At 69.7% G+C, this 41,955-nt stretch carries 36 protein-coding genes and 2 pseudogenes (1 of these 38 cut by a window edge); 17 read left to right on the top strand and 21 right to left on the bottom strand.

Annotation, left to right across the window (positions count from 1 at the left end):
- Positions 1-230: hypothetical protein (locus ACIOD2_RS44450; RefSeq protein ID WP_400551608.1), on the top strand; the 230-nt coding region annotated here is incomplete at its 5' end.
- Between the two features lie 72 nt (positions 231-302).
- Here ACIOD2_RS44450 and ACIOD2_RS44445 read toward each other — a convergent pair.
- Positions 303-3,440: an ATP-binding protein gene (locus tag ACIOD2_RS44445; RefSeq protein WP_400551607.1), complete on the bottom strand. Its 3,138-nt coding sequence runs from the start codon at positions 3,438-3,440 to the stop codon at positions 303-305.
- Positions 3,441-3,551: 111 nt separating this feature from the next.
- Complete coding sequence (locus ACIOD2_RS44440) at positions 3,552-4,721, bottom strand: citrate synthase (RefSeq protein ID WP_400551606.1); 1,170 nt, start codon at positions 4,719-4,721, stop codon at positions 3,552-3,554.
- 95 nt (positions 4,722-4,816) lie between these two features.
- On the opposite strand from ACIOD2_RS44440, the gene ACIOD2_RS44435 reads away from it, so the two are divergent.
- Positions 4,817-6,031, top strand: coding sequence for an MFS transporter (locus ACIOD2_RS44435; protein WP_400551605.1), 1,215 nt, complete (start codon positions 4,817-4,819; stop codon positions 6,029-6,031).
- On the opposite strand, the gene ACIOD2_RS44430 is transcribed toward ACIOD2_RS44435, so the two are convergent.
- From ACIOD2_RS44430 to ACIOD2_RS44420, 3 genes are read right to left on the bottom strand one after another with little or no spacing between them, the layout of a single operon-like run.
- Positions 6,006-6,383, bottom strand: a complete 378-nt coding sequence (locus ACIOD2_RS44430) for a hypothetical protein (RefSeq protein ID WP_400551604.1) — start codon at positions 6,381-6,383, stop codon at positions 6,006-6,008. The genes ACIOD2_RS44435 and ACIOD2_RS44430 overlap by 26 nt on opposite strands.
- A gap of 28 nt (positions 6,384-6,411) precedes the next feature.
- Positions 6,412-7,455 carry a hypothetical protein gene (locus ACIOD2_RS44425; RefSeq protein WP_400551603.1) on the bottom strand — a complete coding sequence of 348 codons (1,044 nt, stop codon included), beginning with the start codon at positions 7,453-7,455 and terminating at the stop codon, positions 6,412-6,414.
- Between the two features lie 7 nt (positions 7,456-7,462).
- Complete coding sequence (locus tag ACIOD2_RS44420; protein WP_400551602.1) at positions 7,463-7,801, bottom strand: hypothetical protein; 339 nt, start codon at positions 7,799-7,801, stop codon at positions 7,463-7,465.
- 738 nt (positions 7,802-8,539) lie between these two features.
- On the opposite strand from ACIOD2_RS44420, the gene ACIOD2_RS44415 reads away from it, so the two are divergent.
- A complete protein-coding gene (locus ACIOD2_RS44415; protein ID WP_400551601.1) occupies positions 8,540-8,920 on the top strand; it encodes a RidA family protein in 381 nt (126 codons plus the stop codon).
- On the opposite strand, the gene ACIOD2_RS44410 is transcribed toward ACIOD2_RS44415, so the two are convergent.
- The 5 genes and pseudogenes from ACIOD2_RS44410 to ACIOD2_RS44390 all read right to left on the bottom strand — a co-directional run bounded on the left by ACIOD2_RS44410 (position 8,921) and on the right by ACIOD2_RS44390 (position 14,347).
- Complete coding sequence (locus ACIOD2_RS44410; protein WP_400551600.1) at positions 8,921-9,835, bottom strand: ABC transporter permease; 915 nt, start codon at positions 9,833-9,835, stop codon at positions 8,921-8,923.
- Between the two features lie 110 nt (positions 9,836-9,945).
- Positions 9,946-10,293, bottom strand: a pseudogene (locus ACIOD2_RS44405) (hypothetical protein); the annotation flags it as partial.
- A gap of 1,742 nt (positions 10,294-12,035) precedes the next feature.
- A pseudogene (locus ACIOD2_RS44400) lies at positions 12,036-12,752 on the bottom strand (BTAD domain-containing putative transcriptional regulator); the annotation flags it as partial.
- 255 nt (positions 12,753-13,007) lie between these two features.
- Positions 13,008-13,526 carry an MmpS family transport accessory protein gene (locus tag ACIOD2_RS44395; RefSeq protein WP_400551599.1) on the bottom strand — a complete coding sequence of 173 codons (519 nt, stop codon included), beginning with the start codon at positions 13,524-13,526 and terminating at the stop codon, positions 13,008-13,010.
- 68 nt (positions 13,527-13,594) lie between these two features.
- Positions 13,595-14,347, bottom strand: coding sequence for an SDR family NAD(P)-dependent oxidoreductase (locus ACIOD2_RS44390; RefSeq protein ID WP_400551598.1), 753 nt, complete (start codon positions 14,345-14,347; stop codon positions 13,595-13,597).
- Between the two features lie 299 nt (positions 14,348-14,646).
- Between ACIOD2_RS44390 and ACIOD2_RS44385 the strand changes: the two genes are divergently transcribed.
- Genes ACIOD2_RS44385 through ACIOD2_RS44375 form a run of 3 tightly spaced genes read left to right on the top strand, consistent with a single transcriptional unit; the run spans position 14,647 to position 16,851 of the window.
- Positions 14,647-16,059: an MFS transporter gene (locus tag ACIOD2_RS44385; protein ID WP_400551597.1), complete on the top strand. Its 1,413-nt coding sequence runs from the start codon at positions 14,647-14,649 to the stop codon at positions 16,057-16,059.
- Between the two features lie 17 nt (positions 16,060-16,076).
- On the top strand, positions 16,077-16,508 hold the full coding sequence (locus ACIOD2_RS44380) for an SRPBCC domain-containing protein (RefSeq protein WP_400551596.1): 432 nt from the start codon (positions 16,077-16,079) through the stop codon (positions 16,506-16,508).
- Positions 16,498-16,851, top strand: a complete 354-nt coding sequence (locus ACIOD2_RS44375; RefSeq protein WP_400551595.1) for an ArsR/SmtB family transcription factor — start codon at positions 16,498-16,500, stop codon at positions 16,849-16,851. Before ACIOD2_RS44380 ends, ACIOD2_RS44375 begins: the two co-directional genes overlap by 11 nt.
- A gap of 10 nt (positions 16,852-16,861) precedes the next feature.
- Here ACIOD2_RS44375 and ACIOD2_RS44370 read toward each other — a convergent pair whose 3' ends face one another.
- Positions 16,862-17,596 (bottom strand): helix-turn-helix domain-containing protein, encoded by a 735-nt coding sequence (locus ACIOD2_RS44370; RefSeq protein ID WP_400551594.1) that lies wholly within the window; start codon positions 17,594-17,596, stop codon positions 16,862-16,864.
- Between the two features lie 126 nt (positions 17,597-17,722).
- Here ACIOD2_RS44370 and ACIOD2_RS44365 point away from each other — a divergent pair, with 126 nt between their 5' ends.
- A complete protein-coding gene (locus ACIOD2_RS44365; RefSeq protein ID WP_400551593.1) occupies positions 17,723-17,935 on the top strand; it encodes a 4-oxalocrotonate tautomerase family protein in 213 nt (70 codons plus the stop codon).
- A gap of 51 nt (positions 17,936-17,986) precedes the next feature.
- Here ACIOD2_RS44365 and ACIOD2_RS44360 read toward each other — a convergent pair whose 3' ends face one another.
- Positions 17,987-20,668, bottom strand: a complete 2,682-nt coding sequence (locus tag ACIOD2_RS44360; RefSeq protein ID WP_400551592.1) for a BTAD domain-containing putative transcriptional regulator — start codon at positions 20,666-20,668, stop codon at positions 17,987-17,989.
- Positions 20,669-20,770: 102 nt separating this feature from the next.
- Positions 20,771-21,577, bottom strand: coding sequence for a DUF899 family protein (locus ACIOD2_RS44355; RefSeq protein WP_400551591.1), 807 nt, complete (start codon positions 21,575-21,577; stop codon positions 20,771-20,773).
- Between the two features lie 215 nt (positions 21,578-21,792).
- Here ACIOD2_RS44355 and ACIOD2_RS44350 point away from each other — a divergent pair, with 215 nt between their 5' ends.
- From ACIOD2_RS44350 to ACIOD2_RS44340, 3 genes are read left to right on the top strand one after another with little or no spacing between them, the layout of a single operon-like run.
- Entirely contained in the window at positions 21,793-22,389 is a 597-nt protein-coding gene (locus tag ACIOD2_RS44350) for a hypothetical protein (protein WP_400551590.1), read from the top strand.
- A gap of 26 nt (positions 22,390-22,415) precedes the next feature.
- Positions 22,416-23,213, top strand: a complete 798-nt coding sequence (locus tag ACIOD2_RS44345; protein ID WP_400551589.1) for a DUF3592 domain-containing protein — start codon at positions 22,416-22,418, stop codon at positions 23,211-23,213.
- A 31-nt stretch (positions 23,214-23,244) separates the two neighbouring features.
- Positions 23,245-23,991: a hypothetical protein gene (locus ACIOD2_RS44340; RefSeq protein ID WP_400551588.1), complete on the top strand. Its 747-nt coding sequence runs from the start codon at positions 23,245-23,247 to the stop codon at positions 23,989-23,991.
- 263 nt (positions 23,992-24,254) lie between these two features.
- Here the strand turns inward: ACIOD2_RS44340 and ACIOD2_RS44335 are convergent, their stop codons facing one another.
- The 5 genes from ACIOD2_RS44335 to ACIOD2_RS44315 form a co-directional block, all read right to left on the bottom strand.
- A complete protein-coding gene (locus ACIOD2_RS44335; protein ID WP_400551587.1) occupies positions 24,255-24,599 on the bottom strand; it encodes a hypothetical protein in 345 nt (114 codons plus the stop codon).
- 446 nt (positions 24,600-25,045) lie between these two features.
- Positions 25,046-26,746, bottom strand: a complete 1,701-nt coding sequence (locus ACIOD2_RS44330; protein WP_400551586.1) for an FAD-dependent oxidoreductase — start codon at positions 26,744-26,746, stop codon at positions 25,046-25,048.
- Positions 26,743-27,549, bottom strand: coding sequence for a citryl-CoA lyase (locus tag ACIOD2_RS44325; protein ID WP_400551585.1), 807 nt, complete (start codon positions 27,547-27,549; stop codon positions 26,743-26,745). The genes ACIOD2_RS44330 and ACIOD2_RS44325 overlap by 4 nt, the downstream gene beginning before the upstream one ends.
- Position 27,550: 1 nt before the next feature.
- Positions 27,551-28,780, bottom strand: a complete 1,230-nt coding sequence (locus ACIOD2_RS44320; RefSeq protein WP_400551584.1) for a CaiB/BaiF CoA transferase family protein — start codon at positions 28,778-28,780, stop codon at positions 27,551-27,553.
- A gap of 39 nt (positions 28,781-28,819) precedes the next feature.
- A complete protein-coding gene (locus ACIOD2_RS44315) occupies positions 28,820-29,605 on the bottom strand; it encodes an IclR family transcriptional regulator (RefSeq protein WP_400551583.1) in 786 nt (261 codons plus the stop codon).
- A gap of 160 nt (positions 29,606-29,765) precedes the next feature.
- Between ACIOD2_RS44315 and ACIOD2_RS44310 the strand changes: the two genes are divergently transcribed.
- From ACIOD2_RS44310 to ACIOD2_RS44280, 7 genes are all read left to right on the top strand, one after another.
- Positions 29,766-31,244, top strand: a complete 1,479-nt coding sequence (locus ACIOD2_RS44310) for an aldehyde dehydrogenase family protein (RefSeq protein WP_400551582.1) — start codon at positions 29,766-29,768, stop codon at positions 31,242-31,244.
- A 35-nt stretch (positions 31,245-31,279) separates the two neighbouring features.
- Positions 31,280-33,025 (top strand): thiamine pyrophosphate-binding protein, encoded by a 1,746-nt coding sequence (locus ACIOD2_RS44305; protein WP_400551581.1) that lies wholly within the window; start codon positions 31,280-31,282, stop codon positions 33,023-33,025.
- 31 nt (positions 33,026-33,056) lie between these two features.
- Complete coding sequence (locus ACIOD2_RS44300; RefSeq protein WP_400551580.1) at positions 33,057-34,214, top strand: ABC transporter substrate-binding protein; 1,158 nt, start codon at positions 33,057-33,059, stop codon at positions 34,212-34,214.
- Between the two features lie 59 nt (positions 34,215-34,273).
- Positions 34,274-35,143: a branched-chain amino acid ABC transporter permease gene (locus tag ACIOD2_RS44295; RefSeq protein WP_400551579.1), complete on the top strand. Its 870-nt coding sequence runs from the start codon at positions 34,274-34,276 to the stop codon at positions 35,141-35,143.
- The gene (locus ACIOD2_RS44290; RefSeq protein ID WP_400551578.1) at positions 35,140-36,966 is read left to right on the top strand and encodes an ATP-binding cassette domain-containing protein; all 1,827 of its coding nucleotides are present in this window, start codon (positions 35,140-35,142) and stop codon (positions 36,964-36,966) included. Before ACIOD2_RS44295 ends, ACIOD2_RS44290 begins: the two co-directional genes overlap by 4 nt.
- The gene (locus ACIOD2_RS44285) at positions 36,963-37,688 is read left to right on the top strand and encodes an ABC transporter ATP-binding protein (protein WP_400551577.1); all 726 of its coding nucleotides are present in this window, start codon (positions 36,963-36,965) and stop codon (positions 37,686-37,688) included. The genes ACIOD2_RS44290 and ACIOD2_RS44285 overlap by 4 nt, the downstream gene beginning before the upstream one ends.
- Positions 37,689-38,336: 648 nt before the next feature.
- Complete coding sequence (locus ACIOD2_RS44280; RefSeq protein WP_400551576.1) at positions 38,337-38,945, top strand: hypothetical protein; 609 nt, start codon at positions 38,337-38,339, stop codon at positions 38,943-38,945.
- 70 nt (positions 38,946-39,015) lie between these two features.
- On the opposite strand, the gene ACIOD2_RS44275 is transcribed toward ACIOD2_RS44280, so the two are convergent.
- The 3 genes from ACIOD2_RS44275 to pqqE all read right to left on the bottom strand — a co-directional run.
- Complete coding sequence (locus ACIOD2_RS44275; protein ID WP_400551575.1) at positions 39,016-39,957, bottom strand: ThuA domain-containing protein; 942 nt, start codon at positions 39,955-39,957, stop codon at positions 39,016-39,018.
- A 92-nt stretch (positions 39,958-40,049) separates the two neighbouring features.
- A complete protein-coding gene (gene pqqB / locus ACIOD2_RS44270; RefSeq protein ID WP_400551574.1) occupies positions 40,050-40,910 on the bottom strand; it encodes a pyrroloquinoline quinone biosynthesis protein PqqB in 861 nt (286 codons plus the stop codon).
- A protein-coding gene (gene pqqE / locus ACIOD2_RS44265) for a pyrroloquinoline quinone biosynthesis protein PqqE (RefSeq protein ID WP_400551626.1) crosses the window boundary here: on the bottom strand, positions 40,910-41,955 show its 3' portion. It continues 40 nt past the right edge of the window; 1,046 of the gene's 1,086 nt are visible here — the last part of the coding sequence; its start codon lies off the right edge, out of view — the gene reads right to left on this strand; its stop codon occupies positions 40,910-40,912. The genes pqqB and pqqE overlap by 1 nt, the downstream gene beginning before the upstream one ends.

Here is a 41,955-nt window from a genome sequence, read left to right as displayed (position 1 = left end):
CCGCCCACCTCCCCGCCCAGGCAGGCACGGCACTGCTCGACACCGCCCGCACCGCCTTCACCAGCGGCCTGAGCACCGCGGCGATCGTCGGCACCGCCGTCATGGCCGGCTTCGCCGTCCTCCTCACGCTGATGATGCGCACCGTCCCGATCGAAGCGGCCCTGCCCCGGCCCGAGGACGACGCCGCGGACGACGACAAGACGGAGGTGATCGAACGCGTCACCGCATGACCACCCACGCGATCGACCATGAGCCCGAACCGGCAAGCCCGTCCCCTCCGGACGGGCTTGCCGGCCGGGTGATCACGGACGTGCGGACAGCTCCGCGAGCAGCTCGGTAACCTCTTCGTTCGTTCGGGCGAGTCCGCGCTCGTAGGCGGCGGTGAACGCCACGGCGCCGATCACGGCTGTCGCGGCGGCGGTGGCATGGTCCACGTACCGGTCGCCGACGACGGCCAGCCCGCGCACGGCCACCGCGGCACCGAGCAGCTCGGCGGCCCGGCCGGGGGCCGCGACCCCCGCCATTCCCTCGATCGCGTCGGCCAGGTCGGAGCGCAACGGGGACTCGGCCGCCGTCGTGACGGCGTCGCGATGCCGGCTCCACGCGTCGTCGACGGCCCCGCGCGCCTCGGCCAGCCGGCCCAGGCCGACCAGGATGCGGGTCGTGTGCCACTCGTTGTGCCCGTCGGCCGACCGTGCCGTCACCAGGGCGCGTTCGAGCAGCTCGGTGGCGGTGTCCGGGTCGTCGCGGCGCATCGCGATCTCCGCGAGGCCGAGCGACACCTCCGCGGGCATCGCCGGCTGCCCGGCCTCGATCGACAGCTTTTCGCCGGCGCGGAAGTCGGCCTCGGCCGCCGGGAGGTCGCCGTCGCGGATGAGGCATTCGGCCCGGTGGAAGAGGATGTAGGCGCACTCGTCGAGCGCGCCGAGCTCGTGCTGCAGCCGCAGCGCCTCCGCCCACTGGGTGTAGGCACTGGTCCACTGACCGCGCCAGCTGGCCAGCCGGGCGAGCCAGTCCAGCGCCTGCGCGCAGCCCCAGCGGTCACCGAGCCGGCGGAAGCCGGTCAGCGCGCGCGACATTTCCGCTTCGTCCCCGGCGGCGTCACCGCCGGTGGTGCCCAGCAGGACCCGGGACAGGTGCGTGAGGGCCCGGTTCCACGGGTCGTCGGTGAGCAGGCCCTGGTTCCCGGCCGGCTCCTCGGGCAGGCCGGCGGTCATCCCCCACATCGCGGCCCCGAACGGATAGGTCAGGCCACGGTCCAGGGTGCGGACGATCTCGGCGCCGCGAGCCCAGTGCCGGGGGTCGGCCCGCGGGACGGCGTGCATGACGCACGCGAGGTACTCCTCGTCCAGCCCCGCCGGGATTTCGCCGTCCAGCAGTGCCGCCGCGACGTCGGCACCCGCAGTGGACCGCCCCGACAGCCACCAGTACGCGGTGAGCGCGGCGACCAGCTCGAACGCCGTTTCCCGGTCGTGTTCGCCCGACCACTCCAGCGCGGCGATCAGGTTGGCGTGCTCGGCATCGAGCCGGGCCAGCCAGTCGAGCTGCTCGGCGCGGCGCAGGTGGGGATCCGCTTCCCGGGCCAGCGCGAGGTACACCAGCGCGTGCGCCCGCCGGAGATCGTGCTCCTCACCGGAGTCGGTGAGGAGCTGGGCGCAGAACAGCCGGATGGTTTCCAGCATCCGGTAGCGTTGCCCGTCGGTTTCGACGAAGGAGCGGTCCACCAGCTCGGCCAGCACCTCCTCCGAGCCCGGGCCGCACACCGCGTCGACCGCGTCGAGCGGTGCGTCCCCGGTGAACACCGTGAAGCGGCGGGCGAGCCGCTGCTCCTCCGGCCCCAGCAGATCCCAGCTCCACTCCACCACCGCCTGCAACGTGCGGTGCCGCGCCGCCGCCGTCGGATCCCCGCGCGAGAGCAGCCGGAACCGGTCGGATCCCGCCAGCCGCGCCGCGATCGTGTCGACGGAGAACTGACGCAGCCGGGCGGCGGCGAGCTCGATGGCCAGCGGGAGCCCGTCGAGCGCGGCGCAGATGCCCACCACGCTCGCCGCGTTGCCGGCACCCACGGTGAAACCGGGACGCACCGCTCCGGCGCGCTGTTCGAACAGCGACACGGCCGGATAACCCGTCATGTCCACGGCGGCGGTCTCGGGAGGCGGCAGTGGCAATGGCCCCAGCGGCACCAGTGCCTCACCGGTGAGCCGCAGCGGCTCCCTGCTCGTGGCCAGGATCCGGAGCTCACGGCAGCCGGTCAGCAGGGTGCGGGCGAGTGCGGCGACGGCGCCGAGCACGTGCTCGCAGTTGTCCACGACCAGCAGCAGCCGCTCCGCGGCCAACGCCGTCAGCAGGTGCTCGACCGGGTCCCCCGGCTGCCCGAAACCCGACTCGCGCAGGCCGAGCGCGCGCAAGGTCGTCACGGGGACCTGGCCGGGGTCGGTCAGCGGCGCGAGATCGACGAAGCACACAGCGGCTCCGGTGCGGTCGGTGTGCGCGTTCGCCCACTCGGTCGCCAGCCGGGTCTTCCCGGTCCCGCCCGGGCCCAGGACGGTCACCAGCCGGGTGGCGGAGACCTCGTCGAGGCGGGCCAGCTCCTGCCACCGGCCGACGAACGTGGTGAGCGGGGCCGGGACGGCCCGGCGCGGGGCCGGCGCCGGGCGCTCGGCCCGCAGGACGGCCTGGTGTGCCGCGGCCAGCTCGGGCCCCGGATCGACGCCCAGCTCGGCGTCCAGCAACCGGCGGGCGCGGTCGAACTCCTCGAGGGCCTCGGCCCGGCGCCCCGCCGCGTGGAGTGCGCGCACCAGCTGCCCCCGCAGCCGTTCCCGCAGCGGATGGGCGGCGACGACCTGGCGGAGCTCGGCCACCGACGGGCCGCCGGGCAACGCGAGCTGAGCCTCCGCGAGGTCCTCGGTGGCGGTGAGGCGCAGCTCGTTCAGGCGTGCGACGGCCGCGTCGGCGAACGAGAGATCGGGCAGGGCCGGCCCGCGCCAGAGTGCCAATCCCGCGCGCAAAGCGGCGGCGGCGTCCGCCGCATTGCCTGCCAGCAGCAGATCATGTCCTTCGGCAGCGAGCCGGGTGAACCGGTACGCGTCGACGTCGCCGGGATCGACGGCGAGCCGGTAGCCGCCCGCGTGGAACTCGATCAGGCCGGGCGGCAGCGCGCGCCGGCACCGCGAGACCTGTGCCTGCACGGCATTCGCGGCATCCGCGGGTGGGTTCTCGCCGTACTGGCCGTCGATCAGGGCCTCGACCGGCACGTAACGCGCAGGCCGTTCGACCACCTCGAGCAGCAACATCACCAGCAGGGCCCGCGGGCGCGGACCACCCACGGAGATCAGGTCCCCGGTGCCGGACCGGACCTCCAGCGGGCCGAGAACGCCGAACCGCGGCACCGCGTCTTCGGTGACCTCAGGGACGTGAAGCGGGCGCGGCAGCTCAGTCATCTGCACTCCTTCGCACCGGGTTCGATCGGGCGACGGCCCGACGGTGTTCGGCGGCGGATCCGTCCGTCCACTGTGGTGACAACCGGCCCGTGCCGGGTCGTCGATCGCGGCTCACGGTGCGCCGGTGTAGAAGCCGCGTGGCCGGAAGCGGTTCGGCCGTTCCCGGTATTCTTCCAGTGCGTGCGCCAGCCATCCCGCGGTCCGCCCGATCGCGCGGATCGTCTCGCCCGCCCCCGGAACCATGTCGTAGGCCTCGGCCAGCACCGCGAGCGCGGCATCGACGTTCGGCCGCATGCCCGGCCGCGCCGCCACCAGATCGTCCACTGTGGATCGAACGGGACCCGGGGTGCGGACCAGCTCGAGCAGCCTCGTCGCCCGGGGGTCGCCGTCGGGGTAGAGCGGCTCCCCGAACCCCGGCACGTCACCGGTGTCACGGACGCGCTCCACGACCGCGGCCATCGGGTCGTCGAGTTCGGCGGCCCCACGCAGGAAGCGGCGTACGGTCTCCGCGGCTGCCCCGTGCGCCGGGCCGTCCAGCGCGCCCAGTCCGGTGGCGACCACCGCGTACGGATGGGCCCGGGTGGACGCCGCCGTGCGCACGGCCATCGTCGACGACGCGAGGTCGTGGTCGGCCAGCAGTACCAGCGCGGCGCCGAGCGCGCGCACCCCGTCCTCGTCCGGCTCCCTCGCGGTCAGCGCCGCCCACAGCCGCACTCCGAGCGGCTCCGTCGGCCCGGTGTCCAGGTGTGACGGCAGGGCGTCCACCATCACCGCGAGCAACGCGCGCCCGGTGCCGACGACGATGGCCGGATCCACGTCGTAGCGCAACGGATCCGCGGTGGCGGCCGCGCCGACGATCACCGGCAGCAGGTCCACCGGCCGGGCGTGCCCCGCGAGCGGCCGGACCACCGCGCACGCGAGTTCGCGCACGGGCGCGGACGAAACGAGCGTCGCGCCGTCGTCCAGCTTTCCGGTCCACAACAGACTCGTGACCGCCTCGAACGTGGTGGTGCCGGCGAGGTGGGCGGCGTCCTGTCCCCGGTAGTACAGCGAGCCGTCACGGATGACGGTGAGCGTCGTCTCGATCGGGCCGGACTCCGGTGCACCCCTGCGGTTCCTGGCCGCGAGGCGCCGGACCTCCCCGGCGTCGAACAGGCTCGTCCGCCCGTCGGCGGCCCGTGTCCGGCTCAGCAGCCCGCGGCTCACGTACGCGTACACCGTCTCCGCCTTCACCCCGAGGAGGCGGGCGGTCTGCGCGGTGGTGAACGTCTGCTCGGCCATACCGTCGGCATCCTACGTTGATTCGATCAAGATTGACGACATTGATCAGGTCGGCGAAGCTCGATGGACCCGAAGCGAAGCCGACAGGAGGCCTGGTGTCCGAGAGCCGTATCGCGTGGCGCGGGTTGCCGCCGCTGGCCGTGCCCGCCTACCGGAAGCTCTGGATCGTCTCGATGCTGTCCCACTTCGGGACCTGGATGCACAACACCGCGGCGGCCGCGCAGCTCGCACACTCCTCGCCGGCCCCCCTGACCAACGCCCTGCTCCTGGCCGCGGCCACCCTTCCCGCCGTGCTCCTGTCGTTCCCGGCCGGCTTGCTGGCCGACCGGATCGGCCGCGGCACGGTCCTGTTCTGGGCCAACGCGACCGGTGCCGCGGTGGCCGCGGTCTTCGCGATACTGAACCTGTGCGACGGCCTCGGGCCGGCCGCGATCCTCGGGCTCACCTTCGCGCTCAACGCCGGCTGGGCCGCCGGCTACCCGGCGTGGAACGCGGAAGTCTCCTCGGTGCTGCCGGCAGATCTGGTGAAGGACGGCGCGGCGCTGAACAGCCTGTCGTTCAACCTCGCACGCACCCTCGGCCCGGCGGCGGGCGGATTCGCCTTCGGAGCGGTCGGCGGGTTCCCCGTCTACCTCGCCAACGCGCTGTCCTTCGCGGGTTTCATGCTGTGTTTCCGGAAGACCCGGCGGATGGCGGCGTCGGCCGCCAGGGGCTCGTGGCGGGACTCGCTGCGGGAAACCTCGGCGTTCGTCCGCGACTCTCCGAGGTTTCGCGCACTGCTCGTGCGCGCGGTGATGTTCTTTTCCCTGGCCCAATCGATGTCCGCGCTCGTCCCGGTGTACGTCCTGACCGTCCGGCACCGCTCGGCCGCCGACCTCGGGTTCGTGCTGGCCGCGTTCGGAGCCGGCGCGGTCTGCTCGGCCGTGAGCTACCCGAACCTGCGCCGCCGCGTCCCCGAACGCGTGCTGCGGTGCGCGTGCGCGGTGCTCGCCGCGCTCGCCCTCGCGGCACTCCCCCTGCTCGGCTCGGTGTCGGCGTTGTTCGCGGTGGGTGTCGTGTTCGGCGCCGCGCAAGCCTCGATGGTCACCGTCAACAACGGATTTCTCCAGACGACAGTGGCTCTTTCGCTGCGGTCCCGGGCCGTGGCGCTGTACATCGTCGTGCTCTACGGCGCCCAGACGATCGGCGCGGTCGTCGCGGGCGCCCTGTCCGCGTGGTGGGGTGTAGGCCCGGCGGCGTGGGCCATCGCGGTGCTGCTCGCCGCCTGCGCACTGCCGGGCCGGGTCAGGCAACGCAGGTCTGGTTCGTGAGGTACTGCAGCGAAGCGGAAATCCCCCAGTTGCCGTCACCGAGCTTCCGGAACTTCACGTTGGCCGGGGTCGACCAGACCACGTCCTTGTAGGCGCGCACGATCGTGCCCTCGGCGACGGTCTTGAACGGGCTCTGGGTGTAGGGCTTGCCACCGTTGTCCCAATATACGCCCAGGTTGTACGGACCCACGCGGTAGCGGCAGAGGACGTTCGCCGCACTGCTCGAAGCGGCGCCCTGTGCCTCGGCGACGCCGCCGGTCGCGACGACTCCCGCCGTCGCCAGCACCGTCACCCCGGCGCACAGCAGCCGCATCCTGTTCTGTCCCAATGACTTCTCCGTTCTGTGTTTCACTTCGAGCCTCCCTTGCGCGAGGGGAACATCACGAGGTGGAAGCCGGTTCGAGGGCGTGCGGTTGTGCCTCGAACTTCACTTTGGTGATCGGTGGCGCCGGTGGCTCCATGAAGGTGCGCGCGGCCTCACTGATCTGCCGGGTGATGGGCTCGATCGCCGCGCGCGTCTCGTCGACGACCTGATCCGCGAGGGTGAGGTACGCCTGGGCGGCGACGGCGTAGTCGGTCGCCGGGATCTGCTTGTCGCCCGCGTCGAGCAGCTTGTCGGCGGTGGTGGCCGCCATACCTGCCAGAGGCGGGAGGACCGCGTCGGCGATCTCGACCGCGGTCGCCTCGGCGGCCAGCGCCGCCAGACCGAACCCCATGCTGACCACCGTGGCCAGGCCGGCGGCCAGCAGTCCCCACGGAAACTGCTGGTCTTCGGCGACGTCCTCGGCCTCCTTGGCCTTCATCGCCCCGACGAACGCGCGCATCAAGCCGATCAGCCGGCGCCGGGCCGCGACGATCACCGAGCAGTACGCGGTGATCGCGTCGACCAGACCGCCGATCACCTCGAGCTCGTGGGACATGAAGGTGTAGACGGAGCCGGCGTAGTCGCGGCACGCGTCGGCGCCGCTGCCCCGCCAGTTCTCGAACAGCCGGTCCAGGGCATCGTGCAGGCCCATCAGCCCGCCCTCGGCGTCGTTCTCGCCGCCGGGCTTGTTGGTCAGGTTGCTCCCCAGGTTCCGGAACCCGTCCTGCAGCAGCAGGTGCGGAGCGTTGGGCGCCGCGAACTTGCCGATCTCCGGGCCCGACAACGCTCGCGCGGCGGTGAAGAACCGGTCGATGGCCACGTTCGCCATCGGCAGGTTGCCCGGCCGGTTGTCGGTCAGGGACTGCGACTGGTGACCGAACGCCGGGTTCTCGTCGAAGACGTGGTTGTTGATTCCCGAGTCCGGGTGCTGCACCGGTGTGCCCCGGGGCGCGGTACACAGGTCGGCCCAGTTGGCGACGTCGGTGAGCAGGCGGATGCCGTTGTCGGCGAAGAACTCCTCCGCCAGCCCGGCGAAGAATCCGGGATCGGTGTTGACCATTCCGTCCTCAGCGTTCGTAGACCGACATCAACCGCGACGCATGGGCCTGTTCGGTCTGGGAATAGACACGGTAGGCCTCCCACAGCGCTTCACTGAGCTGCTGCAACGAATCTCGCAGACCGTCATGCGCCGAAACGATCTTGCCCTGCAGCAAATCGGCCGAGTTCGCGAAGTCGCCGTAGACACCATTCGGATCCGGGCCGACCATCTCCCCGGTACGGATGTCGCGAACCGGCCGCAGGCGATCCGCGCCCGCACGGAGGTGTTCGACCGCAGGGTCGACGTGTTCGTGCAAAGTCCGCTGGAACGCGTCCAAGTCGACCGCATACCCTTGTCCGTCCGCCATCCGCACCGTCCCCGCTCTTGGCCGCCGTCCATCCGACGACGGCCTCGGCAGGTGATTAGACCTCAGCCTCCTTTCACATCTCTTTCTGCGACGGCCGGCGGACAGGAAAGTGCGGTGGTCACGGCGGTATCCGCAGCGCCGGGGCGGCGTTGATCGAGTCGCGCAAGGGCGGTCTTGAGGAGCGAGTTGGCGCGCTCACCCATCCTCGGTGACAGCACTCGCGACAGCGGCCGGCGGATACAAGCCGCCGGTGGCGGAGCGTTTCGACGACCGTGGAAAGGCTGCGTCGGCCGCCGAAGGGATAGCTCATGCGAAAAACCCGATCACCCGAATGACGGGAATCGCCGCGCTCCGTACTCTGCTGATGAATCCACTGACGACGGCGACCACGAATGCCGCTCCGGTGCGCCCCCCCCCCCCCGGACCTACCACGGCACCTACCTCCTCAGAGGGGACGTGCTGACCACCGGTGGTAGCGGGTGGGCGTGCTGGGCGTCCAACACCAATGGAGCCCGGCGGTTACGCCACTTACCAGGGTGTTGGCAACTTCGTGGTGTACAGCGGAGGTGGCGACGCACCCTGGGCGAGCAACACGGACAGGCAGTCGCCTACCCAGGCCACATCGGCAACGACCCGGACGCCGCAGGCCTGTGAACGCCGTCAAACGATCAGCTCGGACTCCGCGATCGGCCATAATGGCGGAAGAGTCCACATCCACTACACGATCGGGGACCTTCAGTGCCAAGAAGCGCCATCACCGCGCCGGGGGCGATCGCCGTCGGGCCGTACTCACACGCGGTGGAAGCCGGGAACCTGGTGTTGCTGTCCGGGCAGACCCCTTTGGACGGACACACCGGCGCGCTGGTCGAGGGCGGAACCGCCGCCCAGACCAGGCAATGCCTGGCCAACTTGTTCGCCGTGCTCGACGCCGCCGGGCTGACGCCCGACGACGTGGTGAAGTGCACCGTCTTCCTCACCGACATGGCGAGTTTTGCCGAGATGAACGCCGTGTACGCGGAGGCGTTCGCGGAACCTCATCCCGCACGGACGACCATCGGCGTGGCCGCCCTGCCGCTCGGCGCCACGGTCGAAATCGAGATCATCGCGCAGCGTCCGTGATCAGGCCTTCATCCTCCGCTGACGCGGGTCGAAGGCGTCGCGCAGACCGTCACCGATGAAGTTGATCGTCAGCGAAATCAGCACCAGCACGACGAACGGCCCGAAGAACAACGCCGGCCGCGTCTGCAGCTGCGCGTAGTTCTCCAGGATGACCCGGCCGAGCGAGGTGTCCGGCAACTGCACACCCAAGCCGATGAACGACAGCGCGGCTTCCGCCAGCACGGCCTGGGCGACCGCGAGAGTCGCGTTGACCGTGATGCTGCCGACCATGTTCGGCACCAGGTGCTTGAAGATGATCCGGAACGTCCCGGCACCCGAAGCGCGAGCCGCGTCCACGAACTCACGCTGGGACAACGACATCGCCTCGGCCCGGGTGATCCGGGCGATCTGCATCCACCCGAAGGCCGCCAGCACCAGCGCGACGATGTACCAGGAACCACCGCCGAACACCTTGGCCAGGATGGCCGCCGCGGCGATCTGCGGGATGATCAGGAACAGGTCCGTCACCCGCGAGATCGCCGAGTCGGAGAACCCGCGCAGGTACCCGGCGACCGCACCGAACACCACACCGATGACGGTGGCCAGGATCGACACCGTGAGCGCGATGAGCAGCGAATACTGCGTGCCGCGCAGCACCTGCGACACCATGTCCTTGCCGACCTGCGTCGTGCCCAGCGGGAAGTCCCCGCTCGGCTTCGCGAACGGAGGACCCGAGCTGTCTTCGTAGTTGTGCTTCCAGATCAGCGGCAGCACGATGCTGAGCAGCACGATCAGGACGAGCACCGCGGACGAGGCCATCGCCAGCTTGTGGTGCAGGAACTTGCGCAGGACCAGTCTGCCCTGGCTGCGCGGCTCAGGCAGCGTGCCCTCGGCGGTCGCGGTTTCGCTCGCGAGAAGAGAGTTCAAGTCAGCCAACGCGAATCCTCGGGGTCCAGAGATCACCGTACGCGGGTTCAGTGGAGCACAACCCCCTTTCACCTCGCTTTCCGTCCGCTGACTGCGCTTGTTTCCCGACCGGGCACCGGTCAGGACGTCAACGCCCGATCGTGGGCGGCGAGCTTCGAGGCGACCGTCGCGGCGGCGGGGTGCCCCAGCCGAGCGAAGACGGCATGGGCACGCCGCCACGCCGTGATGGCGCTCTCGAGGTCGCCGGCGACCAGGTGGGCGTCACCCAGGTCATCGCAGGCGAAGGCTTCGTCGAAGTGTTCGCCGTTCTGCTCGAACAACTCCACAACGGCAGCGCAGTCGGCGATTCCGCCGGCGTAGTCGCCGAGCGCGACACGCGCGCGGCCGCGGCTCTGCAGCGCGAACAAGCGCTGGTTGTGCCGGCCGAGCCGGTCCCAGATCGCCAGGGCTTCCTCGGCCAGACGGAGTGCCGCGGCATACTCGCCGGTCCGGTTGCACGAATCGGCGAGCTGCTCGAGGGAGTCGGCTTCGAGAGACCCGAGCCCAGCCGCCGGGCGAGCTCGACAGCGTGGGAAAGGTGGACCTTCGCCTCCTCCGGCCGGTCGGCGGAGTTGAACTCGAGGCCGAGGTTGAACAGGGCGCGGAGCTCCCCCTCCGGGTCGTCAAGTTCGCGGTTGATCTCCAGCGCCGCCTCGATCGCCCGGAGTGCGGGTTCGCGGCCGCCGGAAAGCCCGTGCATCGTGCCGAGACCGCTGAGCATCGTGGACTCGGCGTGCCGGTTCGGAATGGACCGGGCCGCCGCGAGCCCGATTTCGAAGGTCTCCTGCCAGACGGCGAACCGTGAGCTGGCGATGAACCTCACCATCATCAGGTACGGCAGCTGCCACGCGGCCGTCGGCCGGGCGTGCCTGCTCGCCCACCGGACGGCGGCGGCCAGGTTGGCCTCATGAGCGCTCAGCCAGGCGATCGCCTCGGCGTGGGAGGTGAAGACCGGCGCGTCCGGGACCTCGGCGGGCAGCGTGAGGATGTTGTAGCGCCGGAACGGCCGAGCCGCCTTCGAAGCGTTGAAGGCGGCCGCGGTGTACCAGCCGAGGAGCTGGTCGAGGGCCTCGGTGCGGGCCGCGGCGGGCTCCACGCGCTCGCATTCGGCGGCCGCGAAGTCACGCAGGAGGTCGTGGAACGCCCACCGGCCGCGGTCGCGGTGCTCCAGGAGGTTGGCGGTGGTGAGCTCCCGCAGCAGGGTCGCCGTCCGCGTCCGGTCGTGGCCGCCGAGCACCGTGGCGATGTCCACGTCGACGAACGGGCCCGGGTGCAGGCCGAGCCGCCGGAACAAACGGGCCGCGTCCGCGGACAGGAGGTCGAGCGACCGCGCGAAGACCGCGCGCAGGTCGGTGTCGTCCTCGTCGTCGAGGACGAGCGCGGCCAGGCGGCCGTGTTCCCGGCGCAGCTCGGTGACGACGTCGGGCAAGGACGTGGGCTGCCGGCGGATGCGCTGGCCGAGGATCCGCAGCGCCAGCGGGAGTCGGGCGCAGGCCTCAGCCAGTTCGGCTGCCGCCTGCGCGGCGTCCTCCAGCCCGGACAGTCCGGCCGCGTTCGCCAGCACCGTGAGCGCGTCGGCCGGGGAGAGGGCGCCGAGGGCGATGCGGTGTGCGTCCTCGTGCACCCCGAGGCTGCCGAGCCGGCGTCTGCTGGTGATCAGGGTGAAGCCGCCTTGGCCGGGCAGCAACGGCCGCACTTGGGCGCTGGAGCGCGCGTTGTCCAGGACGACGAGCACTTTCCGCTCGTTGGTCCGCTCCCGCCACAGCGCTTGCCGCGCGTCGAGGCCGGGTGGCAGGTCCGCTCCGCGGACGCCGGAGGCCCACAGCAGGTCTTCGAGCGCGGTCGCCGGGTCGACCGGGGGTTCGGGGCCGACACCTCGGAGGTCGACGAAGTACTGCCCGCCGGGAAAGGCGGGAGCGAGCCGATGGGCGCACTGCAGGGTGAACGCCGTTTTCCCGGCGCCGCCGATGCCGTCCACGGTCACCGTCCGAGGGCGCTGATCGGAGGCCATCAGCCGGTCGAAGACGGCGAGCTCGACAATGCGCCCGATGAAGTGCGGGGCGAGCGCGGGGAGCTGGCTCGGGACGGGATCATCCGCGGGCACTGTTGTTGTCGGCGTGCGCAGGTCCAGGAGGCGGGGCGGTGGCTGCTGGTCGTTGAGGATGCCCAGGTGCAGGTCGACCAGCGCCTGCCCCGGGTCCAGCCCCAGCTGGTCGGCCAAGGCCGCCGCGGCCCGTCCGTAGCTTTCGAGCGCCTCGGCCCGCCGCCCCGACCGGTACAGAGCCAGCATCAGCAGTTCGGCACAGCGCTCCTGCAGGGGGTCCCGCTCGACCAGCTCGGTCAGCAGCGGAACCGCGGCCGCCGGTCGCCCTTCTTCGATCGTCGCGGCGGCCCAGTCCTGCTGGGTTTGGCGGCGCAGCTGCTCCAGGCCGGGAATTTCCTCGCGGTGCAGTGCACTCGAGTCCACGGACGCCAGTGCGGAGCCGTGCCAGAGCTCGAGAGCTTCCCAGTACAGCGTCGAGGCACGAGCCGGATCTCCCTCGGCGGCGGCCCGGCTCGCCGAATCTCGCAGCCGGTGGAACACGGCCAGATCGAGCGACTCGGGATCGATCTGTGCTCGGTAGCCCCCGTGCTCGGTCACGATCGGCACCGCCGCACCGAGTATCCGACGCGCCCGGGCGACATAGGTCTGGATGGCTGCTCGGGGATGCGCGGGGCCGTCGTCGTCCCAGAGCCAGCGTCCCAGCTGGCCGGGCGTGACCACTTCGTTGGCGCGGAGCAGCAGACCGGCCAGCACGACGACGATCTTGCCGCCACCGAGCGGCACCACGACGTCGTCGACGCGTATCTCGACCGGTCCCAGCACCCGGCATTCCACGGCGGCCATGCGCTCATTATCAGCGAGCCGGTCACGCGCTTTGCGCATTATCGAAAACCGTCTTGTTTGTCCGGAAAGTCGCTATCACTCAGTTACGGGCAAACGGCACGACGGGAATCGCCCCAGCAGCTCGCCCGGTTGCGCGGCCGAACCGGGAATGGCGGTGCTGGGTGAACCGGCGGCCGCGGTCGTTCGAGCTGCGTGAAGATCATCCCCACCGCGGCAACCTGGTTGTTCGACCTGCCGATGTCGACTTCCCGGCGGCTACGCGCCGCCACAGTCGGCGGTCTTCCCGGCCGCCTCCTTCGCGAGTCGGCCGTCGACGAAGACCCGGCAGGTGAGGGTGCCGCTGGGCGCCCTCCCGACCAACTCGACCCCGTCCCGGCTTCGAGTCGCCCGCACTTCGAACGACCACGGAACCGGCACGCCGGAAACCACCAGTTCGTGCCGCGCGTCGCCGTAGTCGCCGAACTCCGACACATACTCGAGGTCGGCGACATAGGGGGCGTCCCCGGACACCTCATACCGAATGGTGACCGGACGCAACGACACCTCAAGCCACACGCACCCGGCCACCGCGACCGCGACCAGACCGATCGCGACCCACTGGACGCTCGCCTTTCGCAGCCTCACCAGCACCAGCCCGGCCACCCCGCCCACCACCACAAGGCACGCGATCGCCCAGGTGACCTGCGCAGCGCTTTCAGCGATCAGCGCCAGCGTCACCGCCGTCATCCCCAGCACCACGCAGGTGATCGCCGGCCAGAACCGTCTTTCGTCCATGGTTCCCCTTCCATAGCGGTCAGCATTTCCGAGGCGGGCAGATCAGGGCACCCCCATCGCCGGCGCGGTCAGCCGTGCGGTCCGCCGCTGACGTAAAGGACTTGGCCGGTCACGAAGTCGGCATCGTCGGCGGTGAAGAACAAGACCGCGCGAGCGATGTCCTGGGGCGTACCGACCCGGCCGCGAGGAATCGATTTCGCCTCGATCTGCAAGTGTTGTTCCAACGTCCGCCCGGCACGAGCCGCGCTCACAGCGGTGATGGCGGTGTGCACGACACCTGGTCCGACTGCGTTGACAGTGATCCCGAAGGGCGCGAGGTCGAGCGCAGCGGCGCGGGTCAGTCCCTCGAGTCCCGCTTTGGCGGCGACGTAGTTGGCGCGGTCGTGGTCACCGAGCGCGGAGATGCTCGAAATGTTGACGATGCGACCCCAACCGGCCGAACGCATTGCCGGTGCGGTCGCCTTGAGCACCAGGAAGCTGCCCCGCAAGTGGGTGGCCATCACCGCGTCCCAGTCGTCGACGGACATGTCCAGGACCATGTCGTCCCTGGTGAAACCCGCGTTGTTGACGACGATGTTCACGGGCCCGAACGCAGCCGTCACCTCGTCGACGGCTCGGCCGACAGCGCCGCGATCACTCACATCCGCGCACACCGGCATCCCCGACCCACCTGATTCGCGGATCTGGTCGACCACGCCACGGCCGGCCTGCTCGACCCGATCCCACACGGCGACTCGATGCCCTTGGTTCGCCAAAGCTCGCGCGACCCCGGCACCAATGCCCGAACCGCCGCCGGTGACGACCGCGACGCGTGACAGCATCCCCCTACCTCCGAGAATCCGGCCGGCTCGAATCAGCCGACACATCGGAATCCGACCAGTGCGGCCATTCCGGGCTCGGGCGTTCTCACCAAGCGGTCTGCCACACTCGCTCAACGGTGTGATGAGTGCAGCAGAAGACCCTTTCACCTTCCTTTCCGGTCGCTGTCAACCGGCGCGTCGCCATGAGCCGGTCGACCAGGCCCCCCTTGCAGCGGATCGGCGCAACACCGCGTTTGACGCAACCCGTTGATTGCCATACTGTCGCAACCAACGGGTTGCTACAACTTGGGAGGTCCGACATGCAAGCCTCGGAGGTAACCGGCTCGCCGCGCTTCACCGGTAAGCAACGGGTCGTCCTGCTGGTGCTGCTCGGCGCCGGGTTCATGCTCTCGGTCGACTTCTCGATCCTGAACGTCGCTCTGCCCGAAGTGGGTGCGGGCATCGGGCTCGGGCCGACCGGGCTGCCGTGGATCACTTCGGCGTACGCCCTGCCCGCGGCGGGCTTCACCCTGCTGTTCGGCCGGCTCGCCGACCTGTTCGGCCGTCGCAGGCTCTTCATGACCGGCCTCGCGTTGCTCTTCGGGGCGTCGCTGCTCGGCGGGTTCGCCGCCAATCCGGCCATGCTGCTGGTCAGCCGCCTGTTCCAGGGCCTGGCGACCGCGATGACCATCCCGACCGCGCTGTCGCTGCTGACCACCACGTTCACCGACAGCTCGCAGCGCCGGCGGGTGCTCGGTCTCAACGGCGCGCTGCTCTCCGGCGGCTTCTCCGCCGGCGCGCTGGCGGGAGGCGCACTGGTCACCGCGCTCGGCTGGCGGGCCGCGTTCTTCATCAACGTCCCGGTCGCCGCGGTGATCCTGCTGGCCACCCCGTTCGTCATCGCCGAGAGCACCCGCGACGGCCGGGTCAAGCTGGACGTGCCCGGCGCGGTCACCGTGACGGGAGGCCTGCTCGCCGTGATCTACGCGATCATCGAACACGACCTGGCGGTCGGCGGGCTCGGCGTCGTGCTGCTGGGTGCCTTCTGGGCGATCGAGCTGCGGGCCGCCGCGCCGCTCGCTCCGATGCGCATCCTCCGCAAGCCGTCGGTGAAGTGGGGCAACTACGCGGGCCTGGTCATCTTCGTGGTCGAGCCCGGGATGATCTTCCTGATGACGCTTTACCTGCAGCAGGAGCTGCACCTCTCGCCGCTGCTCACCGGCCTGATCTTCGGGATCCCCGGCATCGCGTCGATGTTCGCGGGAGTGCTGGCCGGCCGGTTCATCGGCCGCTTCGGCAGCCGGACCGTGCTCGCCGCGGGCATGGCCGTGCAGGGCCTGGTGATCGTTCCGCTGATCTTCCTCGGCACCGGCCACGCGGCGCTGCTCGTGCTGATCCCGTCGCTGTTCGTCGGGTTCTTCGGGCACGTGTCCGCCATCGTCGCGTTCACGGTGACCGCGACATCGGACCTGCCGGACCGGGAACAGGGCCTGGCCACCGGCCTGACCTCGATGACGCAGCAGGCCGGGGTCACCGTCGGCATCCCCCTGCTGAGTGCCGTCGCCGCCACGCAGGCCGGCCGGCTGACCGGTATCCACCTGGGGCTGACGGTCGCCGTGGTGCTGATCCTCGCGAGTGTCGCGCTGGTCTGGACCCGGCTGCGAGCCACCGGCGAGCACGGTCCCGCCGCCGAGGCCGATAATCGTCGTGATCTGGTGAACGTCGCCGACTGACCCGAGTGGAGGCTCTTGTGGGATTCCCCGATCACATCGAGCGGGTCATGGAGGTCGCGCACCCGCCGAAGAAGGTGTGGGACGCGATCACGACGGCCGAAGGGCTCGGCGCGTGGTTCGGCAACACCGCCGCGATCGACCTGCGGCCCGGCGGCCTGGCCCAGGTGACCTGGGATGGCGGCCCGCCCGTCGACCTGCGCGTGGAGCGCGTGGAAGAGCCGAGCGTGTTCGGCTTCACCTGGCGCATCGACGGCATGCCCGAGGACGATCCCCGCCGCACGTACGTCGAGTTCACGCTCGAGCCGACCGACGGCGGCACCCGGCTGCGAGTGCTGGAGACGGGCTTCGCCCAGCTGCCCGAGAACGGCTACAAGACAGGGTTCGCCTCGCACAACGAAGGCTGGACCCGGGAGCTGGGCGAACTGGCCGAGTACCTCGATGCCGCCTGACAACCCGGACGTCGAGGCAGTCGCGGAACAGGTCTTCGCGGCGTTGGCGGACCCCAGCCGGCGGGCGCTGCTCTCCCAGCTGACGGCCCTGGGCCCGGCCACGGCGACGGACCTGGCCGACCGGCTGCCGATCAGCCGGCAGGCGATCGCCAAGCACCTCGGGTTGCTCGCCGAAGCCGGGCTCGTGAAGGCCGAACCCGGTGAACGGCGACGGATCCGATACCGCCTGGAATCGGCGCCTATGCGGATCGCGCAGCAGTTCTTGGCGGCGCTGGTGCGGGACTGGGACTCGCCCCTGGCCGCGCTGCGGGAGCATCTCGATCGAGCCGCCGGCGAGGAATGAGGCCCGCCGCTCATCCTGCGCGGAACCTGTCCCGTAGCTGTGCAGGCGTTAAGCCGATGGCGTCGCGTACGGACCGGGTGAGGTGAGCGTGGTCGGCGAAGCCGCTGGCCGCGGCGATGTTCGCGAAACCGCGGTCCACCGACGCGATGGCACGAATCGCGGTCACCAGCCGCATGCGCCGCTGGTACTGCGTCATGGTGAGCCCGGTGAGTCGATGAAAAGCGCGGCTGGCATGACTTCGCGACACGCCTGGCGCCACCGCGGTACCGCGTGAAAGAGCCAGCCGGGCCACCTCCACGACCTTGCGCTGCGACGGCGGGATCTCGTCCGCGGGAGTGTGGGCGAGGAGAAGGTCACGACCGGCGCTGACGGCCAGCCGGCGCGCTCGCGCGGACACCTCGGCAGGCGGCAGCCGTCGCCGACGGGCCGCGATGAGCTCACCGTGAGCCACCGCCGTCGGTATGGAAATCAACGCCGGGTGGGGGTGCTGCGCGAAACCCGGCGTGGAATCGGGAAACGCGACGACGTCGAACCGATCGACGCCCAGGTGTGAGACCCAGGTACGCCGATCCGGGATCCGGAACGAGACGCTCACGCGATCCACGAGCGTGCTGAAGCTGTCCCCGTCCCGTTCTCGCCACGCACCCCGCAGCGGCAGCAGCAGAACGGCTTCACCGGCCGCAGCGGCACTTTCCTGGCGCCAGCTGACCGGCTCACCCGCACACCAGTGACTCTCGAAAGTCATGGTTCCAGCCTAGACACCGCCGAGCCGGCCGCCACAGCAGAGCGACGAGCACATCCGTTCAAGTCCGCTCGCGCCACCGCATGTGATCCTGCCTCTCGCCGTTGTCCTGCCGAATGGAGAGAGTTCATGCCTGTCATCACCGTGGCCCTGCGCACCGGCCGCACCATCGAACAAAAGCGCGAGCTCGTCAGCCGGCTCACCGCGGCGTTCGTGGAGACCTGCGGCGGCACCGCCGACGGCGTTTGGGTTGCCCTGCAGGAGATCCCGCCGGAAGGATGGGGAATCGGCGGCGCACTGCAATCGGACCTCATGGGCCTGACCTCTCCCCCGCAAGCTTGAATGACGCGGCCGCGCACTCGTGACCGGAAGCCCGAACCACCGTCTTCGCGCTCAAGCGTCTTGCTGCAGTATCGCTTCCGTGAGACCGGAAATCTCCGCCAGCACCTCGTCCGCCTCGGCGTAGCCGAGCCGGCGATAGCGGACCATCGCGGCGGTCAGCGCTTTCCTGGCCCCGTTGGCGTCACCCAGGAGCCGGCGGATCCGGCCGAGATGGCGCAGCAGTTCCGCCTCGTCCAGCTCGGCACCTCTCGCCTTGAAGAATTCGACGGCGCCCTCGAGGTGGGAAGCGCTCACCTGCAGGTCGCCGAGTGCCTCGTGGGCCAGGCCCAGCACGCGTAGCGACGCACCGTGCGGGACGAGCTCCTGGGCGCGACGGGACTCGGCCAGCGCCCGTTCCGGTTGCCCGGCCAGCAAGTACGCCTCGGCCAGGTTGTTGAGCGTGATCGCGGTCTTGCCGGCACAGGCGTTCTGGTCGGCCAGCGGCGCCTGCCGCGCGGCCCGGAGCGCCGCGCGGTAACGGCCCACCTTCTGGTACGGGAGAATCAGGTTGGCCAGCGCGGCTCGCTCCCCCGCCTGGTCGCCGACCGCCCGGGCCAGGACGAGACGCTCTTCGAAATACCTGATCGCTTCGTCGTAACGGCCTTGCCGGGCGCGGATGATGCCGATCCCGTTCACCATGTAGCCGATGGCTTGCGGGTCGTCCAGCCGGCGCGCGGCCGCGAGCCCGGCCTCGTGGGTCGCGAGCAGGTCCGTCAGCTTGCCCCTCGCGCCGAGGAACGGCTGCAGCAGCCGGGTGAGCTGCCACGCCTGCCGGTCTCGCCGGCCAGTGAAAGCGTGACGCACGCAGGCGACAGCGTTTTCCCATTCGTCCTCGTACCACCGGGTTGCCGCCGCGCTGTCAGCCAGTTCGATGGTCGGCTCGATGTCGAGGCCGGCGAGATTGCCGTGCGGAAAATACCGCTGGAATGCCGCCCGCGCCGCGCCGGCGTACCAGTCGATCACCCCGTTGCCGCCCTCGTCCCCGAGCAATTCGGTCGCGTACTCCCGCAGAAGGTCGTGGAACTGGTATCGACGCGGCTCCGGCCGTTCCAGCAGGTGCGCTCGGACCAGTTCGTCAAGCAGGAATGCGGCGCGCTCTTCCGGCACGTCGGCCAGCGCGCTCGCGAGACCGGCACCGAAGTCCGGGCCGGGATGGGCGCCCAGTTGCCGGAACAGCCCGGCCGCCGCCTCGCACAACGCGTCGTAGGACGGAGCGAACACGGCTCGCAGGTTCGTTTCCACATCGTCGTCGAGGTCGAAACCGTCGAGACCGGCAGGCATGAATTCGGATAGGAAGCGGGACAGCGGCATGGTCTCGAACCGGCTCGCCCGCTCACCGAGAACGCGGATGGCCAGGGGGAGGTAGGCGCAGCGGCTGAGGAATTCGTCCACGCCGTGCGGGTCGGCCTCTGTCCGCGCTTCACCGATCGCCTTGGCGAGCACGGCCCGTGCCTCGTCAGGAGCCATCCGTGTCAGGCTCATCCGGGTTGCGCCCTCGCGGGCGATGAGCCCGCGCAGCTCGGCGCGGCTGGTGATCAACACGAGACTTCCGGGCCCGGGGAGCAACGGCCGGATCTGGGTGGTGCTGCGCGCGTTGTCCAGCACGACGATCATTCGCCGCCCCGCGGTCCTGGACCGCCACAAGGCCTCGCGCGCGCCGACGTCCGCCGGCAGCTGGTCCGGCCGCAGCCCGATCGCCTGCAGCAGCAAATCCAGCGACGAATTCCGCGACATCGGTTCGCCGGGACCGTAGCCGCGCAGATTGAGGTAAATCTGCCCGTCGGGAAACCCGTCCGCGACCCGGTGTGCGAAGTGCACCATGAGCGACGTCTTGCCCACTCCGGCCGTGCCCTCGACGACGACCAGCCCCGGATCGGCGGGCAACGCGGCAAGTTCGGCGCACCGCCCGGCGAACCCCGCGACATCGTTCGGCAGCTGGTGCGGCGCCGACCAGCCGGTCGCCGTGGCGCGCGACGTTGCGGTGGAGGCGATCGGTTCGCCGGCCAGTACCTGCTGCTGCACCGCCCGCAGGCCCGGACCCGGATCGAGCCCGGCCTCCTCGGCCAAGATGGACGCGACCTGCCGGTACGCGGCCAGTGCCTCCACCTGCCTGCCGGACCGGTACAGCGCCACCATGAGCTGCTCCCAGAACCGTTCGTGCAACGGGTACTGCGCGGTCAGTTCCTGCAGCTCGGCCACCGGCGGGTCGCCGAGCTCGAGCAGCATGTCGGCGAGCCGTTCCCACGCGTCGAGGTACTTCGCGGAGAGCCGGGGAACCTCATCACGGTGCAAATTGTCGGAAGCGACCCCGTCGAGGGGAAAACCCCGCCACAGCCCGACCGCCTCCTTGAGCGATGCGACATCGCCGCGCGAGACCAGTGACTCGAACCGCAGCAGGTCCAAAACGGACTCGTCGGCTTCCAGCCGGTAGCCGCCGACCACCGTGCGGATGACCTGATCGTCGCCCAAAACCCGCCGCAGGCGCGTCATATAGGTCTGAATAGCGGCTTTTGCCTGTTTGGGCGCGGTGGCATCGTCGTCCCACAGCCACTGCTCGATGCGGCCGTTCGACACGGTCGTGTTGGCGTGCACGAGCAATCCCGTCAGCAGCGTCAGCAGCCGTCCCGTGACGGACAGCGACTGTCCGCCCACGGTGGCCTCAACCGGGCCGAGAATGCGGAAGCTTCGTGCCATCCGAACAGTATTGCTCAGATCGGACCAGCCCGCGCTTGAATGGTGGTGTTCTGTTCAGCAGGCGAGCCGGCAACGACGAACCCATGCGCCGCGGCCGGGACTTCAGTGGCACCGCCGAGACGACGGCGGACCTGCCGTGGTCGCACCGAGGTCGTCCGAGCGGCCGGCGGCGATCCGCGGCCACTGCGCGATGGGGCGGCCCAGCTCGGTGCCCGGCGGCGGCCAGCCTGGTGCGCCTGCTCCGGTCCGCATGCTCGCGCGGTTCCGTGGCCAGCCATCCGGTGAGTCCTCCCAGGACTCCTGGCGGCCGTAGATCGTCAGGTCCATCAGCGCGTAGCTGGTGTCCATCGCTTCCACACCACGGCGTTTCGTCCAGTACGTCTCGAAGACGCGGTTGCCCTCCCGCAGGTAGCAGACCAGGTGGAAGAGTCCCTGCTCGCGCCCGACGAGCAGCGTGTCGAGCGACGGCTGCGCCGAGTACCAGGGCATGTGCCAGTCCATGAAGTCGCGGTAGCGCAGGCTTTCGGCGTACGACGTCCCGGCATCGGCCGGGGCGGTCGAGACGTTGCGGCCCTGGGAAAAGACCGCGAACGTGATGTCACGCGAGTGCAGGTTGGCCAGCTCGGCGACCTGGTTGGTGTAGAACGTGCAGCCCTCGCACTGCTCGGAGGCGGGACGGCCGGGGTTCCACATGAAGTAGTAGGCGATCAGCTGACGGCGTCCCTCGAACGCGTCGAGCAGGGTGACCGGGCCGTCCGGGCCGAGCAGCTCGAGACCGGCGTCCACCTCGACCATCGGCAGCCGGCGGCGGGCCGCGGCGATCGCGTCGCCTTCGTGCGTGTGGGCCTTTTCCCTGGTGCGCAAGCGATCCAGCTCGGCTTGGAACGTGGCGCGGTCGACGATGTCCATCACGACTCCTTCAGCCTGGCGCTGATCCATCCCGGCCCAGCTTGTGCACTTCCGTGTGCGGAAAGTAACTCAGAGTTCTTTCAAGGTCCTTTCACTCTGCTGTCATCTCAGGGCTGGAAGTAATTCGGCAGCCTCGGCACCAAGCCGAAGCCCGCGACAATGTCACGAAAGCGACAAGACAGCGAATAGAAAGAGCAATGGTCTAGATTTCGATGATGCAACTTTCGAGGGGGCTGGCTGCGGCAGGCCTGCTGGCCTGCCTGTCCGCCTGTTCCGGGCCACCGGCGACCGCCGTCACGACACCGGTGGTGACGACCCGCACGACAGCGACTCCGCGCACCACCTCAGTCGCGCCGACGCCGGCGTTCGTGACGCCCGCGAAGATCACCGCAGCGTGCCCCTTCGTGACGGTTCCGGACATCATGCAGGCGGTGGGTGGAGCCTGGGCGGCCACCGCAATCGAAAAGCCGTCACAGGGAGGCTCGTTCCTCTGCACCTACCAGAGCAAGTTCCACAACGCCGCGGCGTTCCAGCTGCGTATCCTCGTGCCGAGCGGCAAAACGCCACGGGCGGTGACCGATCAGGTGGCGAAGACCTGCAGGACGCCCGCGGTGGCCATCCCCGACGCCGGCAACAGTGCCTACTACTGCAACGGTCCCGACCAAGACATCGATGGGTTGCCAGAGCAGCAAACGCGAGTTTTCGTCGCCAAGACCAGCCACGACGGAACCCGGGCAGGAATTCTTGACCTGCACCGGATCCGTGAAAGCGTCTACGTGAACCTCGCACAACTGCTCGGCGAGCGACTCTAGGCACTACGCGCGGGAAGGCTGGACAATTGCCGGAAGAAACGACGTGGCTACCGCCGATCGAAGACACGGTCGAACACGACACCACCGATCTGGGCGCGCCGACCCGCAAACTGCGCGTGCTGGGTCGGCGTGCACTGATTATCATGGTGGCTTGGCTGGTCGCCTCCTGCGGGGTGTTCGCCGGCTTGATCGCCTACCGGTACCCCGCCGGCGAACTCCTGCGTGACGGTGTCCACGTCACCGGGACGGTGACATGGTTCGACGACCACCCGCCGGCAATCCGGGTCTCCTACGACGTGCGGGGCGAGCTCTACCACGCTACCATTCCGGTGAGCTCGGGACGGCACTACACCGCAGGCCGGCCCCTGACGGTGATCTACGACCCGGCGGCCCCGTCCCGGGCGCGTACGACGCTGGAAGACCGCCTGGATCCGCGGGTATCCGCCCTGTTCTGGATCCTCGGTCTGTTCGTGCTGACGTTCGCCGGCGTGAGCCTGGTCGCTTCCGTCCGCTGGCGACGACGGCACGCGGCAGTGCTGCGGACCGGCTGGCGACCGGCTCTGGTCACTGTGCGGCCCGACCACAGTTTCGGCAGAAACCGGCACTTGCCGGATCTTCTCGTCGAGTACCGGGACGGCAGCCGTGCCGAACTGCGGGCCTCGATCTCCTGCCACGGCAGCACGTTTCTTCGGCACCAGCCCGCACAGCCGGCCTGGGCGGGCGGTTCGGGCCCGGACATGGTCGTCCTCTTCTTCCGAGGCAGCTCGCGCCAGCCGTACGCGGTCCCCGCGTTCGGGCGAAAGCCGCGCGCTGGCTCAGCTTGACGAATTCGCCGGAAACACGAAGGGAAGAACCATGCTCACCACCAGATTCCTCCGCCCAGGCTCCGTGCTGACCGCGGCGCTCGTCATGGCGGGACTGGCGGCCGTGCCCGCGTCGGCCGCTTCCGGCCCGGACCTCGAGGTCACCGCCGTCGCCGAGCAGGGCCACTGGCTGTCGGGCGACATCGCCGGGCTCGACGTGACGGTAAGCAACATCGGTGACGCCGCCGCCGTCGGCGTCTTCGGCACCGCCTACTCCGAGTCCGGAACGGACTTCTGGGGCGACCAGGACCAGTGGGGCGACCTCTCGGACGGCGCGACCATCGCCCAGGGCGAGACCCGAGTGCTCCACCTGACCGGGCAGTTGGGCACGTTCAACGGCGATTCCGTCGTGCACATCGAGGTGTACGCCGGGCAGGACGCCGACTACAGCGACAACATCCAGCTGGCCATCCTGCCCATGGCGCGCGGCACCGAGCGCGTCGCGGGCGTGCTGTACGGAGACGCCAACGGCGACGGCCTGCCGTCACCAGGCGAAGCACTGGCCGGCGCCGAGGCACACTTCCTCGGAGTCGGAACGACCGCGGACACCGTCGCCGTCACGGACGCGACGGGTCACTTCTCCTTCGACGGCCTCCCGCTGACCCGGATCGCCTACCTGTCCTTCCAGAAGGTGCCCGGCAGCTGGGTCGACCAGCCGGTCGGAGAAATGCGGCTGGACGGCCGCGGGGCGTACACCGCGCTGCAGATCCGGGCCGTCCGCCCGGCGCCCGGTAGCTGATCCTGCGCACCGCGATGGCCATGGTGCCGCCCGGCCGGCGCCGCCGGCTGAACTGTGGGGTTACGGACTCCTGGGACCGGGCAACTGCGCCCGTCTCCAGATCAGGTCAGGAGGCCGCCGTCGAAGCGCAGCATGCCCCCAGCGTCGCGCAGCCCCGCAGCCGCCGTATGGGCCTCCACGTCCATACACGCCCAGGGTCTTCGCCCACGTCTGGTGCGCCTGGCCGGTGCGGCCCTGGACGTGCAGCACCTGCCCGGCGCCGATCAGGGCTTCGGCCTCCAAACGCCATTCACCCAGTTCGACAGCGGCGTGGTGAGCGTCGCGGAAGTCGTCCAGCGCGTCGGCATGGCGGTGGAGCTGCAGGAGGACGTGGCCGCGGCTGTCACGGGAGTACGCCCGCATCCCGCCCGCGTCCAGGGTCTGTTGCGTGAGTTGCCCGTCCCGCGGCCAGCCGGGTCGCGCTTGTCACAGCCGAGATGGTCGGTGACCTCACCTTCGAGCGCGGACCCCACCAGCCGCTTGGTCAGCTGCGCCACGAGTTGCTCCTCCAGACCGGTCTCGGGCTTCGAATCCTCAGCGCCTTTCACGCCGGACATCACGTGGGTCATCAAGAACTCGCGGTCGCAGATTACGCGAGTTCACCGGTCCGGCTCCCGACGAGAAAGTCCAGCGCCCGTTGGGCAGCGAGCGGAGCGCTCTTTCCTTCGGGACCGAAGCGATCGAGCCCTTCGATGGTCTCGAGCGTGGCGTTCGGCAGAGTGTCGCGGAGAGGGCCGTGACCCGGCCCCGATTGTGGTGCGGCCGCCACGCAGCAGCAACACCGGGGCGGAAACCGTTCCGAACGCGGCAAAGTGCCCGGCTTGGGCGGCTATATGCTGGTGCTCGACCAGGTTGGTCTCGAGCAGCGGTTGCATCCGTTGCCAGCTCCGTCCTCTGAAGCCGCCGCGTGCCTGCGTGCTCGGCTTGTCCGGAGTCGACGTAGGCGCGGGCGACCAGCCGCGGGTGGGAAACCATCTGGCACGTTCGGTAAGCGGAAGGGCCCACGTTCGCGGTGTCAGAATGACCCGGAGGTCATCGCTGCTCGCGCATGTCGCGCCGCCAGGTAGCCGAAGACCAGGCCCCCACCGATTTGGCAGCCCGCGCCGGGGTACTCCGAAGCGGTCATCGATGCCGCGTCGTTGCCGCACGCGTAGAGCCTGGGCACCGGAACGCCGACCTCGTCCAGGACTTGAGCGTCGATACTGGTGCGAAGCCCCAAGGCCGTCGCCAACGGGGTCGGGACCACGGCGATCGCGTAGAAGGGCGGCTTCTCCACCGGGCCGAGGTTCGCGTTGGGCCGGTGGGCCGGATCGCCGTACTGGCGGCCGTACGGGCTCTTTCCCTTGCCGAATGTCTCGTCGGTTCCTGTGCGGGCGGACCGGTTCGTCTCGGAAACTGTCCTTTCCAGACCGTCCGGATCGACGCCGATCACCTCGGCCAGTGCCCGCATGGTCGGCCCCACATACAGGTAGCCCTGGTCGGTGTAGCGGCGGAGCACAGCTTCACGCGCGTGGGGCCGGATCATGCCCAGCCCGTACCGCTTGAGCGTGTGCGCGTCGAGCACCAGCCACGCCGGGATCGCGTCCCGTCCGGCGTACATCGCCCGGGTGAACCGGTGGTAGGAGACGGACTCGTCCACGAACCGCCGGCCTGCGGCGTTCACCGCCACGATGCCGGGTTTGGCGCGGTCCCAGATATGCGGGAACACCGACGTGGACCCGTCCCTCCGGCGGCCGATCGAACTCGGGAACCACAGGGCGTTGTCATCGCGTGGTTCGGCCAGAGCGGCGCCGACCGATCGAGCCAGCGCGAGCGTGTCGCCGGTGGCGCCTTCACTCGCCGGGGTGAACTGTGCCACCGGTGACGGCAGGTTCTCGGCACGCAGCTCCGGGCTCGCGGAGAATCCCCCGCCGGCCAGAACGACGCCGTGGCGGGCCGCGATGTGCACCGTACGCCCGCGATGGGACACGACAGCGCCGGTCACTCCGCGGGCGCCATCGGTCAGCAACTCCGTGGTGCCGGCCGTGAACCACACGTCGCCGCCTCGGCGGACGAGCTGGTCGTAGAGGGCGGCGACGAGCGCGTTGCCCATCGTCAAGCGGGTCCCCCGACGGCGGCGGAGCCGGTCGAGCGCCCACCGTCCGCCGAGGCGGAGCGCGACGGCCATTCCGCGCACCGAACCGTCGAACACCTTCACCAGCTGGTCGGCTTCGCGCCTGCGCAGCATGAGCGTCCCGCCGAACAGCGCGAACTCGCGCACCGGCCAGCGGACACGTTCGAAGTGTTCGCGGGCCAGCCGCCGAGCGTCGAACACACGCGGCTCGAGCGCCCGGCCGACCCCGGAGCCGGGCAGCTCCGGGTGGTAGTCGACCACACTTGCCGAGTGCCAGAAGCCGATCCCGAGCCGCTCGAGGTGGTCGATCACCTCCGGCCCGTGCCGCAGGTAAGCCTCGCGCAGTTCGCGCGGCGCGCGGTCGCCGACGAGAGCGTCGAGGTACTCCCCCGCCGCGGCGACGTCGGCGACCGGGTCGGCTTGGTGCCGGTGTCCGGGAATCCAGCAGGTGCCCGCCGAGTACGCGCTCGTGCCGCCGAGCCACTCCGTCTTTTCCAGCACCAGAACGGAAAGGCCCTCCGCGGCCGCGACCAGGGCCGCGGTCAGGCCCGCCGCGCCGGAACCCAGGACGAGGAGGTCGGTCTCGTGGTCGCCGGCGGTCACGATCCGGCCGCGAGCACGGTCGGCAGGATCGACGTCGGCATCGGCCCCTTGTTGCGCCGGCCCTGCGTCGTCTCTTCCCAGGCGTGGGCGAGGATGCCGACGCTGCGGCTGAGCACGAACAACCCGCGCGCCAGCGGCGCCGGGAAGCCCAGCTCTGCGTAGATCACCGCGGTCGCGCCGTCGATGTTCATCGGCACGGGCTTCGTCCGTCCGGCGTTCAGCAGCGTTTCGACGGCGAGCGCAGCACTCAGGTACTTACCCTCGACGACCCCGGCGGCGACGGACTCGTCCACCAGCGCCAGCAACGGGTCGCGACGCGGATCGCGCGGGTGGAAACGGTGGCCGAAGCCGGGCAGGTAGCGGCTGTTCTTCCGGAAGTCCGCCACGACGGCCTCGGTGGCCGCCACCAGCGGCTCCCCGGTGGCTTCGCGCTCGACGATCGCCGTCAGCAGCTCCACGCACTGCTCGCCGGCACCGCCGTGGGAATCGCCCAGAGCGTTCACCCCGGAGGCCATCGCGTTGTTGAGGCCGACGCCGCAGGTCGCGGTCATCCGGGCGATCGCGATGGACGGGGCTTGCGGGCCGTGGTCGACCGAAGCGACCATCGCGGCTTCGAGCAGCGCGGCTTCCCGCGGATCGGGGCTCGTTCCGCGCACCATCAGCCAGATCGTGGCGACGAAGCCGTGCGAGCCGATCAGGTCCTGCACGGGCGTTCCGCGCAGCTCGACCACGCCGGGTGCCATCCGGCAGATCGCGGTGGCCCACCAGTCCGCCACGTCGCCGGCGGTTGCGTTGCTGTCCATGTCAGTCCTTGTCCGCGGGCGCGAGCGATGGTTCCGGCGCCGGCCGCGGAATGGGCGTATCGGCGTTCCACCGGCGGGCCAGCTTGACCGCTTCGTCGTTGTGTTCCCCCAGCAGCGGTGGCCGTGTGCTCGGGCGAAGCGGTTCTCCGTCAATCAGGACACCGTTTCCGCTGGCGCGCAAGGTGCGCTCGGCCTGTCCGGGGAACGGCAGTTCCGTGAAGAAGCCGCGGTGCGCGAGCTGCTCGGATTCGAGAGCCTGCGGCACCGTGAGGATCCTGGCCGCCGGAACGCCCGCGTCGGAAAGCAGCCGTTCCCATTCCAGGGCGGACTGGGCTCCCAGGGCCTGGTTCAGCTCCGCGTCGAGATCCGCGCGGTTGGCCTTGCGGTCTTCCCGGTCGGCGAAGCGGGCATCCGTAACCAGGTCGGGCCGCCCCACCAGCGTGCACAAGGTGACGAACTGCTCCTGCCGGTTCGCCGCGATGTTCAGCGGCCCGTCCGCGGCGAAGAACGTGCCCGAGGGCGCCGCCGTCGCGTTGTCCCGGCCCATCGGCACCGGCGCGATGCCGCTGATGACATAGTTCGATACCGCCCAGCCCATGGCCGAAATGGACGCTTCGAGCATCGACAGGTCGAGAAAACTCCCTTCTCCCGTGCGGTCGCGGCCGACGAGAGCCGCCGAGATCGCGAGCGCTGCCATGAGACCGCCGACGGTGTCCGAGACCGGGAACCCCACACGCAGCGGCGCGGTCTCGGGCGTCCCGGTCACGCTCATCATCCCCGACAGGCCTTGGATGATCTGGTCGTAAGCCGGGGCCTGGCTCATCGGGCCGCCCTGCCCGAACCCCGAGATGGCGCAGTAAACCAGCCCGGAGTTGAGGGCCCGCAACTGGTTCCAGCCGAAGCCGAGCCGGTCGAGCACGCCCGCGCGGTAGTTCTCGAGGACGACGTCCGCGCCACGAACCAGATCTTCGAACAGCTCTCGCTGCCCGGCGTCCTTGAGGTTCAGCTCGATGGACTTCTTGCCGGCGTTCTGCGCGAGGAACGACGTGCCGATCCCGGCGCGGTTGAGAACCGCGTCCGGTCCCAGGTTCCGGGCGAGGTCGCCCGATCCGGGCAGCTCGATCTTGACGACTTCGGCGCCGAACAGCATGAGCTGGTAGCTGCAGTACGGTCCGGCGAGGACGTTGGTCAGGTCGAGGACCCGGATACCGCGAAGCGGTCTTTTCGTCATTCCCTCTCCTTGTTGCAGACGGACGCGCCCCTGCCGGAGTCAGCCGGCGAACGGATGGTCGAAGCCCCGCTCGCTCATCCGCGAAGCGGACTCGGTGAGGTCGGCGACGAACTTCGCAACCTGGTCTTCGGAGAATCGAACGGTGGGGCCGCTCAGCGACAACGCCGCGGCGACGGAACCGCTCTTGCCGAGCACGGGAACCGCCACCGCCGACAGGCCCGCTTCACGTTCGCCGTGACTCACCGCATACCCCTGGTCGGCCGCCTCGGTCAGTCCTTTGTGGAGGCTGTCCGCATGGTCCATACCGTAAGGGGAACTGCGCGCGATCCTCTTCAGCAAAGCAGGAGAAGCGCCACGGAGCAAGACTTTCGACGACGCGCCGCCCCACAGCGGCAGCTCGTCACCCACCCGCACCACGTGCCGCAGTGGCTGCGGGCTTTCCTGCTGGGCCACGCAAACCCGGTACATGTCCCGCATGACGTACAGGTTGACCGTCTCCCGCTGGCGATCACCGAGCTCACGCATGAGCTGCTTCATCTCCGCCGGCAGCTCCCACGTCTGACGCGCGAGGTGCGCCCACCGCCACAACCCCGGCCCCGCCATGTAACCCTTGCTGGTCGCCCACAGCAGCCCGTTCAGCTCCAGGGTCTGCGCCAGCCGGATCGCCGTCGTCTTCGCCAGTCCGGTCGCCTTCACGATGTCAGAGATCGTCACGGTCGGGCGCTCGTCGGTCAGCAGCCCGAGGATGTCCAGCGCGCGCTGGACACTACGCACGCCCCCTTCGCCGGACGAGCCGTCGCGCTCCTCGGCCCCGTCAGCCTTCATCTCCCACACCCTTCGTCGCGTTGCGGCCCCCGGCCGGCGGACCAGATCGCAACAGTTTCAGATCCGGCTCTTGCCACCGGCAGGCGGCTGACCGTACGTTACACGGAGTCCGCAGAGCGGTCCAGATGTGCCGTTTGATGGTTCACAAGGGAGTGTGGCGGTGCTGGAGCAGATCCTCGAAGCCGCAAAATCCGATACCCCGGCCGTGGCCGCGGCATTCGTCGCCGGGCAGTGGTCCCGTGCCGGTTCGGTGGCCGAGCGCGTCGGCCCCTACCAGCGAAAAGTGGTCACCACGTCCTTCGTCGCGGACGACGCGCAGGTGGCGTCCGCGGTCCGGTACGCGGCCGCCTCCGCACCGGCCGTCGCCCGGCTCGCGCCGGCCACCCGCGCGGCGATCCTGGAGCGCGCCTCGGGGCTGGCCCAGGACCACCGTGAAGACATCGCCCGGCTGATCGCCCTCGAGCTGGGGAAGCCGGTCAAGGACGGGCGGGGTGAACTCGACCGCGTCGCGGACACCTTCGCCGTCTGCGCCGCGGAAACCCGCCACATCGGCGGGAAGAACCTGCCGGTCGCCGGCTGGGAACGCGGGGTCGGCAACACGGCCCTGACCTACCGCGCGCCGGCCGGCGTGGCCTTGGCGATCACGCCGTTCAACGCGCCGGCGAACCTCCTCGCGCACAAGCTCGGCGCCTCTTTCGCCGCAGGCAACACCACGCTCGTCAAGGCCCCTCCGCAGGCGCCGGCCACGACGGCCGCCGTGGTGGCGCTCTTGCTGGAGGCGGGGATGCCGCCGGAAGCAGTGCAGCTGCTGCACGGCGGCGGGGACGTCGGCGCGGCCCTGTGCGCGGCCCGCGAAGTCGCCGTCATCAGCTTCACCGGCAGCGCGGAGACCGGCAACGCGGTCGCCCGGGCGGCCGGCGCGAAGCGGCTGGTCCTCGAGCTCGGCGGCAACGCCGCGACGCTGGTGTGCGCGGACGCCGACATCGCCCTCGCGGCACGGACCTGCGCCCGCACCGGCTACAGCAACTCCGGCCAGAGCTGCATCTCCGTGCAACGGGTGTATGTGCACCGCAGCCGCTTCGAAGACTTCCTCACCGCGTTCCGTGCCGAGGTCGAGGGCCTCCGGGTCGGCGATCCGCTCGATCCGGTCACGGACGTCGGGTCGATGGTCGACGAAGAGGCCGCGGCCCGCGTTGAAAAATGGGCCTCCGAGGCCGCAGCCGGTGGCGCCCGGGTCCTGCTGGGCGGTACCCGCGACGGCGCAACGCTGCTGCCCACCATCGTCGCGGACCCCGCGCCGGACGCGACCGTGGTCGTCGAAGAGGTGTTCGGTGCCTTGGTCGCCGTGCTGCCCTTCGACGGCCTCGACGCCGTCATCGCCTCGTGCAACACCAGCCGGTTCGGCCTCCAGGCCGGAATCTTCACCCAGGACATCGGGACGATCTTCACCGCCTGGCGGGAACTGCAGGTCGGTGGCTTGATCGTCAACGGGTCGTCGAACTTCCGGCTCGACCACGTGCCTTTCGGCGGAGTCAAGGACTCCGGCTTCGGCCGTGAATCCCCTGCCCACATGATCGACGACTACACCGTCGTCAAGACCCTCGTGCTGCGCAACCAGTCCATCTGGGGCGAACAGTGACCGAAACCGCCGAGCGACCGAGGAGTTCGACTTCGATGACCCAGCCCGCCCCGACCATCACCGCCGCCGACGCGCTCGTCCGCCAGCTGGAGTCCTACGGCGTCGAGTACGTCTTCGGCCTGTGCGGGCACACCAACATCGCCTTCCTTGACGCGCTGGGCCGCAGCCGCATCAAGTTCGTCATGGCGCGGCACGAGCAGGCGGCCGCCCACGCCGCCGACGGCTACGCCCGCGCCACCGGCAAGCCCGGCGTCCTGCTGGTGCACGTCGGCCCCGGCATGATGAACGCGGTCACCGGCGTGGCCACCGCGGCTTTCGACTCGGTGCCGCTGATCACGATCTCCGGCGACATCCCGTCCTACTACCACGGCAGGCACCCACACCAAGAAGTCAACCTGCACGCTGACGCCGACCAGACCGCCATCTATCGCCCCTTCGTCAAGCGAGCCTGGCACGTGCACCGCGCCGAAGACCTCGCCCGGTTCACCGAACGCGCGTTTTGGACGGCGACCTCGGGCCGTCCCGGCGCCGTCCTCCTCAACGTCCCGATGGACCACTTCTCGCGCGAAGTGCCCCTCGTCGAATACCCGCTCGTCGCGCACGCGGCGAAGCCCGCACTGTCGGACGCCGACGCCCAGCGCATCGCGCAGGCACTGGCCGGCGCCGAACACCCGCTCGTCTACCTCGGTGGCGGCCTGCGCTCGCCGGAAGGCCGCGCGGCCCTGCTCGAGCTCGTCGAGCACCTCGACATCCCGGTCGCCCACTCCCTGATGGCCAAGGGCACGCTGCCTGACCGCCACCCCCTGGTCATGGGCATGACCGGCTTCTGGGGCCTCGAGCTCACCAACGAGTACACCCGCAAAGCCGATGTCGTCCTCGCCCTCGCGACCAGGTTCGCCGAGACCGACGCCAGCTCGTGGAACTCCGAGTACACCTGGGCCTTTCCCCCGGGCCGGCTGATCCAGATCGACCTCGACACCGCCGAGATCGGCCGCAACTACCCCGCCGAAATCGGAGCGGTCGCCGACGTGAACCACGCCGTCCCGGCGATCGCGGCGGCCGTCAAGGGTTTGGTGGCCGAACCGGTCGAGCGGGCCGACCTCCGCAAGCAGATCGGCACCGTCCGCGCGGACCTCTTCTCGGCCAGCCAGGAACGCGGCCGCAGCACCGACTTCCCTCTGCGCCCCGAACGCATCCTCGAAGACTTGCGCACGACGCTCCCCGCGGACGCTGTGCTGGTCACCGACGTCGGCTGGAACAAGAACGGCGTCGCCCAGTGCTACGAGCTGCCCGAAGAGGGCCGATTCATCACCCCGGGCGGCGCGTCCACGATGGGCTTCGGCCCGGCCGCCGCGGTCGGCGTGCAGCTGGCCCAGCCCGACCGCGTCGTCGTCGCGCTCGTCGGCGACGGTGGCATGAGCGCCCAGCTGCCCGCCGTGCCGCTCGCTGTCGAGCAGGGGCTGCCCGTGCTGTTCGTGGTGATGAACAACAAGGCGCACGGCACCATCGCAGACCTGCAGGCCCACAACTTCGGCCAGAGTTTCGGCTGCGAATTCCGCGACCAAGACGGCAACCCCTTCTCCCCCGACTTCGCCGCTTTCGGCCGGTCCTGCGGCGCCGACGGCTACACCGTCGAACGCCCCGAAGATCTCGCCACCGCACTGCGCGAGGCGATCGCGAACCGACGCCCGGCCGTGCTCGACGTCCCCATGGTCAACGAACCGGTGCCGACCCCGGGGCACTGGAACATCAACGACATCTACCAAGGCGTCTTCGAATGACCCAGCAACCGCACACAATGGAGTGTCCCCGATGAAGCGACCCGGAATCAGACGTCTGCTGGCCTCGATGACCTTGCTCGCCGCAGGGGCAACTGCCGCGTGCAGTGCACCCGGCGGCTCGTCGCCGTCCACCTCCGACAACAGCGGCCCGATCAAGATGGCCGTGGTCAACGCCCAGAGCGGACAGCTCAGTTCGCTGGGTGCCTGGGAGTACAAAGGCGCGAAGCTGGCGGTCGACCAGTGGAACGCCAAAGGCGGGGTGAACGGCCGCAAGATCCAGCTCGACGTGTTCGACGACGCCGGTGACCCGACCGTGGGCACCAACCTGGCGCGCAAGATCTCCAGCGAGGGCTACATCGCGATGATCGGCACCGCCGAGAGCGCCGTTACCGTGGCGATGGCGCCGGTGCTGCAGCAGTCCAAGATCCCGAGCATCACCTCCGGGCAGTCGCCGTCGATCATCGCGGTCAAGAGCCCGTTCCAGTTCCTCAACGGACCGACCAGCACCACCTACGACGAGACACTCGCGAAGTACCTGGTCGATCAGAAAGGCCAGAAGAGCATCGCGTTCATCACGAACAACGGCTCCTACGGCAAGGGTGAACACGACGCGTTCGGCAAAGTGCTCTCCCAGCGCGGGGTCACGCCGGTGGACGACCAAATCGTCACCACCGATCAGAAGGACTTCAGCGCCGCACTGACCTCGATCAGGCAGAAGAACCCGCAGGTGCTGTTCGTCGGGACCGAGGAGGTCGAGGCGGGCCTGATCGTCAAACAGGCCCGTGAACTCGGCATCACCGCAACGATCGCCGGTGCCGCGCCGATGGGTACGACGGTATACCTCAGCACGGCCGGCGCGAGCAACGCTGAAGGCACCGTCGTGAGCAGCCCCTACCTGAGCAACGAGACCAGCGACGCCGCCCGCCAGTTCGCCCAGGCCTACAAGGCCGCCTACAACGAGGACGCCGAGCTGCACGGAGCCAAGGGCTTCGACGGCACCAGCATCTTCCTCACCGCGCTGAAGGCGTCGAACGGCGCCACCGGCCGGCAACTGGCCGACGCCATCCGCGGCACGAAGTACCCCGGGCTGCTGGGCAACTTCACGTTCGACCAGACCGGGGTCGGCATCCACGCCACGTCGATCGGCGTCATCACCGGCGGCAAGCTCGTCGCGGCTCCCGCCAGCTGAACCGCCCCCAGGGGGCCGCGCCGTCCCGCGCGGCCCCCTGCCGGTGAAAGGACCCCTTCATGCAAGTTCTGCTCCAGACCCTCGTCGGCGGGCTCAGCTTCGGTGCCGTCTACGCCCTCGTCGCGATGGGCTTCTCGATCGTCTACCGCACCATGGGCCTGGTGAACTTCGCCCACGGGCAGGTGGTCATGGTCGGCGCATACGCGGCATCGACTTTCTACATGTCCTCACGGCTTCCGTTCATCCTCGCCATCGTCGTCGCCATGGTGGTGACCGGGCTCATCGCGCTGGTCATGGAGCGCGTGCTGCGCCCGTTTGAGAACAAGGATTTCGACCTCATGCTGATCGGTACCATCGGCTTCGGCGTGGTACTCGAATCGCTGGCCACGATCATCTGGGGCGCGACCGGGCACGCTGTGCCCACGCCCGTGGAGACGGGGCCCCTGGACCTGTTCGGCGTGCGCGTGCGCACGTACAACCTCGTGGTACTCGGCATCGCCGCCGCCGCGACCGTTCTGCTCCTGCTGTTCCTGCAGCGCACCAAGCGCGGCGCCGCGATGCAGGCGGTGGCCATGGACCACGAAGCCGCGACGGCCGTCGGCATCCACGTCGGACGCAGCAACGCCATCGCCTTCGCGATCGGCGCGGGCCTGGCCGCCCTCGCCGGCGGCCTGGTCGGCCCGCTGCTCTACGTCAGCCCCACCCTCGGCGGCACCCTCGGCATCAAAGGATTCGCCGCGGCCATCCTCGGCGGCTTCGGCAACATCGGCGGCGCGATCGCGGGCGGGCTCGCCATCGGCCTGCTCGACTCGTACGCCTCCGGGCAGTTCCAGGGCTACTCCGACCTGGTCGTGTTCCTCGCCTTCACGGTCATCATCATGATCCGGCCCACCGGGTTCTTCGGCGAACGGACGGTGAACCGGGCATGAGGTCCCTCCTGCGCAAGCCGGTGGCGGTCAAAGCGATCGCGGCCGCCGCGATCGCCGTCGCCGCCTGGTTCCTGCCCTACGGCCTGGATACCTACGGCATCCACGTCATCAACATCGCCGTGGTCTTCGCGCTGCTGGCCATCGGCCTCGGCCTGGCCATGGGCGTGGCCGGGCAGATCAACCTCGCCCAGGTCGCGTTCTTCGGAATCGGCTCCTACGCCCTGGCGATCTTTACGACGAACTCAGGTCTCGGCTTCTGGGTCTCGGCCGTGCTTGCGATGCTCGCCACCGCACTGGCCGGGCTCTTCGTCGGCATCCCGGCGCTGCGGGTCCAGTCGCACTACCTCGGCATCGTCACCCTCGGCCTCGCACTGGCCTTCACCAACTGGGTCACCAACGCCCAGGTCGCCGGGGGCGCGTCGGGCATCAACGGGATCCCGGCTCCGCCGTTGCTCGGCATCGACCTGACCAACGAGTACCTGTACTACTACTTCGAGCTGATCGTCTTCGCGCTCGCCATCGGGTTCGCGCTCTTCCTCGTCCGCACCGCGCTGGGCAGGCGGTTGCGGGCCATGCGTGACGACTCGCTGGCCGCGGGCGCGGTCGGTGCCCCGGTTCCGCTGCTGCGGATGACGGCATTCCTTGCCTCGAGCGTCTACGGCGGGGCCGCCGGGGTGCTCTACGCCGGGCTGATCCACTACATCGCCCCCGAGTCCTTCAGCGTGGCCAACATGTTCCTGCTGCTGGCGATGGTCATCATCGGCGGACGGCAGAGCATCATCGGCTGCGTCATCGGCGCGATCGCGCTCGCCCTGGTGCGGGAGGCGCTGGTCGACTTCTCCATCTACGCGCAGCTGGGTTACGGCTCCGTCGTGGTGCTGATGGTCGTGTTCGCCCCGACCGGCCTGGCCGGTCTCCCCCAGCGGGTCCGGGCGGCGATCCAGCGCCGGCGCCACCGGGAGGCGGGCGTGCTCGGCGCGTTCCGCCCGTACGAACCCGCCGCGGAGTCCGGTGGCTCGGGTTCCCTGGAGATCTCCGGCGTCAGCAAGCAGTTCCGCGGACTGCGTGCCCTCGACGGCGTGACGCTGTCGGTCGAACCGGGCGAGATCCGCGGCATCGTCGGCCCCAACGGCTCCGGAAAGACCACGCTGTTCAACGTGATCAGCGGGATCTACACCGCGAGCGGCGGCACGGCGAGCTTCGACGGAAGGTCGCTCGTGGGGCGGCGGCCGCACCAGCTCTCGCACCAGGGGATGTCGCGGACGTTCCAGAACCTGCGGCTGTTCGGGCAGATGACGGTCGAGGAGAACCTCCTGGTCGCCCTCGACCGCACGCCGATGCGCGCGGCGTGGCGGTACGTCGTGTGGCCGATCGGCGTCTGGCGGCACGAGCACCGGCTCCGCCGGTCCGCGGCGGACCTGCTCGATCGGTTCGGCCTGACCGGCTTCGCCCAGGCCGCACCGACGTCACTCCCCTACGGCATCCAACGTCGCGTCGAACTGGCCCGGGCCATGGCCGCCGAACCCAGCCTGCTGCTGCTCGACGAACCCGCCGCCGGGCTCAACGGCCAGGAGGTCGGGCAACTGCAGGACATCGTGCGGTCCATCCGTGACAGCGGCGTGACGGTGGTGCTGATCGAGCACAACATGGGCCTGGTCATGTCGCTGTGCGACCGGGTCACGGTGCTCGCCAGCGGGCGGGTGATCGCCGAAGGCACCCCGGCGGAGGTCGCGGTCCAACCCGAGGTCATCGAGGCCTACCTCGGTGATTCGTTCAGCACGGCCGAGGTCGTGGAAGCCGTGGAGACGGAGGTGTCGCAGTGAACCCCGAGACACAGGACGACCTGGTCGTGGAGGACCTCGCCGTGCACTACGGCGGGGTCCAGGCGGTCAACTCGGTGTCGTTCACCGTCGGCGCCGGCCGCTGCCTCGGCATCATCGGGGCGAACGGCGCCGGGAAGACGTCGACGTTGAAGGCGCTGATGGGCCTGGTGCCCCGCAAGGTCGGCACACTCCGCCTCGGCGACCGCGACCTCACCAAGGTCAAGCCGAAGGACATCGTGCGTCACGGCATCGGGTACGTCCCGGAGGGCCGGCACGTGTTCACCGGACTGACCGTGGAGAAGAACCTGCTGCTCGGCGCGTACCTGCGTTCGTGGAAGGGCCGGACGCAGGAGAAGCTTCGGGAGATCTACGAGATGTTCCCGGTGCTGGGCGAGATGCAGCACCGCCTGGCGGGCGCGCTGTCGGGTGGTCAGCAGCAGATGCTCGCCATCGGCCGCGCGCTGATGTCCGAACCCCGGCTGGTACTGCTGGACGAGCCGTCGATGGGCCTGTCCCCGAAGCTGGTCGAGGAGATCCTCGGCACCCTGCAGCGGCTGTCCGCGTCGGGGCTCGGGCTGTTGCTGGTGGAGCAGAACGCGAAACTGACGTTCGAGGCGACCGAGACGTGCGTGGTCATGGAGAACGGCCGGATCGCGATGATGGGCAGTTCGGCGGACCTCGCGCACGATCCGCTGGTCCGGCAGATCTACCTCGGACTCTAGCCGGGGATGTCGAATCGCCCGGCCGTGCTTGCCACGACCGGGCGTTTCCATGCCGTCGCACGATCAACCGTCTCGGCGCCCCGGCTTCGTTGCGCTCTCCTGCCATGACCTGGTGGGCAGCAATACTGGGATTCATCGGCGCTCTGGGTGGCAGTTGGGGCGGACAGCTCATCGCCTTGCGCCGCGAAGAGAAGCGAGCTGAGCTTGAGGAAAGGCGAGAACGAATACAGTGGAGCAGGGAGGTGAAGCGGCTCAAGGCCAGTCATCTCAATGAGCTCGCGCGAGGATGGCAGGACCGCAGGCGCGAAGTATACGTGGCGTACATCAAGCACTCGAACGCAGTCATCGAGCGCCTGAACGAGCGTGGACCCGCGAACGCAGGTGCCACCTCCCGGGCAGACAAATGACTTGTTCAGCGAATAAGAGAGCGAGATATCAGCAAGGACGAGGAAGGTGTTCTACGCCAAACTTGCGCCGAGTACCTGATCAGGTTCAATGATGCCATCCGCGAAGAGCTGCACATCGACAGCTGACTCACACTCATGGTGGCAGTTGCACAGCTTGTTGCCGACGACGTAACAGCTCACGACTCCGGGCCGACTGTGGTGCCGAACCCTGCCGATCGCACACAGCCAGGAGACGGACCACGTGAACGCGGACAACGTGCCAGGCAACCCGACGCCGGACAAGAAAGGACACTCGACTCAAGCCGTTGTGGCCGTTGTCGTCGCCATGATCACCGCTGTCGGAGGCATCATCGGCACGATCATCACCACCTCGAAGGACTCGAACGCAGGCGCCGGCAGCACCAGTTCCGTCCTGGCCACCGCTCCGACCACGTCGTCACCGCCGTCGGCGCCGTCGACGTCGCCGGTCGAGTCGATTGCGATCACATCCCCGACACCGGGCCAGGGCGTCGTCGGGCACCAGGGCGTTCAGCTCACCGGGACAGCGGAGCATATCGACGGGAAGCAGTTGAGGATCTTCGACCTGGCCGACGACCACAAGTACTACCTGATCACCGGGGAGTCCGTGCCGATCGCGAATGGCAGGTGGAGTTTCTTCGACCCCCAGGTCGGATCGTCGACGCCGGACGACAACGGGCACGCGTTCACGCTGGTCGTCACGGTGGCCGATCCGTCGTGCAACGGCACGCTGGACACGGCAACACCGAACGCCGAAGGCGACATCGTGTATCCGGCACTGCCCGCTGGCTGCCGCGAAACGGCGTCGGTCTCGATCGTCAAACAGAGCTAGGACCGCCAACGCTCTGAGCAACACGGGACGCCCAGCCTGTCTCGTGGCCGGGCGTCCCGCATCCAGAGGATCAGCGGCAGAACGGAGCCGCACCGGCGGCGGACTTGATGCCGTTCGCGATCAGCGTCTGGAAGTACGCCGCGCCGTCCGAAGTGGACGTGTTGGTGAACGCCCAGCTCTCGTGGCCGAGGGTGGTCACCCACGACCGGCCGCCGTCGTAGTACTGGCACCACGCGACCGGGTGATTGTCCCCGTGTCCCGGGTGTCCCATCGAGCCCTTCACGCCCCTGGTGAGCGTGGACTCGTCGACCTTGGCCAGGAACCGGACGTCGGTCGGGAACGGGACGAGGTTGTACCACTCGTCGGTGAAGGCCCACCGGTTCGGCAGCCCCTTCGTCGACACGTCGTTACGATCCACCGTCTGCACCACACCGGCTTGCGCAGGGCCGTGGTCGTAGTAGTTCGCCCCGCCGAGCAGTCCCTCGTACCACGGGAAGTTGTACTCCGTGCCGAAGGCGTTGTGGATGCCGACGAACCCACCGCCGCCCCGGATGTACTGCCGCAGGGACGTCTGGGCCGAGTCGTCCAGCGCGTCACGGGTGGTGCTCATGAAGATGACCGCGTTGTACTTGAACAGGGTGTTCGGGCTGGCGAGCTGCGTGACGTCTTCGGTCCAGTCGACGGCGAACCCGTTCTTCTTGCCGAGTTCGATCAGCCCGTTCTGCGCGACGTTCGCCGCCGTCAGCGGCGGGTTCAGGCCCGGTCCGAGTGCCGGCCCCAGGTTCGCGTGGCGCGGGCCGGCGGTACGCGAGTAGACGAGCACCTTCACGCCCTTGCTGAGGTCGAAGTTGCCCCAGTTGTGGTAGCAGCGGGAGTCGAGGCCGCGGCACACGCCGTAGTCGGGGTCGCCGAGCGCCTGGGCGCCCTGCTGGTTCTTCCCGTCGTGGGCCGAGGCGGGCATCCCGATCAGGGCGGCCGTGGTCAGCGCCGCGGTCACCGCGCTTCCAAGCATCGTCAACAGCGTCGTTGATCTCTTTTTCATGGTGTTCCGACCTTTCTCCGGGCACGGCGGTGCCACGGGGTCCATGGGGAGGAGCGTGCCGGTTACAGCTCGAGCGACTGGCCGTCGGCGGCCACTGCCGCGCCCGCGGCGGTGACTTCGGCCAGCTGCGGCGCGTCCGGCAGGACGAGCGGGTTCGTGTTGTTGAGGTGGGTGAACAGGAAACGCGGTCCCGGGTGTCCCGCGATCAACGGGAGCTGCTCGCGGACGGCCAGGTGTCCCATGCCCGAGGCCGGGCGGGTCGCGCCCATCTCGTCCTCGGTGAAGAAGGTTCCGTCGAGCGCGACGACGTCGGCGCCGGCGATCGCCCTCTCGAAAGACGGAGTCCAGGCAGCGAGACCGGGTGCGTAGACGAAGGAACGCCCGGCGGTCTCGAACCGGAGGGCGCTCACCGCGTCACCCGGCACCAGATCGCCGGCGAAACGAGGTCGCTTGCTGCCCAGGACGGTCGCCGTGACCCGCAGGCCACCGGCGAGCTCGATCGGCTCGCCGTCGCGGAGGTCGTGCCGTCGCACCCGGGTGTAGCCGGAAAGGACGGCCTGCAGCGGGAACGCGGTCGTGAGGGCGTCGTGCACCCAGGCGGTCGCGTAGACGTCGAGCTCGGCGGCCTCACGCAGGCCGAGCAGCCCAAGGGTGTGGTCGAGCTCGGCGCTGGTGAAGAGGATTCCCCGCACCGGGGTCCGGCGCGTCCCGGCGGGCGGGCGCAGGTCCGGGGTCGCCAGCAGCTGCGCTCGCAGGTCCGGGGACGCATTGACGAGGTACCACGCGGCGCCATCCCCGCTGACGGCCACACCGTCCTGGGTCCGCGACACCCCGGCGGCGCGGGCCTGCTCGCACACCGGGCACGCGCAGTTCCACTGCGGCGCACCGCCGCCTGCGGCGGTCCCGAGAAACCGGACCTTCATCACATCCGCCGGGGTATCGCGGGTTCGGGCACCGGCTCCGCGACCCCGTCCAGTACGAGGCCGTGGTGCTCGGAGAGGTCGCAGACGGGGTCGGTCACGGTGGCGTCGCCGGTCAGCTGGTAGGCCTGGCAGCGGCAGCCGCCGAAGTCGATCTCCTTGAGCGCGCAACTCGCGCACGGGTCCGGCAGCCAGTCCGTGCCCCGGAATCTCCGGAAGGCCGACGACTCGTACCAGATCCGCGCGAGCGAATCCGAACGCACCGTCGGGATTTCCAGACCAGGCAGCGTCTCCGCGGCCAGGCACGGCAGCACATGCCCGTTGGGGGTGACGGTCAGCTGCCGCGCGCCCCAGCCGTAGTTGCACGGCTTGGGACGAGGGTCGTAGTAGTCGGCGGCGACGTGCACGATCTCGAAGCCGTACCGTTCCCGGGCGTCGGCGACGTCTTCGGCTGCCTGGTCGACCTGGTCGCGGCTCGGCATGAGCGCGGCGCGGTTGCGCAACGCCCAGCCGTAGAACTGGGTGTGGGCCAGCTCCAGGCGATCGGCACCCAGGCGGCCGGCCAGCTCGGCGATCGCCGGGATGCGGCCGACGTTGCCGCGGTGCAGCACCACGTTGATCGTCAAGGGCAGCCCGACACCCCGGACGGCTTCGGCGACGGCCAGCTTCCGCTCGTGCGCCACCCGCCCCGCGACTCGGTCTCCGGGGGCCGCTTCGGCGTCTTGCAGGGACAGCTGGAAGTGGTCGAGGCCGGCCGCGGCGAGTCCGGCGATCCTGGTCTCATTCAGGGAAATCCCGCTGGTGACGAGGTTCGTGTACAGGCCAAGGCCGTTCGCGGCCGTGACGAGGGTGGTCAGATCGCGGCGGAGCCCGGGTTCACCGCCGGACAGGTGCAGTTGCAGGACTCCGAGGTCCCGGGCCTGGCTGAAGACGTCCAGCCAGGTGGCCGTGTCCAGCTCGTCGCGGTAGTCGGCGAGGTTCAGCGGGTTGGCGCAGTACGTGCACTGGAGCGGGCAGCGGTAGGTCAGCTCGGCGAGCAGGCCCAGCG

It is taken from the genome of Amycolatopsis sp. NPDC088138 (genome assembly GCF_044741685.1).
In the GTDB taxonomy this organism is placed as follows: Bacteria; Actinomycetota; Actinomycetes; order Mycobacteriales; family Pseudonocardiaceae; genus Amycolatopsis.
This window is presented reverse-complemented; position numbering and strand designations above follow the sequence as displayed.

Coding starts and splice junctions, on each gene's coding strand:
- ACIOD2_RS44350 (WP_400551590.1), top strand. CDS start 21,793: ATGCAACTTTCGAGGGGGCTGGCTGCGGCAGGCCTGCTGGCCTGCCTG.
- ACIOD2_RS44340 (WP_400551588.1), top strand. CDS start 23,245: ATGCTCACCACCAGATTCCTCCGCCCAGGCTCCGTGCTGACCGCGGCG.
- ACIOD2_RS44440 (WP_400551606.1), bottom strand. CDS start 4,721: ATGGCCGAGCAGACGTTCACCACCGCGCAGACCGCCCGCCTCCTCGGG.
- ACIOD2_RS44275 (WP_400551575.1), bottom strand. CDS start 39,957: ATGCTTGGAAGCGCGGTGACCGCGGCGCTGACCACGGCCGCCCTGATC.
- pqqB (WP_400551574.1), bottom strand. CDS start 40,910: ATGAAGGTCCGGTTTCTCGGGACCGCCGCAGGCGGCGGTGCGCCGCAG.
- ACIOD2_RS44300 (WP_400551580.1), top strand. CDS start 33,057: ATGAAGCGACCCGGAATCAGACGTCTGCTGGCCTCGATGACCTTGCTC.
- ACIOD2_RS44370 (WP_400551594.1), bottom strand. CDS start 17,596: ATGACTTTCGAGAGTCACTGGTGTGCGGGTGAGCCGGTCAGCTGGCGC.
- ACIOD2_RS44425 (WP_400551603.1), bottom strand. CDS start 7,455: ATGGTCAACACCGATCCCGGATTCTTCGCCGGGCTGGCGGAGGAGTTC.
- ACIOD2_RS44420 (WP_400551602.1), bottom strand. CDS start 7,801: ATGGCGGACGGACAAGGGTATGCGGTCGACTTGGACGCGTTCCAGCGG.
- ACIOD2_RS44315 (WP_400551583.1), bottom strand. CDS start 29,605: ATGAAGGCTGACGGGGCCGAGGAGCGCGACGGCTCGTCCGGCGAAGGG.
- ACIOD2_RS44365 (WP_400551593.1), top strand. CDS start 17,723: ATGCCTGTCATCACCGTGGCCCTGCGCACCGGCCGCACCATCGAACAA.
- ACIOD2_RS44360 (WP_400551592.1), bottom strand. CDS start 20,668: ATGGCACGAAGCTTCCGCATTCTCGGCCCGGTTGAGGCCACCGTGGGC.
- ACIOD2_RS44395 (WP_400551599.1), bottom strand. CDS start 13,526: ATGGACGAAAGACGGTTCTGGCCGGCGATCACCTGCGTGGTGCTGGGG.
- ACIOD2_RS44320 (WP_400551584.1), bottom strand. CDS start 28,780: ATGACGAAAAGACCGCTTCGCGGTATCCGGGTCCTCGACCTGACCAAC.
- ACIOD2_RS44290 (WP_400551578.1), top strand. CDS start 35,140: ATGAGGTCCCTCCTGCGCAAGCCGGTGGCGGTCAAAGCGATCGCGGCC.
- ACIOD2_RS44335 (WP_400551587.1), bottom strand. CDS start 24,599: ATGACCCACGTGATGTCCGGCGTGAAAGGCGCTGAGGATTCGAAGCCC.
- ACIOD2_RS44445 (WP_400551607.1), bottom strand. CDS start 3,440: ATGACTGAGCTGCCGCGCCCGCTTCACGTCCCTGAGGTCACCGAAGAC.
- ACIOD2_RS44325 (WP_400551585.1), bottom strand. CDS start 27,549: ATGGACAGCAACGCAACCGCCGGCGACGTGGCGGACTGGTGGGCCACC.
- ACIOD2_RS44390 (WP_400551598.1), bottom strand. CDS start 14,347: ATGCTGTCACGCGTCGCGGTCGTCACCGGCGGCGGTTCGGGCATTGGT.
- ACIOD2_RS44385 (WP_400551597.1), top strand. CDS start 14,647: ATGCAAGCCTCGGAGGTAACCGGCTCGCCGCGCTTCACCGGTAAGCAA.
- ACIOD2_RS44355 (WP_400551591.1), bottom strand. CDS start 21,577: ATGGACATCGTCGACCGCGCCACGTTCCAAGCCGAGCTGGATCGCTTG.
- ACIOD2_RS44305 (WP_400551581.1), top strand. CDS start 31,280: ATGACCCAGCCCGCCCCGACCATCACCGCCGCCGACGCGCTCGTCCGC.
- ACIOD2_RS44375 (WP_400551595.1), top strand. CDS start 16,498: ATGCCGCCTGACAACCCGGACGTCGAGGCAGTCGCGGAACAGGTCTTC.
- ACIOD2_RS44295 (WP_400551579.1), top strand. CDS start 34,274: ATGCAAGTTCTGCTCCAGACCCTCGTCGGCGGGCTCAGCTTCGGTGCC.